Here is a 48,227-nt window from a genome sequence, read left to right on the forward strand (position 1 = left end):
GCGTCGAGCCGCCCTCCCGGTTCTCCAGAACCTTCTCGGCGATGAAGCAGCGCAGATGCACGAGGCCCTGGCGAAAGGGTCGCCGGCCAAAGGTATCGAAACCGCCTTTCTCGTCGGACTGGGTTCCAGCGATGACGTCGAAAGCGGCTGCTTGGGCGTTGGGTCGATCGTCGAGTTCAGCCGCGCAGACCCTGAAATCAATGCTCTCAACGAAGCTGCCAGCATGACCTTGGTCAAGGCATTCGCGGCTCGCGTTCGCGCTGGTATGGAAGACGGCGAACTCGACGAGAGGCTCGACGCCGACGCCGCCGGCAGGATGTTGCTGATGCTGCGCTCGGGTCTCAAGGTGGCGGCGCGAGGAGGCGTCAGCGGTTCTGAACTTCGTGACGCCGCATGTCTGGCGTTGCGCAGCCGAACACGCAGCCGCTAACGCCCGCTGCCTGACTAGCCACAAGGCGGGACTTCCACAGCAGTAGCATTGCCGAAAGCGACAAGACACAGAGCGCCATGACCGGACGTTGAGCCATTGCCTGTGCGACTCCGGGCTGAATGGCAGCGCAGGTAGCCGGGGGACCGCGACGATCAACAGATCTCGGTGATCCCCGTCAAAACTGCCAGCGACGAACAACAGGACGAGGATGCGCAGAGGTCGCGCGTGCCCGACAATTGGGAAAGCGGCTGGCCACGTCATGCCGGCTGCAAGGAGGGTGGAGGCTCTCTGAATGCCGGTCCCGCCCCGCCAGACGGGCGGGAGAAGGCAGACGAACGCCTTTACCTGAATGACGAAATCGTCTGTTGAGCGTAGGATTTCGCTGGAAGCATTCTGCGAGGACGATTTGCGAAAGAGCCTGAGGCACAGCAGACGCCCGCGTTCTAGGCATTAGCTATGGAGTCATCGAGGTTCGCGCCGATGACTGCGCTCCGAATGCTCGGCGCGGTCTGAAGAGAATGGACTGCAAATGTGATGTGGCGAATAGCTCAGCTATTTCGACGACGCGGCGGCTGGCGATCGGTTATGTAAATGCACGGCTATAAAAATTAACATCAGATATTTTGAATAATTGTTTAAATCATTTATCACATAAGCTAATATAATTGAATATGACTTATAAAAATTATCTGAATTATGGTTTAAACAAATATAGATCGCCCGAAGCATAAGGAATAGACCTATGCCTCTGCTGGAACTTCGGGGAATTTCAAAGCACTTCGGCGCGATCGAGGCACTAAAGGCCGTCGATCTAGCAATTGACGCAGGTGAAGTTGTCGGCCTCATGGGTGATAATGGTGCGGGAAAATCGACGTTAGTGAAGGTTGTCGCCGGTAATTATCTTCCGTCCGAGGGAGAGCTTCGCCTCGATGGCATGGTCAAGCACTTTCGCAGGCCAGTTGATGCCCGGACTGAGGGGATTGAGGTTGTCTATCAGGACCTCGCCCTGTGCGACAACCTGAGCGCGGCCGCGAACGTATTCCTTGGAAGGGAACTGAAACGCCGCATCGGTCCGCTTGCGGTCCTCGACTACAAGGGGATGTACGCCCGCGCCGCCGAGCTGTTCAAAGAGCTGAAGTCTGAGACCCGCCCCCGCGATCTCGTGAGACTGATGTCCGGCGGCCAGCGCCAAGCTGTGGCAATTGCACGGACACGCCTTGCCAACGCGAAGATGGTGCTCATGGACGAGCCAACCGCGGCCATCAGCGTTCGTCAGGTCGCCGAGGTGCTGGATATGATCCACCGGCTCAAGGATCGCGGAATCGCAGTCGTCCTCATCAGTCACCGCATGCCGGACGTGTTCGCCGTTTGCGACCGGGTGGTCGTCATGAGACGAGGCCGCAAGGTCGCCGACAAGCCTATTGCGTCGAGTTCGCCTGAGGAGGTCACGGGATTGATCACCGGGGCCATCCAGACCGCCTGATGCTGCGCAAGGAGCCGCCCATGTCGAGCGCCGTTACCCGCCCGCTTCAAGGCAGTGTCGCGATCGAGGACGTCACTGGCCTCAGGGAGCGGAGTTTTGGGCAGAGGCTGCTCTCCAGCCAGCCCTTCTGGGTGACGATCGCCCTCATCGTCATGACCCTAGCCATGACCTGGTATCAACCGGAGGCGTTTGCCTCGGCCGACAACTTCTTCAACATCACGCGAAATTTCGCCTTCATCGGCATCATGGCGATCGGCATGACCGCCGTCATCCTCACGGGCGGCATCGATTTGTCGGTCGGGTCGATCATGGGGCTCGCCGGCGTCGTCTGCGGCCTCGTTCTCCAGGCCGAGGGGCATTGGGCGCTCGCAATCCTCGCCGGTCTTCTCACCGGAGTGGTCGTCGGGGTCGTGAATGGCGTCCTGATCTCCTATGTCGGCCTCCCGGCCTTCGTCGTCACGCTCGGGATGCTGTCCGGAGCCCGCTCGCTCGCCATCGTCCTGTCTCAGAACAAGATGATCTACGAATTCGGTCCCTCGGGAGACGCTTTCAATGCGATCGGCGGCGGCTCCATCTTCAGCATTGCCAACCCGGTCTGGGTGCTGCTCGTGCTGGCCGTCACCTTCAGCATCATTCTCAACTTCACGAGCTGGGGCAATTATCTCTACGCCATCGGCAGCAATGAGAACGCAGCCCGCCTGACGGGCGTGCCGGTCCGGCGGATCAAGCTGCAGGCCTATATCGTCTCGGGCCTGACAGCCGCGCTGAGCGCCGTCCTCATCGTCGGCTGGCAGGGCTCCGCCATCAATGCGCTCGGACAGGGTTACGAATTGCGCGTGATCGCTTCGACCGTGATCGGCGGCGCGGACCTGATGGGCGGGCAAGGCGGGGCCTACGGCGCTGTGATCGGCGCCGCGCTCATCGAGGTGATCCGCAATTCTCTTCTCATGGCCGGCGTCGACGCCAACTGGCAAGGCGCCTTCGTCGGCCTGTTCATCGTGTTGGCGGTTCTGCTGCAGCGGATCCGCGGCAGGCGTTCGGCATGATGAATGCCGGACAACCATAACCACCAGGAGGAGACCCTCATGAAAACGCTGACTTTAGGTGTCGCCGCGCTCGCACTGCTCGCTGTTGGAGGAGAAGTTCAGGCTCAGGGCAGGAAATACGTCTTCGCTCTGGTTCCCAAGAACATGAACAACCCCTTCTTCGACCAGGCCCGGGACGGCTGCAAGAAGGCCGAGAAGGAATCCAATGGCGCGATCGAATGTCTCTATATCGGCCCCGGCGAGCATGGCGGCGGCGATGAACAGGTCCAGGTCGTCAACGATCTCATTACCAAGAAGGTCGATGGCATCGCCGTCTCTCCGTCGAATGCAGCCGCGATGGGCAAGGCGCTCGAGGGCGCAAAGAAAGCGGGAATTCCGGTCCTGACCTGGGATTCAGACCTGCTCGCGAAGGACAAGGCTCTGCGCACCGCCTATGTCGGCACGTATAACTATGACATCGGCGTCAACCTCGCGAAGCTCGTCCAGCAGATCAAGCCGAAGGGCGGGACGATCTGCATCCAGTCCGGTGGCGCGGCTGCTGCAAACCATAACGAGCGCATGCAAGGAATCCGCGATACGCTGTCAGGTGCGAAATCTGGTTCCGCTCCCGGCACGAGGCTCTCGGGCCAGAATGGCTGGACCGAGGTCGCAGGTTGCCCGCTCTACACCAATGACGATTTTCCGCTCTCGGTGCAGCAGATGGAAGATACGCTCGGCAAGAACCCAAAGCTCGATGCTTTCGTGCCGACCGGCGGCTTCCCGCAGTTCATCCCGCAAGCGTATCGCAAGGTCGCAGAGAAGTATAAGGCCCGCATCGACGACGGCTCTCTTGCACTCGTCGTCGCCGATACGCTGCCCGTCCAGATGGATCTTCTGAAGGCCGGCCTGTCCAAGGGGCAAGTTGGTCAGCGCCCATTCGAGATGGGTTACAGGACCATGCTGTTCCTCAAGGACATGAAGGACGGCAAGCCCGCGCCGAAGGATCCCACCTATACTGGCCTCGACGTCTGCACGCCGCAGAATGTCGCAAGTTGCGTGGGCTCCGGTAGCTAGCTGTCGAAGCTATGAAGGTTGTTCATCCGGGGGCGGCGCTGGACTGCTGGGACTGCGAAGCTCCAGCACCTGCGCTGGAGATCCCCGGATGAACCCGCCTACGAATGCGCGTTCGATGCCTTGCCGGGAAGCAGACCTTCCGTATGTCGGGAGAGGGCCAGCTTCACCCATAGTGGCGTCGCGAGGACAGGATTGCCGGAAAGCGGACTTTCCGAACGGCGGCTAAGGGCCACTTTCGCGTCCTCTGGGTGGACGGCCAGTCTTCATGGAGCGGGGCGGTCACCGAGCCCCGAGCCACAGATGGGTATCTGCCAATGTCCAGATATCGGCGTGTGCCAGCTTTGATAGCCATCGGCAGTTGAGGGTGATTTGCAGCGTGGTCCTGCGGCGGTATATCGAAGCTCCGAGGTGTCGCTCTTACATTGTCAACGTTGCCGCCCGAGCGAGAATCATCAGCCCCTTTTTGGGTGACTGGGGACGTTTGCCCCCGGCGGACGTGAACCTCAGAGGATCTGGAATTCGAATGACAAACGAGAGCACACGGCTGGTCGATCTGGCCGCGATGGTCGTTGCGGCCTACATCGCCCATAACAACGTCACTCGGGCCGACCTAGCCGACCTCATCGCCAACACCCATGGCGTGCTGGCAGGCTTGGGCATTGCACCGCCTGCGCCGGCCGCCGAGCCGCGGGTTCCGGCAGTGCCGATCAGAAAGTCCGTGACCCCCGACGCGATCATCTGCCTTGAAGATGGCAGGGCGTTCAAATCGATGAAGCGGCATCTGAGCACAAGTACGACATGACGCCCGCGCAATACCGGGCGAAGTGGGGCCTGCCCGCCGACTATCCGATGGTAGCGCCAAATTACGCCGAAGCGCGCTCGGCCATGGCGAAGGCACTCGGGCTTGGCCGCAAACCTACGGCCGCGGTGGCGGAGCTGGCTGCGGCAAAACCGGTGCAGCGCGCGAAGGCCAAGGCGACAACCTAACCGAAAAGTGGCGCTCGTCATCGGCCGCCACAGCGATCATTTGCAGAGGCATCATGAGCCGCGCCAGGACCCGCAGACCCACCAGCGCCCGCGACGAGGCCGAGGCGTTGTTCAAGCCCGCGGCTCCCAAGGCAGCAGCGCCGATCGACAAGCGGCCGGCGATCCCCGGAGCCAAGGAACTGGTGTCACTAAGGATCGATCGCGACGTGCTCGAACACTTCCAAAACGCCGGGCCAGGCTGGCAGGACCTCATCAATAATGCACTCCGGGCGGCCGCTGGCATGGCGCCACGTCCTGACAGCTTGCCGCCGGACGAGCCGAATTCGTCAAACGTCGGCTGAGGTGGAATTACCGCCTGCGCCGCCGCGCCGGGGCGTGCAGCAAGCACATCGAACCCGCATCTTGGGCTTGCCGAATTTACTCGCCATGCCATGTTCGCCCGCCCAATAAGCGAAAGGTGGATCATGGCGACAGGAACGGTGAAGTGGTTCAATGCGACCAAGGGCTTTGGTTTCATCCAGCCGGATGACGGCGGCCAGGATGCCTTTGTCCATATCAGCGCGGTCGAGCGGGCCGGTCTGCGCGAGCTTCGGGAAGGTCAGAAGATTTCCTACGAACTTGTGCAGGACAAGCGGTCTGGTAAAACCTCGGCGGACAATTTGCGCGCCGAGTGAGGTGTTAACGCCGGGCGCAACCTTGGAACGGCGCTTGCCGTTCACGGCTCCAGTCCGTCCGACACATTCGGCTCGTCGACGACATCCTGGGAAACCTCTTCATCCTCGTTGTCGTCGATTCCGATCGGAACATCGACGGCCAGGAGATTGTCCTTAGTCAGCAGGCCGGCGTCCTCGAGCTTCTCGATGTCGGGCAGATCGCGCAGACTGGCGAGGCCAAACACCGACAGAAACTTAGGCGTCGTGACATAGGTATAAGGCGCGCCTGGTTGCGGGCTGCGGGGGCCGGCTGCGATGAAGCCGAGCTTGCGGAGATGGCCGATGGTATCGCGGCTGATCTCCTTGCCGAAGACCTTGCCGAGCTCGGCGCGGGTGATCGGCTGAAAATAGCCGATACAGAGCAGCACGAGGCTCTCGGACTGGGACAGGGCCTTGCTGTCGGTTCCGCCGAGCCCGGTCGCGGTGCGGATCGCGACGGCGAAGCTCTTCTTCGTGCGATGCTGCCAGCCGCCCGCGACCGAAACCAGCTCGTAAGGACGACCACGCAATTCGTCGCGGATGTCGGCGATCAACAAATCGAGGCTGCAGTCGCGACCGACGACCCGCGCCAGGGTTTCGCGATCGACCGGCTTGGGTGAGGCGAAAATCACGGCCTCGACCCGTCCCATCCACTCACGCCAGCGCATGTCCGGCGGCAGGTCAGTGAGCTCGGTGTCAAACAGTTCCTCCGCTTGGGTGCGCCTGGCCATCGCGTCAAAGCCCGTAGAGCCGGAAACTCGCGCGACCGCTGAGCTCGCGCACGGCCTGCAGGACGATCAGCCGCTCGAACAATCGGCGCGCGCCCCAGCGCGTCAGATTTTTCGTCTGCAGCGTGCCGGACACGGCATCCTCGTCGAGCAAGCGCCGGATCACTTCCCCTGCCCCCTTAGCGCGCAGCTTCGGCGTGACGGCGGTGAGACGCGCGGCTTGCGGTGCGATGTCGCCAGCGATCCGGCAGGCCTCGGCCGCGGCCAGCGCGAGCGCCACGCAGATCGCACGCTCGAACCCCTCCCCTCCCGGACGAATCCGGCTGCGATCTCCCGGGTTGCGAAAGGCGGCGCCGCCCGCTTGCATCACCAGCAAAGGCACGGCCATCGACCAGCGCATTCTCTGGGCCAAGGCTAGATCGGCGAGCCACCAGCCGAGCAGCCCAGCGTCGGGACGCAGGCACTGAACCTCGATCAAAATCTGGGCCGCGATCAATGGCGCAGGTCGGCCGGAGCGCGTCACCTCATCGAGATCCTCCGGCAACCGGCCGAGATCATTGCTCCAGCGCAAGCCGAGCAGTTCGATCGTCGAACGCAACATCGTCTCATCGAGCGCGGGGGAACGCGAAGCCAGCCAACGCCACGCCGCGAAGATGTTGCCGGCGGGTCCGAGTTCGGCTCCCGGTTGGCGAAGATGCCAGGCGTCGCGCAACTGCGCTTCGGTCTCGGTCCGTCCGACGAGCGCGACGGCCACGGCAGCGCTTTTCAGGGCAAGGCGCTGACGCCAGGCTCCAACCCAAGGCGGGTCGGCAAGCACCAGATTGTTGAGCGAATTCAACGCGGCGCCAGCCAGAAACGCCGCTTCGGCGTCGGTTGTCACGAGCCCACGCGGCACGGCCCAGCCGGGGACAACCGGGGGCGTGAAAGCGACACTGGCGGTCGAATCGAGAGCGGCCATCGTCCGAGGATCATGTCACGCATGTGCGCTTTAGGCTATGCCTCTCAAACAAAACCGCACGTCCTGTCGACGCGAAAGAATGACCGATAAGGTTGCATTATCGGACGTTTTTCTCTTTATATAAGGAATGGCCGAAAACGACGTCAGGAACACCGAAAATCACGCTTCGAACGACTCCGCCCCACCGGAGCACCCGTCAGCAGGTGTCGATCATTCCGCGCCGCGGACGCCAGGCGAGGAGCGCGACGCCCTCCCCTCCCCGCTCGCAGGCGCGGACGCCGGCGTACCGGCGCATCTCGAGCAGCTGGCCGAACGGGCCCGCGGCTACGTCAAGGCGGCGAGCTCGGACAACACACGACGCGCCTACTCCTCCGACTGGACGCATTTCACCGGCTGGTGCCGGCGCCAGGCCCTGGCGCCCCTACCACCAAACCCGCAGACCGTCGGGCTCTACATCACGGCCTGCGCCTCGGGCGCGGCCACGGCCAATCGCAAGCCGAATACGGTGACGACGATCGAGCGGCGGCTGTCGGCCCTGACCTGGTCCTATGCGCAGCGCGGCACAGCGCTCGATCGCAAGGACCGTCATATTGCGACCGTGCTCGCTGGCATCCGCAACACCCACGCTGCCCCGCCTCGCCAGAAGGAGGCGGTGCTGCCCGAGCATTTGATCGCCATGCTTGAAACGCTCGATCGTGGCTCGCTGCGAGGGCTGCGCGATCGGGCTATGCTCCTGCTCGGCTTCGCCGGCGGTCTCCGACGCTCCGAAATTGTTGGATTGGATGTCAGTCGCGACCAGACAGAGGACGGCCGCGGCTGGGTCGAGATCCTCGACAAGGGCATGATCGTTAATTTGCGCGGTAAGACCGGTTGGCGCGAGGTCGAGATCGGCCGGGGCTCTGCCGACGCCACCTGCCCGATCGTGGCGCTGCAGACCTGGCTGAAGCTTGCCAGGATCGCCCACGGTCCCGTATTTCGGCGCGTGACCGGCCAGGGCCAATCCGTCGGTCTCGAGCGCCTCAACGATCGAGAGGTCGCCCGCTTGGTCAAGCGCACCGCGCTCGCCGCCGGGGTGCGTGGCGATCTCCCCGAGGGAGAACGGCAGCAGAAATTCGCAGGCCATTCATTGCGGGCCGGACTCGCCTCCTCGGCCGAGGTCGACGAACGCCATGTCCAGAAGCAGCTCGGTCACGCCTCAGCCGAGATGACCCGACGCTATCAGCGACGGCGCGATCGCTTCCGGGTCAATCTCACCAAGGCTGCGGGTTTGTGACGAGGTCCGGAATAGGTCGGCAGCGGGCATCAACGTGCCTCAACCGCCACCCAGGCGAAGCGCGTTCCAACTTGTTGGGGCGGCCAACTGCATATATATTCCCCTGCAAGGGAGTAATTATCATGCCCAACGAGTTTTCTGCCCTCGAAGTGGCCGAGTTAGCCAATGTTCCGGTTCGCGCCGTGGACAAGGCGATTGAGGAAAAGGTGCTGGCGGGCATCCGTGCGGTGGCACCTGGCCGACGTCGGATGCTGCCCCTTCACGCTGTACCGTATGCGGCCATTGTCGCCCGATTGCCCGTCACGCTCTCGCTCGAAACAAAGCGCGATCTGGCACGGGCGCTCGGCAAGCGTCCGACTGCGCGCATGACGGCCGAGCCGTTGGAGATCGCACCTGCAGTCACTGTGGATGTGTCCGCACTCGTCGGATCTGACCTCGCTGAGCGCGCTGAACGCTATGGAAAAGCGCGGGAGGATTTCGTTCACGTCGATCCCGACATCATGGGTGGCACGCCGGTGCTGCGAGGCACTCGGATGACGGTGTATTCCGTGCTGGGGCGCATTGATGGTGGCGACAGTGTCGACGATGTCCTCGAGGACAACCCTCATCTAACACGAGAGGCGGTTGAAACTGCGGTGCTCTATGCCCGGACACACCCCATCATTGGAAGACCTGGCGGCCGCCCTTGGGCGAAAGCCGCGTGAAGCTGTTCATCAATGAATGCTTGTCACCGCAGCTGGCTCGACGTCTCAACGAGGAGGGACAGCACGATACGACCCACCCGCGCGACATGGGACGGCTCGGCGAACCGGACCATGTCGTGCTGGCGCGATGCCTGGATGAAGACCGAGCGATCGTGACCGAGAATGCTGTCGACTTCCGCAAGCTGGTCGCGCGCCAGGAATTGCATCCTGGGCTGATCATCCTTCCAAGCGTCAGTCGCGAACAGTCGTTCAGCCTGTTGGTTGACGGGATTGCTCACTTGGCATCGCAGGGCGAGCCGTCGGACGTTATCATCAATCACGTTCTCGAAATTGGGAAAGACGGGAGCTTCACGTTGTCTCCGCTGCCCTAGCGGTGTCCTCAAACGAAGCGATATTGATATCTCACTCTGTCTGCTTTGGTGACCTCGGGATCACTTGCTGTAAGTAAGCACGCCGATAAGCCCCATAAATGGCTGCTGGCAGCTTTTGAGCGTTTTTCCTCATAACCCTAGCCGACCCACACGTGAAGGGCACTCAGCGGGCTTCCTACGAGGTCGATTTTTTCGCCTCCAGCCGAATTCGCGCGCTTACAACCTGCGAAACCTAGCGGAACAGCGGAAGCACCATAACCGCGGCAATCGCCACGACGATGGCACTCCGAATGAGGATGCCATTGATCCGAGCCATAGAGGCTTCAGAGCTGTCCGGCATATACATAACCTCTCCTCCTCTCCACCCAGCTTCGGTCTCATCCCGACCTCGTGCAACCGCGATCGTCCGTTAGCCAGCAGACTCTCCTCTCTTGTGGTCTGGGCGCCACGCGGCCAGTCCCTTCCCCTCCCCGCCCCGCACGATCAACTCGTGAGGCGAACGCCCAGCCATTCGTGTTTGCCGATCGCGCAGAATGCTACACGCCGCCCGGGCCGGTAGCTCAATGGTTAGAGCTCGCTGCTCATAACAGCGCCGGTTCCGTTGCGAGTCCGGCCCGGCCCACCATGCCATTCTAAAAAGCTGGCTGTCCCGGCAATGGGGGGCTTCCGGCTATGCTCTTATTCGTCACCGAAGCCGCTACAACGCCGTAGCCACGTCGGGTCTTCCTGAGGAGTCAGTCCTGCAGCGCCTCGGCTGCGGTCTCTTGATCCCCGTAGAGATCCAATCGCCGCCGACCGGAACAGCCCCGGCGCCCCCATTCGCGCACGAGCGCGACATCGCCAAACAGCGTTGGCTCAATCGCCAGCACGTAGAACCGAGCCATATTCTGCGCTGGATCGGATCGGTCCAACACCAACTCTGCATCCGAGGCGATATCAGACGGGGTGATGTCGGCTGGATCGACATCCACAATGACTTCTCCAGCGTCCAGACGCTGACGCAGTTCGGCGTTCTCTCTCGACATCAGAGAACGTGTTCTGCAATGAGCGCACCGAACCGGCGGAAACCCGATGCGGCGTTTCGGTAGGTTTGTTGTCAGCTGACAACGCTGGCGGCGCCATGAATAGCGAACTGATGACTTGAGAGCGCTTGCTCATCGGCCCCAGGCTCCCTTGAGTTCAGCAATCTCGTCGTTCACACCATCGACGGAATCAATGGCACGATCATACGCCGCTCTCCCCACGGAGCCGCGATCTCGTAGCGATTGCTTCGTCAGGCCTGCATTAGCGATCGCAGTCGATTTCCACGCAATTGGACGCAAAACGTGCTCGCCGAAAATGATATCTCAGCCAAGCAACAATTTGCGCCTCAGGCACGTCATGGGGGTCGTGCCGTGTGACCACGTATCGCAAAAAATCGAGCTCGATCTTTCCCCCGGCGTCCTCGATCACCTTCATGAAATCGGTGGTCATGAGAAAGAATTATGAGCATCGCCGTAGCGGCGTTCAGCGCGCTCATCGTCAGGTAACCAAGTTGCGGCGGGACTATCGCCCTGGAATTCCCGCCGAAGGCCCATAGGCGAGCCTCTGAGGAGGTCGGGTTTTCCTGGCTCGCGCGCGGAAGTAAGCCCGGTGTTGCGCAACCTTGCAGATCGTCCCGGGAAGCGCTATTTTGCCGTAGTGGACGGCGGATGTTGGCGCACCCGCCGCCCTTTAGCGACTTAGGTTAGAAATTGGACCCGGACAGCGGCTGGCCAGCCTGTCCGGGTCTTTCTAATCGTCTCCGTGATGCTTAGCGGCATAAGCCACATTTGAGCACCTTCGGTTGGAGGGCGAGGCACTCGCCTTGCCTAGGGTGGCCCCATTCCTCCGAGGCGCGCCGGCTGGCGGCGGCGCATACTGCTTCCACCCTCGAATCTCTGAATTGTAGCGTGGACCTACTCCCGCTACAGTTCCGGCAGTGCAGCGAATGGGTCGATCGCTCTCACGCCGAGCGGTTCAAAATGCCTGAGATTGCGGGTTAGCACGGTCAGCTCATGAAGGCGGGCTGTGGCGGCGATCGCGATATCCTCAAATCCCGGCTGATGGGCACGCGAAGCATCAAGGATCTCCCCGGCAATATGGGCACACCGCAGATCGAAAGGCAGCAGCTTCTCCGCATAGAGATGCTCTATGCTCTCCCACCATTGCGTCAGCCCTCGCGCCTTCTTCGTAGCGCCTTCCCGTTCGGCCTTGGCGATCCCGGATTTCACCTCAGCCGCCGAAATGACCGACAGAAAAAGCCGCGGGCTCGCCACGTCTAGCCATTCTATGAGCGCCCCGACGCGCCCTCGTTTCGATGGCGCCAACGCTGAGATGACGTTCGTATCGACCAGAAACATCAGATATCGACGGAGCGGCTCAACTTGCCGCTGCGCGCTGGAATATCGCCGTCGTCGCCTGGGAACGCTGCGAGCAGCCGGCCGAAGCTCGGGATCTGCGCGAGCTTCTGATATTCCTCGAACGACAGCACGACCGCTTCCTTCCTGCCGTGTCGGGTGATGACCGCAGGGTAGCCGCGGACAGCTTGATCGACGACAGCCGAGAGCGTGGCCTTAGCGTCCTTAATCTGAATTTCTTTCATTCCCCGCTCCCATGACTACTGTGGTCATATAGCTAGCGATGGCGGCTCTCGCAAGCGGACAGGCTCAAACCGAATCCACTCGTCACAATGCACGGCGCCTCGATGGTTTGTCCAGGAATCCTCGGCGCAAGTCGTATTCGGACGTGACTGACGCCCCCTCTTGAGAGGGCATCTTTTTTTCGCGCCGCCGCCTTTACGCGGCGAACAACCAGCGGTCCCAGAAAACGGGCTGAAGCAAACTCGCTTCGATCGCTCGGGAGTCAGGATGCGCCGGATTGACGAGGATATTTCGGTAGGCGGGCAACGACGATCGGAACGATGAGAATGGCGCTGCGCCTCTCTCCGTACCAGCGCTCTCCAAAGGCCTTGCTCACTGTCGCGGGCATTTCATCCCAGCCAGGCAACGCCGGCGGCGAGAAGACCTCGTAGGATAGCCCCTTCGGGAATGTGAGCTGGATGAAGTGCTGATTGGGCTGCAGGCGCCCACTGCCGTGCACCAGTTTCTCAAGGAGGGCCGTCGAGAAATGCTCGCTGGGGTAAATCAGCGGGCTGCCCGCCGTATTCCAGCGCCTAGGCGCTATCGTGGATCCAGTCGCATCGAAAATCGGGTAGGCTCCTGTCGGATTTCCAATCTGAGAACCCGGCACGGTACGGTCCAGAATCTGCGGAGTCACGCAGCCGTGCCGTATTTCAGGCATGCCGAGCACGTCGAGCATGTTCAGAGCCTATCTCGCTATGAATAACGACCTCGATCGGGCGTCGATCCTCCAACATCGGATGTGGCCTGAAGAGAAACTCCCGCGCCTCGTCTTCATCCTGCCAGACGTCGAGTGCAAGGCTCCAGGTGCGCGCAACCCGCGCCAGCCGTGCCCCCTCGTCCGACGAGAGGCGGTCCGCGGTGTAGGGGGCCTTGGGGATGAGCCTGTATTTGAACTGGGCGTCGCTGGGCGCGATCAGTCGCGCCACGCGCTCGAGCGAACCAAACGGCAGGCCGTCTTCGATCCGGGCGATCAACCCGAAGGGCGAACGGCTGCACCATCAAGCAGCTTGCCGTGTCCATGAACGAGTAAGCCAGATCGCCCCCCGGGCGCCGTGTCGACGTCGTCATGCCCGTTGCTTGTCCCGCTTTCTGGTGCCAATGAGCGCCATGAGCATCGGCCCGATCGAGAATTCGCCGTTTTCGGCCCGCTGTGTGAGGGCTCGCAGATAGCCGCCCGCGCTGGACACGGTTTCGCCCTTCTGCAGGATGCTAGCGATGACGATTGCGGCGTCGAGCTCGCCCATCACGCTCTGAGCATGAAGCCAGGCACTGGGGCTAATTCCGAGCATCGGCCTAACGAGCGCGGCAGCCGCCTGAAAGTCGCGCCAGTTAGCCACCCCGCCCTTACTGTAATCGATGATGTCGGGGCAAGCGTCGAGAACCATTCCTAGCGGGAACGTCCGATCTGGCATCCGCAGCGGTTCAGGAGAACTCTCAGTCCTCGCCCCCGAGCTCTCTGGAGAGCGTGGTTCAAGATCAATAAGGGAGTCTGGATTTGAATTCTGTATGTGACGCTCAGTTTGAGACTCATTGGTGCTAAGTTTTTGTGATTTTACGTGATCTTCCAGCAAGTTGAGGATCTCATCGGCCAAGAGGCTCAGCTCCGTGGCAATCGGCTCAAGAACCTCGCGGGTGGCGGAGCGCGGAATCCGCCCCACGACGCCCCGGTAGAGCTCGTGAAGCTCCGTCCAATCGGCCGGGCCGGCTCCGTTGCGGCGGGTCGAAACGCCCTCCTCCATTCCGGTCGCGATCATCTTGCAGATGTCCCGCCGGCAAATAGTGACGCGCTCCCGAACGAGCTTCAGAGCGCGTTCTTCTGCGCGAACTTCATCAGCCAGTCGCTCAAATTCCTCGGCCCTGGTGACGAGTGGCGCCAGATCAAAACCAAACGCGAGCTCGATGCCGCCGGCGCGGTCCTTCCGCGCGTAACGCTTACCATTCGGGCTGTCGCGCCGGATGATAAAGCCGACATCAACGAGCGCGCCCAAATGCCGTCGCAGCGTCGCCGGCGCCATGCCGTGAGCCCGAAGGCAGAGCTGCTGGTTAGACGGGAACACGATAAGCCCCTCCCCCGTGAGGACCGTCTCCGGGTGGAAAGTTAGCAGAGCATCCAGAACCGCCAAAGCGCGCTCCGAGATGCCGAGCTTCTCCTTTGCGGTGCAGATAGCCCGAAAAGTCTCCCATTTATGAACCGCCTTTTCCGGCGGGCGTGTCTTTGCCCCCGCTTGGCTTGCCACAAGGGCAAGTGTCAGCGGTCGCCGCCCAAAGGGCGTCGTCGAGAGTCGTGGTTCCATGTCCTTTGCCCTATTCAGGCAAAAGAAATCCGCTCGCCGAATGGCGCAAATCTCTCTCGAGACTCTTGACGGTGATTCGAGGAAGTGCGATTCTCGGTTTGCTTAAGACAGAGAGCGCTCTCGGAACAGCCGTTTCGGGGGCGTTTTCTTTTGCGGTCAATCTCCGTTGTTACGATCTTTCGTCGTCCTGAAGTCGCGATAAAGCTTCTCCAGGTTGCTCGAAATGAAATTGCCGAACTCGCCTGCATCCTTGGACTTGAGCGAGAGGCTGAATGTCCGCCCCGTGTTCTTGAAGTTCGCAGCGACACGATTGTCAGTGGGTGTCCATTGACCTTCCGCCGCCCTCGCCTTCTGTGGGCGCCTGTGCGCCTTCTTGAGCCGGTCCACCAGGAAGTTGAACCGGTCCGAAGCCGGCGTCTGATCGAAGTCTGCCGACTGGACGATTGCAATTGCGGTTTCGCGTTTCGCCGGGTGAGCGATCAGCTGCTTTAAGTCTTCCCAACGCGGACGACCTACCCCTCGGGCGGCGCCGAGCGCCTCAAGGACTTCCTGCGGAATCACCTCGACGAGCGTGAACATCCTCGCAACAACCGTGTCGTCGACACTGACGGCAGCCATAATGATCGCCCGGTCCTGCCCAAGCTTGCGCAGACTGTCCGCGAACCGCGCCTTCTCGATGAACGATAGGTTGGCCCGCCGGGCGTTCTCTTGGCCCTGAGCGACGATGTGCGCGGCATCGTCCAACGAACGGATGACAGCTCGGACGCGCTTGCCTAGCTCCCGCGCGACACGGTGGCGACGGTGGCCAAAAACAATCATGTGCCGGCCGGCAATCTCAGGGTGCGGTCGGACGAGGATGGGCTGTAACTGCCCCTCCCTCGCAATTCCATCCTTTAGGAGCGCGAACGCCTCCTCATCGTCATCGACGCGGTCGGCGACAAATGAGCTATCGACGAGGTCGGGGTCCAGCTCAACGACGACTTCTCCGTCGGCGATGAGCTTCACCTGATCCGCCATCTCCTCGATTGACTGCTTCATGGCGCGAGACGCCCCGCGGTTCGCGTATAGCGCCCGCGCTTCTTGGATTGGAGACAGAGGTGCTGCGACGCCTTCGGTCGGTGCCTCAATCGCCCTCATTAGCAAACCTTTACGCGCCATTTTTGCCCGTAGCTCCGCGTAACATGTTGAACTGCCGAAGCGATTTGGGTTTCCGTACAGCTGTCAATTCGGCAGTCATTTCCGCCCCCACGCGTCATGCATCAGGGAACGGATCTCCTCGTTCACGGCGTTTAGCGAATCGATCGCACGGTCGTAGGTTTGACGGGTAAACTGGGACCGATCGAGTTCATACAGCGACTGATTCGTGATCCCGGCGTCGGCGATGGCCGTCGACTTCAGCATTGGGTTCGACAGCATGAACTTCGGGAACATAGCCTGCATGAACCCAACCATCTGAGCCTGAGGCCCATCAGTCGGCTCGTACCTGGTCACGAGATAGCGAAACCATTTGAGCCTGACGTCGGCACCATGCCCCACGATGGAGCCAAGGATCCCACCGAGCATCAAGAGGAACTGGCTCATCGACATCACGTCCAACATCTGGGGGTGGATCGTGATGATGACAGAGGTCGAGGCGGTGAGCGCCGTGAGCGTGAGGTAGCCAAGTTGGGGCGGGCAATCGACAACGACAACGTCATATCGATCATCGACATCCTTCAGCACGGCGCTTAGCCGCAAGAAGAATTGCTTTCCCTCAATCGAGCGCTGCGCCGCCATCGGCGTATCGTACTCGTACTCCTGGAGTTCCAGGTTCGCGGGCACGATGTCGAGTCCAGGGAAATTGGTGGGCCAGATGACATCTGTGATCGGCACCCGATCGGCCGTGTATTTCAGACAGTCATACAGCGAAGGATTCTTGTCGAGCTCCGGCTGAATTCCATGGAGCGCCGACAAGGATGCCTGCGGATCCAGATCGATTGCAAGAACCCGATGGCCGGTGAGGGCGAGGTACTGCGCGAGATGTGCAGCCGTTGTCGTCTTGCCGCTGCCACCTTTGAAGTTGACGACCGAGATCACCTGAAGTGGCTCGCCAGGCCGCCGGTGCGGCACATACTTCTTCACACCCGACCGTCCGTGACGGTCCAGATACTGCCGAAGCTCAAGCATCTGCTCGGCCGTGTAGGTGCGTCGCCCCGAGGAAGTCGTGGTAGGCGTTGGCCCCTTGCCTTCCAGATGAAGCTTTTTGACGTTCGACGGCGTAACTCCGAGGAAATAGGCGACTTCACTGAGTGTGAACGACCGCAAGCCCTTCTTCGCGTTGGGTGGGTAATGTTGGATACGCAGCAGATTGAGCTTCTCCGAGATCAATTCTCCCTGCTGGAGAATGATCTCGTGAAAAAGCTTGCCTGTATCATCGCTGATGTTCGCGAAGTTCATCCAGTGGCCGCCTATCGGAATAACGCTTTTCCGGAGCAGTGACGCTTTTCCGGAGCAACGGGAATTGCAAGCGTGAATTATGCCCGATTCGCGCGAGGCGGCAACCGATTTTGAGTTAACGAGAAGTAAACTCAAAATTTTCCAGGAGGCCCGGTCAAAGCATTAGAACTATCGTGCCAGAACATATTGATAAGGCGGACGAATTTGACGTTCCGTACAGCTGTCAATCGAACCGCAGCATCGGTTCAGAGCCACGCATTTTTGAAAAGGTTCGAGGTCCCAATTTGTCACACATTCCGATCAGGAATCGTTTGCCGTTGATCGATTCTTAAAATGCATTGGACCGTGAACCGAAGAGCCGACGATTCTACGGTGCCTGTCAATCAGCGGCGCGGGTCATGCTCAACCTTATTGTCTTAGATAGAATTGATCGAACCCGGGACATGCATCGGTTCTATGTGCTCTCAATAGAGCCGACCCTCTGGGGCGAGCTGAGCCTCGTTCGCCAGTGGGGCAGGATTGGGAGGCGAGGGCGCAGTCGCGTCGATCTACATTGCGACCACGCATCAGCCAGGGAAGCACTGGATAGCTGGCTCGAACGAAAGCGAGGTCGGGGCTATGTCCCTCGTCAACCTACGACCTAGGTTGAACGCTACCGCTCTGGACCGTAACCCTGCCGCGGACGTCGATGCCGAAAACCTCCAACGGAACTTCGAGGACATCGTTCGCGATTTGAGGGCTCCAGCCCTTTTGGCTGCCGACGAAACGAGACGCCCCAGAAAAGTCGGCACTGACGCGTACGTAGCGAGCAGAGGGCCCGCGCTCACATGGGGCTTACAAGTCGAGACACCACCGATGGTTACGTCTCTGGCTTGGTCCCAGAAGGGGCATGGCTCGATCGACGTGATCAAGTGGCGCGCGGGCCGGATTCAACTGACGGTCAGGAGCGCCATCAGCATCGGCCCATGAGCGTAGGCGTGGCGTGGTGTTTAGTAGCAGGGTGAGGCGGCACTGGTGCAGGCGGTCGGTCGCATCGCCTCGCCCCCTTTTTATCCGTTAACCTCGACCGAGAGCTTGCTTCGCCGAAGCTCAGAGTAATCTCTGAGCTAGCTCCCTTACGCGTGATCCATGATTTTGGAACCTGCACGCAGGACCAAGCAAAATTTGGCGCGAAGCCTCTTTGGGCAGAAGATCTTGCTGGGCTCGAGCACTGGAACTGAGGGAAGGGCGATTGAGTCATCTTTTTGGACCGTCCGCCAAAGGACGTAGAAGACTGCGTCGCGGAACTGCTTTGCAATTTTTGGCGGCATCGATAGCCCGTCACCGTTTGTCCACAGTACGTGGACTGCCGAATGGATGGCCGTCATCAACAAGGTCGCGGACCGCCACTTCTAGCGCCTGAGAGATTTGCCAGAGGCTAGTCGCAGTCGGGTTTCGCTGGCCCATTTCAAGTGCGCTCACATGTGCCCTGTCGACGCCCAGACGCTGCGCAACTTGAGCTTGGGTGAGCCCCTTGGTCAGCCTAGCGGCTCGCGCATTCGCGGCGATCACCTGTCTAATATCCATTTCCGCATTTATCTGCGGAGAGCCGTTTAGCGCGACGCGGTATGCCGCGTTGCGCTATAACGCACATTGGGGTTATGACCGTTGAACTTTCATGAGCGCTTAGGTGGTGCGAGTTCTGATGGAACGCTTTCCTTCGCCAGCGCGCGGCTTTTCCAAACTCAGGCTCGAAATTCAGTGGGTGTTAATCGATAGCGACCGCGTCAAATATCTTCTGGTGGTGGACGTGTTCGGAAGTTTGACAAACCGCGATAACTGGCAGGAGATTTTCGATGGTTGGTGCGCCGCACAAGGTCACGCGCCAAAATTTAAGCGCGGCAACAGCCGAACTAATCGAACCGAAGCGAAGGTAACGCTTCATGGCTATCATCCGATTGTCGACTTTTTGGTGAGGTGGATAGGACTGGAAAATCTGCCGATAGGGCAGCCGGACCAGTCAAAGATAAGTCAGCTAGAGTCTGAGCTAGAACTGCTTCGGAAGCAGAACGCAGAATTGATGCAACTGCTCACCCAAGCTCGTGATGTGCCACGTCAAAAATCTGGAAAATGACAACACGGCATGCCGACCAAAGGACATGTCAGCAGAAAGCTCATGTAGCTGCTGGCTGCTCTCAAATTATAGAAGAAACTGTTTACTCCCAAACACTTCTGAGCAGGATCGCGCTGAGATCTGAAACTTTGAACCCGCGTCGATCGCGTTGGGCTGCTCAAAGCCCCGAATAGGGAAGGGGATCGGGCTCTGATATCGGGACGGGCAGCCTCGAAAACATCAGGCTATCGCCCGGCGATGAGAGATGCTGAAAATGTTGGATCGCTGCTAAGGTAGTCATCGCTAGCGCTCCGGACCTCCGCGTCCGCGTTGACGGGCGATCGCCAGTCTCTTCTGCAGTTGCGCGATACGCTCTGCCTCCTTCTTGCGCCGCTCATCATCGGTGAGCGGCTTCGGCCTCGCCGGATTTGATGCCACGGGCGTTCCGGGCTGAGGCTCTTTTGCAAGCGGGCGCGGTTCGATCGCGGCCGACATTGGCGCTTCCAAAGGCTTAGGCGGCTTGATGGCATCTGGCGAAGTATTGGGCTGGGTTGCCGCACGCTCGGCGGCGAGTGCCTTCGCTGTATTGCGGACCCTGCTTAGACGATCGACGGAGTGATTTCCCATGCCGGCTCGACCGGCCTGCGACGCCGACTGGCCGCCGGCGACCGCAGCCCCCTGCTTCGCCTTAAACGCGGGAACGAGGATGGCGGGTTCTGCCATGAGACGCTCGGTCATCCCGCGCATCGCCTTGTTCAACGCCGCGTAGTTTTCCGCGCGAATTGTGACGTCGTCGAGTTTCTTCGCCTTAACGACCAGTCCCTCGGCCTTCTGAATTTCAGAGAGGAGAAGCCGGATGCGATTGTCGACAGCCTCGACAGTCTTCCTCATCTCGCCGGCGATGGCGATAGCGGCATCATCGGCGTCGTCCCGTGCCTTCTTGGACTTGAGGCGTGAACGCGACTCAAGTTTCGCCGACACATGCGAGATGGCATTGCGCTCATTGACGAGCTCGGCCTTGCGCGCCGAGAGACGGACGATTTCCTTAGCGGATTTACTTGCAATGAGCGCCTCGGCCGTTTGACGACCATGCTGTGGTCCCAAGGCCCTTTCGAGCCAGGCTCGGCGATAGGCTTCATAGGAAGCATCCGCTTTTGCTATCGCTGCAACGGATTGCAGATTGGTCGCCCATTGCTGGTTGGCTAGCTTCATGCCCTGTGCCGTTTCCAAGCCTTTCCGCTCGCGCGCATAGGAGGCCGGATCAACGCGATCTCGTGCCTTCTCGGCCACGCCCATCTCCACATACGTACGTGGGTCTAGGCGTTTCTCGGCACCAGCGGCAGCCAAATGCTCATTCGCGAGTTTGGCGAATCGCGCGCGCTCCGTCCGGATCCATGTCTTTTCCTGGCCAATTGCGAGGAGCTTCGGCTGTAGGAATGGCCGGTTGGAACGGCTTTGCCGCCGCGCGGTCTTAAAATGCTTCAAATAGGCGAAGTCCCAGATCAACTCGCCGGAGCCGGGCTTCTCGGGATGCTCGATCTTCTTGGCGGGCCGGTCGTAGAGATTGATGTGCACATGATAGTTCCGGCTATCGTTGTGCTTGTTCGGAGCGTGGATGGCGGCCCAATAGGGGAGGGCGAGATCCTCGTAGGGCCGGCAGAATGCCTTCGCTAGCGACAGTCGCTGGGAGGCGGTCAATTCGTGCGGAAACTCGATCACGAGGCGCGTCTGGACCCGGCCGCCGCGACCTACCAGGAAAGCGATTGGCGCGTCTGGTAGATCATCGACGCTCTGCTCGGCCGAGATCCTGGTGAAGCCTGCTTTCTGGAATATCTCGATGAGCTTGAGACCTTCAGCTTCCGTGACGCTCTCCGAGACCGCCTGGTTTGTGGCCAGTGCCACCGAGAGAGTTGAAGACAATGGGGACGAAGTCCGGGCCATCTCCCGGATATTGGCCCAGACGGCAGGGCCCCTCTCGGGATCCAGGATCACCTTGGTCTTGCGGGGCGCGTCTTCGGCATTATCGACCGCTTCCCAGAAGGCATCACGCTCCTCCCTGGTCGTGCCAATGTTGCCGAAGGAAGAGATTTCCACGCCATCGCGGGCGACCTGTTCTAGCTTGGAGGGTTCGTCGATGCATCCCAGCACTTCTTTCGACGGAATAACCTCTACGACGTCCTCGCGGTCGATGTAGCGCTGGTGTTTCCTCCCACCACTGAGAGCTGACGCGACGCTTTTTCGCCCCTTCAACACATCAACCAACTCACCTCCCTTCGAGAAAGTCGTGACCGAAAAATGGAAGGAGACAGCCCCGTTTTGGCCTTGCGGTCTGCTGGTCTGCCTATGTGCCTTTTGGCCGTGGAGACCGCTCGCGGTCCGAATACCGGGTCTGGCCAGAACTCGGGCGATGTCGCCAAGTCCAACACCACCTCGGGACACGTCCTTCATGCGACGCAGGGCCTGCCGTTCAATAGAGTTGACCCGATGGAGGGCACCAGCAGCCGCACGCTCTCCTTCCTCGGTCTCCCGTTTGTGATCGGCCTCGATTTCTCGCTGTGCCCGTCGATTGTCCTTTCGCGCCCGCAACTTCGCGGCGCGCTCATMGGCTGCAGTACGCTTCCTGGCGGCAATGTCGTCGAGATCAATCATACAAAGGCGTGAAAGCGAATCCGGGATTGCGGCACCACAATTAAAGCTCGAAGCCCACCGGCTTCCAAAGCCGCCGTGGTTCTGCGCGCTTCCGCATGCGCTCATGATTAAGAACTAACTAAGGGCGACCGCCCGCGGATCTTCATCGCCGCCTCGGTCAGCTATCGCAATCTCGACGGCGCACCGTACCCCACGATGAGAGGCACTGCGACCAGATCGATGAGATCGTCGAGGGTCGAAAGCCCAGCGGAATCTCGATCAGGAAACCGCTAAGTTGATCGATGATCAAATGGCAGCCGCCTTCCGCGAGCTGATGCAGATCAAGGCGGACCAGCGCAAGGCGCAGGCGGGTGGGGACACCTTGCACTGACGCAATATCAAACGTGGTGACACGATAGAGGCCTGGAATTTCCGGGCCGTTTTTTTGGGCCGCGACAGGCATTATGCGCGGCCAATTAGGCAACTCGCCACGACAAGGATTTGCCGCGCTGTGGCACCGCCTGGAAGGGCGGCGTGCGGGTGCTCTGGCGCTGGACCAGGGAGATTCTCGAACATCGCAGTGAGCCCGGAAATCTCACCTGACCGGCGGCATATCGGGATGCTTTCTGATCTCCGCACACAGGCCGCCATTGGCGGCCTGTGCGTCCCAACTTTGGGGCGCGCGGAGACAGCACGATTTTTCCTAGGAGCCTTTCGGCGCCGCGGAAAGGGCGTCCGGCTAGTGGCCGGAACGCGACTCAACTGAGCCTTAGATCGCGATTTGCCCGTGGCCGGAAACTTTTTCCGGACCGGTAAAATCGCGGGTCAGCAGGCAAGCTCGATTGGGTCGGGAAAACGGGCTTGTATCAAGTTTTTCCATCCTTCCCACTTCGGGAAGGATTAGCCTCTCAGAGCCCAAAGCCGAAGGCAGTAAAGACTGGAGCCCCGCTCCAGCTTTACGGTATTGGGCCCTATGCTGTTTCTTCCGGAAGTTCAGCCTATCAGCGGACCTCGGAAAAAGGCGACCCCCGAAATTCGGAGTTTGGGGGTCGCCGTGGTCAAATCGAGGGATATAAAGAGGTGCGAATTGAAGCGCGAATCATGGGTTGGAAAAGGGCGACCCCCGAAACGCGGAGTTTGGGGGTCGCCCTCGTGAATCAGCGCTGAATCGGGAGCACCGTTGACCGCTGATAGAGAGCTCGGAAAGGCGACGCCCAAAATGCGGAGTTTGGGGGTCGCCCCGAAAGCCCCTCGTCGTCGGGCATGAATCCGTAGCGCTGAATCAGCGGTGAATCGCAGCGGACAGGCAAACGGATCGATGCATGTGAGGGGCAGCCGTCAGGCTCTTGCGGCAGGGTGGATCGGTAGCCCTGGCGCCGCGTCAGCGACCTCGTTGAATCGGAAAGTCGAGGTGCCGGGAGGCAGATGATGGCGACCGTATCGGTCGACTGCGGGGCGACCATGAATCAGGCGGCCCGGCGGCTTGCCGCTCAAGCCCATGGTTGCGCGTGCGCAAGGTCTGCGGATGGGGATTGGCCAATCGGCCATAAGAAAACCCCGCGCGAAACGGGCGAGGTCGGGCCTGCACATCGGTCTAAGGTCAGGGCTGCGCGATGCTGACGGTGATGGCGAGCGCGCCTCCGAGGCTTAATCGGATCTCGACCCGGCCTCACGCGCTAACCGATTTTCGAGGGGCGTAATCGGCTTTCGACGCGCGACCTCGCTGCGAGGGACTCGGACCTCACCACCTCTCTACCCTTGCAGATTCATCCGCTCCGCCTGGGATTGTACTCCTGACCTTTTTGCCCTCTTCGCCCTAACCGACTTTCTCGACGCCCCTGCAATGCCCGATCGACCACTGGGATTGTGGGATCGGACAAAAGAAATTCCCCGCCAACGGGCGGGGCCGCGATCTTAGTCTGGTTCGATCTTGGCCGGGCTTCCGCGCGCGCACGTCGCGGCGTCGCATATCTGCGCGACGCCAATTTCGCCGAAATAGTCGATGTCTTGGCTGGTGAATAGACTTGGGTACGGAGGTACGGGGCTCGATGGCGGTAGAACCATGGCCACAGGTTCGTCGGCGGTCAGGTACGATCCGATAGGGTAACTTCCGTAGGCCCGAGGGCTGGTGCGTCGGACGTCAAGATTTGCGGAAGGGTACTCGCCGCCGCCCGATCCGCATTTGTGACGGATCAAATGCTGAGAACATGCCATTACGGCGTTCCAGCTCAGCGCGCGCCATGGGGTCCGAGGCGAGGCGCGCGTCATCCTCGGCCCGGGCAAGCTGCTTGGCTCGCTGGAGCTCGTAGTAGTCGAAGGATGCGATTTGCGAAGCCATTGGAGTGTCTCTGTGCCTCGTCTTTTTACGCCGTTACTCCGATTACATCAACAGGAGCCGATTTGGTTCCTGGTAAGATTGAGCGGCATGGTCCTGACGAATGGGTGAGATTTGCGATCAGATGAGTGCAAGCTGCGATCCATGATCGAGGCGAAGCCGGCGTTGAGCTGATAGTCCATGGCTTCCTGGAAACCGTCGTCGCCACAGACGTGGGGCATCGTCCTGTTCCTTCCGAGGATTCGGAGTTGATCGTCCTCGATCGACCCTTCCGCTCCGAAGGGGAAGTCTTTCCTAACCCCGATCCCAGTTCAGCCTGGCAATGCGGGGGTCCGCGGCGAAGGCGTCCCGCCCAAATTCGAGCGCCTGCTGCGGGAATTCGCAGAGAGCGCGAACGCCGGACGCGCTGAGACGCATGCGCCAGGTTTGTCGTTCAACAGGGGCTGGCTTTGCGAACGCGCGACAGAGCAGTATCGCGAGATTACTACCTTTTGCAGGATCGCGAACCGACTGGTAGCGGATCACATCGGAATCGGCATTCCGGGCCGCATCCGCGAACGCCTGACAGCCCTCATAGACGATCAGATCAGTCCAAATGGCTGCGTCCTTGGAAAGCGGCTCCTGAGTAAGATCGAGGACGGACGGGGTTGCGACAGCAGCCGAAAAGGCCGTGTACTCGGCGGCGTTGGACGGCCAGGCCGTCTCGGGAGATTCGGAGAAGAATAGCAGCCGGTAAAACGCCATTTCAGCGATCGCCGTCGTCGCTTGCTCGCCTGCGTAGTAGACGCCGGCGGTCCGCCCGGCGCGCCGGAAGCGCGATCCGTGGGGATAGAGCGCGCCGTACCGGAAGGGCGTCGCGAGAAGGAAGTCGAGGTGACGGCATTCCGCCGGAACGGGTGGCTTCGACTCCTCCATCAGGTCTTCGAGCAGAGCTTGCTCGGCGAGGGTGTCGGTGAGCTTTAGAGTAGAGACGCGGTGCTGGGCCTCAACGAGGCGCCAGCACGAACCCTCGAAGGGCTGAAGCTCAGACGAGAGCGCGACGCGCGTCCAGGTAGGCGATGACATCGACAAGTCCACTCACGGTCTGAAGCTTCTCGATTGGTCGCGCATCGAGAGCGGTATTGGGATTGGAAAGCCAGCTGGTCGCGATCTGATCGTCGCCTCCGACAATCGCATCGAGGGACCGAAAAAGCCGAACGAACAGGATGGCGAGCTCAAACGGCTTGGTGCCAGGCTCCAGGCCAAAGGCACCGCGCTTCATGCGTGAGACAGTGGCCTCGCTGATGCCTATGATCGCCGCGAGGGTTCGGGCCGTGATCTGAAGCTGCTCGGCCGCGCGGATCGTAGCCTTCGTGATGACCGCGCCGGCCTCGGGGCGGGAAGCGTGACCGGGAAGAGTAGGCATATCATATCCTTTCCTGTGAAAGAATAACATAGAACAATTCCCTTTGAAAGATGTCCGCATCCTGTTTATTCCTGGCGGCTCACGGGCGCCGCGGATCAACACCGCTGCGAGCTTTGAGCACGGCGAGTATTTCGCCGGCCAGCACGCGCCTTGAGGCGATGACGGGGTCTGCTTCGATGCCTTCCGCGATGTAATCGACCACGTCGAGATGGCAGGGCTTCGGCGCGCAGCCCCCTAGCGAGGAGCCGGTGTCACTGCCGCAGCGAAAGCGACAGTCGGCAGGCAGACATTGACCAGAACCTGCTCGTCGGGGCTCGCTGCCGACTGGATCTCGCGCTGCAATTCCTTGAGCTCGCCCTTCACGAAGGCGTTGACGAGGCCAACCGTCAGCGCAGCGGCAACCGGGCCGCCGTCGGCGACCTTCAGCTTGCTGAGCAAGGGCACCGTCGCATCGGCTCCGAGCTTCGCAACCAACGTGGTGCAGCACTGGTAGTTGTCCGTGATGACCTGCCAGCGCGGATCAAAAATCTCGAAGCTGTTCTGGCGATAGTCCGCTTCGGCGAACGAAGCCTTGGTGATCGAGCACGCCTGGAGGAGCCGAGCCTTGTCTCTCATCGTTGCGATGAGCTCCTTCGTCTGCCGGGAAAGGCCGCTGATCTGCGGCAGCGACTGGGCGCCAAGTCTGCGGCCGATGGCCCGCATAGCTTCTGACCAGTCCTCGATCCCGGACAGATCTACCGAAACACGCTCGAACTGAGCGGTACTCGTGCGGTGCTGTGCTATGGCGATCGCACCATCGTCGCCAATCGTAACCAGAGTGACGGATTTGGCGCCGCTCTCATTGATGTCCCGGCCCTGCGGGATGCCGGGCATGACGATCGCGGGCTTATCGAGGTGGACCTGGCGCTTGTGGACATGCCCGAGCGCCCAATAGTCGAAGCCTGCACTGGCTAGGTCCGCTGCGCTGCACGGGGCATAACGGTCATGACCTTCGGCGCCAGCAAGGCTCGTGTGCAGCAGCGCGATATTAATCGCGCCTTAGACCGGCGGCTTGAACTTCGGTAGCAGGCTTTCCGGCGCGTGCGGCTTCGGGAAGCTGATCCCGTGGACAACGACGTCTCGGCAACCGTTGTGGCCGGGCAGGGGAATGGCGGCAGCGGAACCTTTGAAAAACGTGACGCTCTCGGGAAAGACAAGCTCCTTGGTGATCCGCGACACGGCGTCATGGTTGCCGCGGATGCCGAAAGTCCGAATGCCGGCTTCGTCGAGCCGCCGAAGCTGCGCGGCAATGAAGCCTGCGGTCTTCATGGAGGTCTGGTCGCCGTCATAGAGGTCGCCCGCGATCAGCAGGGCATCGACCTTCTCGTCGAGGCACAGCTCAATCGTCGCGACGAAAGCCCTTCGTGTCGCGCTTGCGACCAAGTCCACGAGCTCAGGATTGCGCAACGCCAGCGACTTCAGCGGGGCGTCGATGTGCAGATCCGCGCAATGAACGAACCGAAAACTGGAAATGGCGCTCAGGCCCCCGACCTTATGTAAATTCCCGACCGACAGCATAATCGGGGGGTGGCGTGATCCGATAGAAACGCCCTCTGGCTTGTCCGCAACAAAATCATCGCGTTCGGCCATTCGCGAGGGCGCTACCACCTATAGCGCGCGGACAGCCGCAACTTGGCAAGATGAAATTGGGGTTCTGCCTAGGGCGATTGAGCTGTTGAGAGGCGGAGCTCCCCAAATTGCAGTCGTCACCCGTCGTCCTGGAAACTGACAATTTGAATAAACAGCAATTTCCTCACGCACGTCCATTTGACTAGATCGGCTTGGCAAAATAACCACGCCAGCTCGAGGCAAATTTATTGCTGCGCATAGGCGCGGCCGGAGATTGCAATGTCAGAAGCCAATGCCGAAATCATCGATCTCGTCGCCCACATCGTTTCGGCTTATGTCTCGAACAATAGCGTACCGGCAGCGGACCTTCCCGCGCTGATCGCCACCACGCATTCGGCGATTGTAGGCTTGGGCCAGGAGCCAGTGGCGGCCGCGCCAGTAGAGAAGCCGGCCCCGGCAGTTTCGATCAAGAAGTCGATCACATCCGACTTCCTGATCTGTCTAGAGGACGGAAAGAAGTTCAAGTCACTCAAGCGACACCTTCGGACGGCCTACAACATGACGCCGGAAGAGTACCGCTCGAAGTGGGGTCTGCCCAACGACTATCCGATGGTGGCGCCAGCCTATGCCGAGGCCCGTTCGAAGCTCGCGAAGACGATGGGCCTCGGTCAGCAGCGCCGGAAGCGCTGAGACGTTTTTCGATCAATAGCGCAATATGCCCGGTCACACTTCCAGCGGCTGGGCGCTGCCCACGTGTCGACGAATCGCATCAGTCCTCGCCCCACACCTCATCGATTTCGGGCTTATGATCGCCGGGCGCAAACGGCCCGCCGACTGCGCCATCGCGAGGGATTTAGCAAGCCAATCGCGCATCGGCAGACCGCTTTTTCGACGGGCAATTTCGTGCTCGAGGGCGGCTTTATCGGCCTCTATCTCGGAAGTCCTGGTAAGGCCGACCAGTTTCGCGATCAGCTTATCGACCTCAGGATCGTTGATATAAGATGGCATGGAGCAGGTCCTTTCGAGGACAATGATATCCTCGTTTCCACCCGGTCGCCCGCGCGAAGCGTTGCGCCTCGGCCGCACTTGAAGCCACCGGAGGCTCGCGAGCACCCGCGATGACGAAGGCCGCCAAATGAAGATTGCCTCTACCCAGTTTGACCTGTTCGATGATGCGCCGGGTTACCGGCAGACGCCTAGATCCGCACCGCGCAAGCGAAAGTCGGAAGCTCCACCAGCCCCGCCCGACTGGAAGGATGAGGAGGCCGCGCAACGGCTGGAGCAGGGCGGGCGCTATAGAATCCTGCGCAAGCTCGTGCCGCCTCCGATCATCCCTCGAGCGGAGAGCGCATTTCCGAACCTTGCGGTTCTGGTGGATACAGAGACGACCGGGCTCAATCACGCCAAGGACGAGATCATCGAAATTGGTGCCGTCGCTTTCACCTATGACGACGAGGGAGCGATCGGCGATGTCGTCGGCATCTACAGTGGGCTGCGTCAGCCATCGGGCCCGATCCCGGCAGAAATCACACGGCTGACCGGCATCACGGACGATATGGTCGCGGGTCGCGAGATCGATGTTGCAGCGCTAGACGCGCTGATCGAGCCCGCGGATCTCGTCATCGCCCATAACGCCGCATTCGATCGCCCGTTCTGCGAAAAGCTCTCTCCGACCTTCGCGTCGAAAGCCTGGGCCTGTTCGGTCAGAGAGATCCCTTGGGCGGATCTTGGCTTCGAGGGAAACAAGCTTGGATATCTCGTCGGCCAGTCCGGCTTGTTCCATGAGGGCCACCGCGCGACGGATGACTGCAACGCATTGTTGGAAGTCCTGGCGAGGCCGGTGGGAGAGGGTGGGTCCCGACCCTTTCTCGAGCTCTTGCGATCGAGCGAGCGCAGCCGCGTGTGCATTTACGCTGAGAACGCACCTTTCGACATGAAGGATCATCTGAAGGGCAGGGGATATCGCTGGTCCGACGGCAGCGACGGCAAGCCGCGAGCCTGGTGGATCGAGATCGATGACGAGCTCCAGGGGGGGAGTTTCGCTATCTCCGTACCGAAATCTATTGCTGGGAGGATGCGGAGCCACTGACGATCCGGCTTACTGCCTTTGATCGTTATCGCGCGTAGCCAGCGCTCGTGGTTGGCGGTGCGGGGGAGAATCTCCCTCGGGAGCTTGACTCCCCGGCTGCGATCGTTCTCATAATGTTCTCATTCTCGAGGACGCATCCATGCCGCCAGTCGTGCCAAAACAGGCGCCTGCTCCAATTCCTATGGAGCTTCAGATCGATACCGTTTTGGCGGAGTTTCACGGTGACGCTCCGGCGGCAATCGGGGCCTTGCTTCATAACCGCGATGAGCTCCTGAGGGACGCGGATCGGGCGGCTTCGCTTGGCTTCCTACGCGGCCGGTTTTCGGAAGGGACACGGCCGGTGTCGGAGCCGAAGGCATGAACGCCATCGCCCCGATCAGCTATCTTGATGCGCTCAATCCGGCTCAGCGCCGCGCTGTGATCCATGGCGTTGGCACATTGGCCGCAGCGCCCTTGCTTGTCATCGCAGGCGCAGGATCGGGCAAGACTAACACGCTCGCGCACCGGGTCGCCCATCTTATGGTCAGCGGCGCCGATCCCCGACGGATCCTGCTGATGACGTTTTCGCGCCGCGCGGCTTCCGAGATGGCGAAGCGCGTTGAGCGGATCGCGCGCAAGGTGCTGGGTGAGGGAGCAGGCGTCCTCGCCGACGCCCTGACTTGGGCCGGCACCTTCCACGGTATCGGAGCGCGGCTGCTGCGCGAATACGCCGAGCAGCTTGGTCTCAATCCGGCTTTCACGATCCATGATCGGGAAGACTCGGCCGACCAGATGAACCTGGTCCGGCACGAGCTCGGCTTCTCCAAGACGCAGTCGCGGTTTCCGACGAAAGGCACCTGTCTGGCGATCTATTCGCGCTGCGTGAACACCGAGCTGCCGATCGAGCAGGTCCTGCGCCTGTCCTATCCATGGTGCGCCACCTGGGCAGCCGAGTTGAAGGAGCTCTTCGCTGCCTATGTCGAAGCCAAGCAGAGCCAGAACGTCCTCGATTACGACGACCTGCTGCTCTACTGGGCGCAGGCGGTGACCGATCCCGATATCGCAGCCGACATAGGCGACCGCTTCGACCACGTCATGGTCGACGAGTACCAGGACACGAACCGCCTGCAGTCTTCGATCCTGCTCGCGCTCAAGCCGGACGGCCGCGGCCTGACGGTCGTCGGCGACGATGCCCAGTCGATCTATTCGTTCCGGGCAGCCACGGTCCGCAACATCCTCGACTTCCCGGCCGCCTTCGTGCCGCCGGCCGAAATCATCACACTCGATCAGAACTATCGCTCGACCAGCGCCATCCTCTCCGCGGCAAATGCCGTCATCGACCTTGCAGCCGAGCGCTTCACCAAGAACCTCTGGACTGATCGCGCAACCGGATCGCCGCCACAGCTCGTTCATGTTCGGGATGAAGCGGATCAAGCTCGCTTCATCGCGGAGAAGGTGCTGGAGAACCGCGAAGGTGGCTCGACGCTGAAGCAGCAAGCGGTGCTGTTTCGCGCCTCCCACCACAGCGGGCCGCTCGAAATCGAGCTCACGCGTCGGAATATCCCGTTCGTCAAATTCGGCGGGCTGAAGTTCCTCGACAGCGCACACATCAAGGATCTGCTGGCGCTGCTGCGCTTCGTCGAGAACCCGCGCGACAAAGTCTCCGGCTTTCGCGTCCTGCAGCTTCTGCCGGGTGTGGGGCCGACGTCAGCCCAGCGTGTCCTTGACCATGTGGCACAGGCTTCAGCGCCTCTCGAGGCACTTGAGAACGCTCCGGCTCCTCCGCGGGCAGGCGACGATTGGGCTTCTTTCGTCTCCGCGATCAGCGAGCTGCGCTCCGGTAAGGCCGGCTGGCCGGCCGAGATTGAATGCGCCCGTCGCTGGTATGAGCCTCACCTGGAGCGCATCCACGAGGATGCCGGCACGCGGCAAGCCGATCTCGTTCAGCTCGAACAGATCGCCGGGGGCTATCCCTCACGCGAGCGCTTCCTGACCGAATTGACGCTCGATCCGCCGGACGCGACCAGCGATCAGGCGGGCGTGCCGCATCTCGACGAGGACTACCTGATCCTGTCGACGATCCATTCGGCCAAGGGCCAGGAATGGAAGTCGGTCTTCGTCATGAACACGGTGGACGGCTGCATCCCGATCGATCTAGGTGCCGGCGCACGGGACGAGATCGAGGAGGAACGGCGGCTACTCTATGTCGCGATGACGCGTGCCAAGGACGACCTGCACCTTGTCGTGCCACAGCGCTTCTTCACGCATGGCCAATCTCCGACCGGCGACCGCCACGTCTATGCCAACCGGACCCGCTTCATTCCGAACGCGCTGCTGGGCCAGTTCGAGCGGACGGCCTGGCCCATCGCGACCGCTGACAGCCAGCGGATACCGTCAGACGGGCCGAAGGTTGATGTCAGGGCGAAGATGCGAGGCATGTGGCGGTGACCGGGCATTGGCCGCATCAGGTCGAGATCAAGCTGGACAAAACGTCTGCGGCTGAGCGGCTGCGCCGTATAGAAGCGTGGTGCGGCGATTGGCAGATTGGCTTCCGCGTTCTCGGCGCAGTGACTGGAGACCTGATCCGCGTGGCTTTTGAAGAAGCACGGTTTGCGCGCGCCTTTCATGCTCATTTCGGCGGCGTCCCTAGCTCCGGTCAATGAACTCGAAATGGCTCTGGCGGTCGATGCCGCTGAAGTTGACTTGTATGACCGGCTTGCAGGCGAATACCCTGATTACGGAGGCCCGGCATCATGGCGGATGTGGTCAGGATCGGATCAGGCGTGCCGCGCGTTCCACTGCGCCGGGCCGGCAGGCCGCGAAAGCCTGAGCGCCAGGGCGCCGGGACCGACCCTCCATATCAGCGACAGCAGACATCATTCACCTGCGGATTGGCGGCCCAGGCGCAGGATGAATGCCATGGGCCTTGCCAGTTGCTAATTAGCTGCATCGAACAAGATTGCTCGTTATGAGATGGACGGCGACGCCCGCAATCGACCCGTCTCGGGCATTGCCGACGTCCGCTCTCGGGCAGAGGCGCCACGCGCACAACGCGCCTTGTCCCTTACTGTCACATCGTCGCTCGAAGGGGATCTGAGCCGGTTGCCAGCTTCAAGGCATGACGTCTCACATCGGGGGGCCAAGCGTTCATGCGGTCGGAAAAGTCCTGTTCCTCGCCCGCGAACAAGGATCGGATCGCACCCTCGTAGCCGGGAAGGTCACCCGCCAACGCGGTCAGAAAGTGGTAGGCGGCTTCTCGCGCGGCCTTGGTTTGGGTCTGGCCGCCATCGGAACGGCGAGCGGCGTCCACGAGGCGCCGCAAAGCCTGTGACGCTCCTCCGGGCTGGGCGGAGAGCCACTCCCAGTGTCGGGGCAGCAGCGTGACCTCCCTGGCGACCACACCGAGTTTCGGTCGCCCGCGCCCGCGAGGCTCTGCGTCGGGGTTCGACGCCATTTGCGCCTTGGCTGCCGTTGCCTCCCGCTTGCCCCGCTCGGTGAGGCGAACCACGATTTCGGCGGTCGTGCCGCGCAGGTCCAGATCCAAAACGGACCCCGTAGCATCGTCGAAGACGAGAATCGACGCATCCAACCGGCGGCCCTCAGCGGCTTTCACCTCCAGAGCGATGTCGATCAGCGCTCCGGCTGCAAGTCGCTCCATGCCAACGAAGGCGGTGCATGGCTTGGACAGGAAATCGGACATATGGCACTCCACAGTTCAATTTAATTACCCGGATTGAAATTGCTTGTCAATATAAAACCCGGGTGTTATTGACCTTGGGGCTGGGTCTGCTAGCTGTCTCCGCCGCAGGAGGCGACTACGTCATGAACCGCGAAGACCGGAAGGCCGCCGTTGCGGCCTATAAGAAGAGAGAAATTCCGACCGGCATCTACGCCGTTCGCTGCAAACCAACCGGCGCGGTCTGGGTGGGGCAAGCTCCCGACTTGTCCACGATCCAGACCCGCCTGTGGTTCACCCTGCGGCTCGGCAACAACACGCATCGTTCGCTCCAAGACGCCTGGCTTGCCCAAGGTGCGGAGGCGTTCACATTCGAGATCCTTGAGCGCCTCGAAGAAGAAGACATCGACTATGTCCGCGAGCGCCTGCTGCAGGATCGCCTGTTGCACTGGGTGAAAACGCTTCAGGCCACCCGGATCTGACAGAGAGACGAGAACGACGATGAAGCTCATGAACTGCAATGGCATCACGCTCGCCTATGACAGCTTCGGCGAGGAGGCGGCGGAAGCAATCCTACTCATCTCCGGCCTCGGGACGCAGATGATCCGCTGGGCAGATCCCTTTTGCGGTGAACTTGCCGCGCTGGGTTATCGCGTCATCCGGTTCGACAATCGAGATGCCGGCTATTCGACCTCCTTCTCCCAGCACGGAGCCGTGGATCTTAATGCTTTAGCGTCCTCCCTCATGGCGGGGCAGCGGCCGCCCGTGCCCTACTTGCTCGCCGACATGGCCGGGGATGCAGTTGGGCTGCTCGATGCACTGTCCATCCCGCAGGCCCATGTTGTTGGACGATCAATGGGCGGGATGATCGCCCAGGTGATGGCGAGCGAGCACCCGTCTCGCGTTCTGTCGCTCACCTCGATCATGTCTGCCACTGGAAACCGGATATGCCCTCGGCGGAGCCCGACGCCATGGCGATGATGACGCGCCCAGCCCCTGACCCCGTTTCGGATGAGGCGGGCTTCCTTGATCACAGCATTTCCTTCGCACGACGCATCGCCGGCGCCGCATATCCGTTCGACGAGGAGGCGTGCCGCGCTCTTCTCCTAGAGGAAGTGCGGCGTGGCCCTTCACCGGGTGGGTTCGGGCGGCAACTCGCCGCCATGGCACTGGCCGGTGACCGCCGTTCGCGGCTGGCAGCGATCAAAGCGCCAACACTCGTCATACATGGGACAGTCGACCCCCTTTTCCCCCCTGCCTGCGGGCAGGACACCGCAGCCTCGATCCCTAATGCCGAACTGATGTTGATCGAGGGGATGGGACATGATCTGCCCGCATTGCTCTTCCGAACCGTGGCCAAGGCCATCGTCCAAACTGCGCGCCGGTCGCGGTCATCGATATCGGCAGCCTAAGAAACCCCAGTACGTCGCGAGAGGGTCGGCGCCCGCTTGCGGGACACCCTTCAGCCCGAACGGTGCCAAACGGCCGGAGGTGGAACGTCTGCTTCCGACCGATACCGTTGAAAAAGTCGGCCTGCGAGGGAGGCTATCAACAGCTGCGATTTTGCGGGCGGGCGCGTTCGTCCTCACGCGGCCCTCATCTGAGGTCCGTTTGGTAGAAGCTTCGCGAGCTTCCTGAGGTTCTGGGCTGCTGCGGCGAGGTGGAACTCGTCTCTGGCGCCGTTCGGTCCGCGGAGTCGTAGCCGGTCGAGCCGAATAGACGCCCTCGAGGATAACGACGGATCGCGGTGAAAGCTCAGACACGCTTGACTGCAACCTGCCGTCAAAAGCTTCCCAGTCGAACGCGCGCCAACTGGCAGCGCGACCCTGCCGCAAGGCGTCCAGCACCGCGCGCTGGCGGGGCCAGTCGATACAGTCGGCAGCGCGTATGGCAGGGGAATCTGATCGCAACCCAGTGCCGCCGGCAAAGAAGTCGTCACCCTCAATGAGTGCCGCTCCCACGTTCTCTGCTAGCAGGGCTGCCAGAGTGGACTTGCCCACGCCGCTGCGTCCGTCGAGCGCCATCACATAGGGCCCATCCGCCTTGGCCGCATGCAAGTGGATCTGACGAGCGAATGTGTTGGTATCAGGGAAATGCATCAGCGTCTGGCTTCCTGGTAAGTCCGGCGCGATACGCCTAGGATGGAGAAGCTGCTGTCCCGCCATGCCGGTCAGCGTTCCCGTGCAACTCTGCGCGCAGGGCCCTTTCCTCCTTTAGTTAAAATCAACCCAGCTATTCTGCGGCGGGATCAATCTCCGCGAGGAACCATTCGCGTCTGGCACGGGCTTCCGGTCGCGATCTGAGGCGTGAAAGCCATTAGGCATCGGTGGTACCTCCAATTATAGCGGTTGTCGCAGCGTGATCCATGCGCGGGCATCATCGTGGATCACGTTCGACTCGCACCCATCATGCKCTATCATCCACCGACAGCCGTCACGCCGACCACAGTGGTTGCAGTTTGCCACGGAAAATATCGGCGAATGCTGACGACCGGCTCCCCTAGCGAGATGGAAGCCCGAATGCCTTCATGGCTTGACGCGTCGCATCCGCTACGACGGCATCAATGGCGCCCGGTGTTGCGTTTTGTGCGCCCGTGAAGAACACGCAGATCAGGATCGATGGTCCGCTTGGCGGCCAAATGATGCCGATATTGTTGTGCGTCCCCCGCGCGCCCGTGCCGGTCTTGTGGCCGACGGTGTAGCCGGCGGGGACGCCGGCCTTGATCCGGCCTGCCCCGGTGGGGGTCTCGGTGATCCAACGCGTAAGCAACTGCAGGTGCGCCGCTGAAAGCAAGTTGCCGCGCAAGACGCGGTCGAGGTTGGCCACATATTGCTCGGCCGTCGTGGTATCGCGCATGTCGCCGGGCAAAGCGCTGTTTAGGTCTATTTCCAGTCGATCAACGCGCGTGAGCTGGTCGTCAATGCTACGATACCACTGCTGGAAAGCAGCGAGTCCGCCCATTTCGCGGATCAGAATATTTGCCGCCGGGTTGTCACTAACCTCGACTGTCGCCTTGCACAGCTCTTCCAGCGTGAGCGTTCTGCCGATCGCCGGCTGCGTAACTGGCCCATGCGGCACCATGTCGGCGGCTGTGATCGGGACGGCTCGGTCGAGCCGATCGCGCCCCTGCTGCACAGTCTGCATCACATAGGCTGCGAGAAACAGTTTGAATGTCGAACAGAAAGCGAAGCGCTCGGTTGAGCGCCAGCTGACCCGCTGGCTCTCCCGCGTGGCGAAAAGCCCGAGGCGGCCTCCATGGCGCGCTTCCAGAGACCGAAGATCGAGACTAGCCCCAGGTGCGGCTGCGGCATGCCCGACGCCGACTAGAGCGGCGCCAGCTCCGATCAAGAACGAACGCCGATCCGCCGCAAGGGAATCAATGGTGCGAGTTGTCATGTGCGTTTCTCCAGAGGGAGGCGCAGAGGTAGCGAGGCCGCATGGCCCTAGCCAAATGATCGTTGCTCAGATTTGATATGAATAAAATTGGGGCTTCTGGATGGATGTTTCGAGATTGCCGCTGAACGCCTTGCGCGCCTTTGAGGCATCGGCGCGGCTCGGTAGCCTGACCAAGGCCGGGATGGAGCTGCGCGTCGGCCAGACCGCAATAAGCCATCAGATCAAGCTGCTTGAGAAAGATCTCGGCTTCACACTGTTCGAGCGCTTGCCGCGTGGCATCGCTCTGACCGAGGAGGCCCACGCGCTGCTCCCGGTACTGACGGATGCGCTACGGCGGGTCAGCGACAAGGTGCACCAGCTGTGTACCGGCGGCACGGCCGAGATTCTCACGATCGGCGTGGTCAGCAGCTTCGCCCTCGGGTGGCTTCTGCCGCGCCTGCAGGACTTCAACGCCCGGCACCCGCAGATCGAGGTGCGGATCAAGACAAACAACAACCGTGCCGACACGCTCCTCGACGGCCTCGATCTGTTCATTCGGTTCGGTGACGGTGCCTGGCACGGCACAGAGGCGGTCGAGCTAATGCAAGCCCCGCTCGCTCCGGTCTGCAGCCCTGGCCTCGCGATGTCAGTCCGCACTCCGGCTGACCTGCTGGCGCAGCATCTCCTGCGCTCATACCGCCAGGACGAATGGCCGCTCTGGTTTCTTACCGCGGGACTGACCCCGCCGGTCGCGCGAGGCTGGATTTTCGATAACTCGCTGGCCCTGGTCGAAGCGGCAGCGCAAGGTCTCGGTGTTGCGCTGGTCCCCGCCGCGATGTTCTCGCGTGATATCTCTTCCGGTCGTATTGTACAGCCACTCGACGTCGGTATCGTTACCGGGGCCTACTGGATGACGCGGCTGAGGTCACGGACCGAAACCGGCGCCATGGTCGCCTTTAAAAGGTGGATTGTCGCCGAGCTTTAAGCTGAGCATGGAGACGATCGTTTTCAAAGGCGTGCGCCAACAGTGGACACTGGTGGTCAAACGCGACCGAAGAGCCGGCACTGACCTGAGAGAGCAGGCACGGGCCCGGCCGCAAGCCGAACAGTGCCGAAGGAGTCGCCGCCACTGCTCATTGGGAAGGCTTCGACGCGGGAGATCTGCTGCGGTAAGTTTGCGGCTGACAGCGGCCCAGTGGGACAGCGCAATGTTTCTTTTCGCCGGCCCACCAGGCCGACGTGACGATCCTCCTGGCGCATGGGGCCGGAGCTCCGATGGGCTCGCGATCAATGACGGCGTCCGCAAATGCCTTAGCCGGAGAGGGCTTTCGCGTTGCCCGCTTTGAGTTCGACTATATGGCGGCGCGGCGGACCGCAGTTGGGTGCATGCCGTCGGCCCGCGCTGAAAGCTAAACCCGCGATATATCGCTGCCGTCGACGCGCTCGGCAGGCAGGGAGAGCTTGTTATCGTGGCAACTCGATGGGCGGGCGCGTCGCGAGCATGGTCGCGGACACGTTGTTAGAGAGTGGACGGATTCGTGGCCTTCTTTGCCTCGGTTATCCTTCCATCCGCCCGGCAAGCCGGAGCAATCGCGCACCGGCCACCTTGTCGATCTGAAGACTCCCACCCTCATCGTGCAAGGAGCGCGGGACGAGTTTGGCAGCCGCGAGGAGGTCTTGAGCTATAATCTTTCGCCGCTGATCGACATCCTCTGGCTGGAGGATGGCGATCACGATCTGAAACCCCGCAAGCGAATTTCTGGTTCTTCAGCGGCCGATCATCTCGTGACCATGGCCGACGCAACTCTTACCTGGGCCGGGCGGCTCAAACACCCGGCAGGGTCGCGATATGAAGATGGACACCGGGAAACGCCACGAGCAGCGCCGAGAAAGCGCAAGTGATGACGCAGCACCGCATCTACAGAATGAGCTTTGCCAAGATTTATCCTCTTCTGGTCGCCAAGGCGGAGAGGAAGGGGCGCACGAAGGTGGAGGTCGACCAGATCATCCACTGGCTGACCGGCTACGGCCAAGAGGCACTTGCCTCCCAGCTGACGAAAAACTCGGACTATGAGACCTTTCTCGCCCAGGCGCCGGCACTCAATCCCGCGCGCCTCAGCATAAGGGGAATTGTCTGCGGTGTCCGCGTCGAGGAAATCGCCGAGCCAGTGATGCGGGAAATCCGCTACTTGGACAAGCTCATCGATGAACTCGCCCGAGGGAAGGCGATCGACAAGATCTTATGCCGTCGACCATAGTCGGCGCGCTTGCCGGGGTGGCGCCATTAGGAGATTTTGGAACGTCACCAGGAACCGAACCTGTTCGCGTACAGCGACGCCCTTCAAGGGCGCGCGCTCCGGGTCACCAAATACGCTGCGTTAGGCTGCGAAGGAGTGTTCGGAGGTGCGGCCAAGGCGACCGAATTCCACCGCAGCTCAATCGGGTGGGATGGATTGGCTCATCTGCTCACCCTGCCAGCGGAGGCTCGACGTGCCGCCAGAAACATGACGGCAGCGGCACCGGCGTTTGCGACAGCGCTGACGGCAATGGGTATGACGTAGCTATGGCTGCGATCGTAGATGAAGCCTGCCGCGCCTGGGCCAACGAGCGTGCCTAGGGCAACGCTCGAATAGAGCACCCCGATGATGCGGCCGGCATGACGCGCACCGAACAGATCGGCGACCACTGCTGGCAAAATCGCGACCCACCCTCCGTAGAAGAGACCGAAGATCAACGCGAACAGTATGAGCTGGCTCAAGGAGCCACCAAGGATCCAGGTCGGAAGTGAGGCGGCCATGCCGATATACATGGCGATCAGGAAGCTCTCGCGGCCCATCCTGTCCGCGATGCCGCCGAGGAAGAAGCGGCCGATCGTGCTGCCGATGCCGATGGCACCAAGCAGCCAGACTGCCGCCGAAGCGGGAACACCATGGTCGACCGCGTAGGGCGCGAGATGCACGAACGGTACGAAGACACCAAGCGCGCTCAGGAACGACGCAAGATAGAGCCCCGCAAATCGTCGCGTCCGGATTGCTTGGCCCACGGGCGTATCATTGCCCGCCTGCAGGGAGCCAACGACGATGGTACGTGTGATGCCGTCGGGCTGCAGGCCGCGGCGGCCAGGCTCGTCCTCCATGACGAACGCCGCCGCCAGGCCGACCACGATCGCGAGGACGCCGAGCGTGGTGTAGGCGTTGCGCCAGCCGATGTCCGCGATCAGCCAAAGCGCGAACGGCGGCATCACGAGCGTCCCGACGCCAATGCCGCTGACCGCCAACCCGGATGCGAGACCACGGCGCTCGACGAACCAGCGTTGCACAGCGCCAAGTGTGGGAACATAGGCACAGCCGACGCCGACGCCGATACCGATGCTATAGGCCGCATAGACCTGGAGAATGGTTTGGGCCTGTCCGGCCAGAATGAGGCCGAGGCCGACTAGCGTCATTCCGATTGCGGAAAGCGCCTTCACGCCGAGTCGATCCGCGAGCGGCGCGGAAACGATGCCGAGCGCGAAGTACATAAATCCGGCCAGCGAAAAAACCGCCGACACCGAGCCGCGCGATGCCGCGAACTCGTGCTGGAGCGAGTCTAGGAACGAGCTGAATGTGTACGCGCTCCCGAAGCCGACGAAGGTTATGACGAAGGCTGCGGCGACCACAAGCCAGCCGTAGAAAATCGTCGATGGCCTTTCAAGGTTCATGATTATCCTCTGTTGGCGGGCCGAGCCGTCTCGGCGTGCGATATGCGGGCCGCTCCCAAGACCTTAGGATCGCGGCGGGCCACTGAGGCCCGGTTGACGACGATGCCAGGACGTTGCGCCCTGAAACGCTGCGCCGAGAGCAAGAAGCGCGCTTTCATCGAACTCGGCGGCGATCAATTGCAGGCCGATGGGCATGCCTTCCACCGAGGCGCTCCCGGGGAAGGCCAGCGTTGGATGGCCGCTCATGTTGAAGGGGCTGGTGTAGCGTTGCAGCTTGGCGATCAGCTCCGGCTGCTCGCCAAGGGTTGCGATCGTCTTCAGCGTGAGCGGCGCGAAAGGATGGACGGGCGTCAGGATGGCGTCGACCGATGATAGCAGGGCCTCGACCTGGCCACGGAATGCCGCGCGGCGAAGAAGGATTTCCTGATAGGCCATCCCCGAAACGGCCATTCCGTTCTCGATGACGGACGATAGGATGGCGCCATACTGTTCCTTATGGAGGGCATAGGGCGCTTGATGGGCAACTGCCGCTTCAACCGCGCAGTTCGGCGTCCAGTCCGCCACGATCTGGCGGACATCGGGAAATGACACTTCGACGATCTCGGCGCCCAGGTTCGAGAATATCGCGCAAGCTTCGGTCAGTGCAGCCTGCGTCCCATCGTCAACGTCTTCGGAATTCCAGCGTCGGTCGATGCCGATACGCATGCCGACTATATTCGCGCTTGCGTCGGCCAAGTAGTCGGGAACAGGACGAACGCTCGTCGTGGGGTCATCGAGGTCATGTCCGGCAATGACATTGAGGATCGCCGCGACGTCGATCACGTTCCGGGCAATCGGGCCGATATGGTCGAGCGAGGGGGCGAGGTCGAATGACCCATAACGGCTGACGCGCGCCCAGGTCGGCTTCAGGCCGCTGACGCCGTTGGCGGCCGAGGGCCAGCGGATCGACCCGCCCGTGTCGGACGCGATCGCGCCGAAGCACAGGCCGGCGGCGGTCGCGACCGCTGATCCGCTGGAGGAGATGCCCGCCCAATAGTCGCCGTTCCATGGGTTTTGCACCGGCGGAATCGATGGGTGGTAGTCGGAATACGCCCCCTCGGTAAGCTGGGTCTTGCCGATCAGGACTGCCCCTGCGTCGATGAGCTTTCGCACGACGGTCGCATCGCGTGCCGGCACATAGTCCTTATGGACCACGGTACCGGCCGCCGTTGCGACGCCCCTGATCCAGCAAAGGTCCTTTACGGCTATGGGAACGCCATGGAGTGGGCCCCGGTGGATTCCCGCCTCGATCTCGCGGTCGGCAATCTCCGCCTGGCGGAGGGCGCCCTCGTCCAGGACGCGTGCATAAGCCCGCAATTCACCATCCAGACGCCGAATGCGCGAAAGGAGCGCCTCGGTGACAGCCTTAGAGGCGATGGCGCGGCGAGCGATAAGCGCTCCGACCTCTGTGAGACCACAGAACTCCACGTTGAAAGACATCCGATCCAACCTCTCCAGCGGTCACGCACTTTCGGGCGCGACAAGCTATGATTTAGAATTTATGCGATTCTTGGTGGCTTGCTTGCAGCATTGACGCTTGATATCAGCACGAATTATCCTCTCTTCTCTCCTTGGACAAACCAGAAGACTTAACCCTGATGACTCAGATTTTCTAACTCATGCCAAGCCGATTACCTCCCCTTAACGCGCTGAAGGCGTTCGAGGCCGCTGCCCGCCACCTCTCGATCAAACTGGCCGCGGAGGAATTGTGCGTGACGCCGGGGGCCGTCAGCCAGATGATCAGGGTTCTGGAGGAAAATCTCGGCGTGAAGCTCTTTGAGCGGGTGACGCGAGGGATTTTTCTGACTGACGCGGGCCGCGATTATCTGCCATCGATACGAAATGCGTTCCGCCAGATCGCCGGTGCATCCGAGCGGATCGCGGCCCAGCTGGATTCTGGGCTGCTCACCCTCAGCGCCACGCCTTTTTTTGCGTCGGCATGGCTGGTGCCGCGATTGTCATCCTTTCGAACGGCGCAGCCCGGCATCGATCTGCAGATCGTCACCAGCAATGCACTGGTGGATTTTTCTCGCTCGGACGTGGATGTCGCGATCCGCCATGGGATGGGCGGATATCCCGGACTTCGCAGCGACCGCGTCGTCACGGTCGAGATGATCGCCGTGGCGACCCCCGACCTCATCGACCGAGCCGGCCGTCCGAACCGGCCATCAGATCTCGTGCGTTGGCCGCAGGTTCACGATGCCGAACGAAAGGGCTGGAGTCTGTGGTTTGACACGCACGGCGTTGCGGAGAGGACGACTACGCGTGGCCCCTCCTTCGATGACAGCGGCCTCTTGCTAAAAGCGGTGCTCGCCGGCCAAGGCGCGGGACTGCTTCCGGCTGCCCTGGTCGAAGATGAACTGCGCGACCGGCGTTTGATCCAGTTGTTTCCGCCCGCTCGAATGGAGGAGTTTGCCTACTATCTCGTCTGTCCGGACAACCGCCAGCAGCAGTCCAAGATCACAGCGTTCCGGGATTGGATCTTGAACGCATGACGGCAAGATGGGACGGAGTTACATCCTCAGGTACTGACTTCAGCAGGGAGTAGATATCCACGCTTCAACTGACCAAGGCGCGGTTAGGGTGGTGGGAAATTTCCATTGGCGACAGCGGGCTAGCGCCAGTTCCGGACATTGGCTTCCTACCCGAAACCAAACGTTTGTAAGTCCTGCGTGCTACCGAGAGGAGGCATCTGGCAGGGGGCAGAAGCGGAATAGAACAAGTGGCTACTCAGGCAGCCCTGCCAGGCGCAGGGCGTCGCCCAGCACGTCGGCAAGCGCGGGAGCGCAGTTCACCCCGGCGAATTGGCGGCCGAAGCGAAATGCCGGATGGAGTTCGAGTACGCGGGCCGCGGCGCGCTGTGCCTCTTCAAGGCGCCCGAGCTTCGCCAGTGCGGCTGCCAACTGCACATAGGTGATGCTATGCGCAGGATTGGCCTGCACGGACCTGTGAGCTGCATGGCAGGCCTCGTCATAGCGGCCACGCAGCAGATGGCTCATCGCCTGCGCATCGAAAGCCGCGAAGGCCCAGGGATCGAACGGACTGAGACGCATGCCCTGCTCGCTCCAGGCGATTGCGCGCTCCGCTTCTCCACCCCAACCGAACATGACGCTGCCGAGAATATAGGTCAGCGCCGATGACGGGCTGATCGCGAGCGCGGCTTCGAAAGCGGTCAAAGCGGCGCCTCGGTCATGACCATCCATGCCGATAGAAAACCCGGCAAGGGTCAGCGCTGCGGCATCGTCCTGGCCATGGATCAGTGCGAGGCGGGCATGGCGGATCGAGGCTTCGCGGCTGGCTTCCTGCCAGCCGGCGCGCAGGAAGAGGCAGTGGTGGCACATCGCGGCGTTGCCGTATGCCAGCGCATAATTGGGATCGAGCACGATGGCTCGTTCGAGCAGCCCGAGAGCCCGCGTCACTTGGCCCGGCATACCGGAATCGACGTCAGGCTGAGCCCGTAGCACGAGATCATAAGCATCAAGGCTATCTGGCCGCTTGCGTTTCACCCGATCGATCTCGGCGCGGCGGACACTTGGTGCGATCGCCCCGACAGCCGACAAGGCGATCTCGTCCTGAAGCGTAAAGATGTCCTCGGAATTGCAGTCGTAGCGATCGCCCCAGACATGAGCGCCGGTCGAGGCATCGATCATCTGGACGCTGACGCGGACATGGCTACCGGACTTGCGCAGGCTGCCTTCGAGCACATAGCGCACGCCGAGTTCGCGGCCGACCTGCTTCGGGTCGAGCGTGCGCCCCTTGTAGATAGTCGTCGAAGGGCGTGCGATGACGAACAGCCCCTTGATGCGGGCGAGGCCGGTGACGATGTCGTCGACCATCCCGTCGGCGACGTGGTCCTGCTCCGGATCGTCGTTCAGATTGATGAAGGGCAACACCGCGATCGAGGGCCCGTCCGGCAAAGTCAGCCGCGCCGATGCGGGGGGCGCCGGATCGGGGTCGTCGATGGCGACGGCCGGCCCGACATAGCGATAGCCGCGCCTGGGCAGCGTTTCGATCCAGCCAGCGCCGCCGACCTGCTGATCAAGGACGCGCCGTATCGCGGCGATCTGAACCGTGAGATTGCTGTCTTGAATTGCTTGCGCCGGCCAGGCTGCCTCGAACAGGGCTTCCTTCGCGACCGGCCGGCCGTTGCGTTCCACCAAAAGCGTGAGCAGCTCCACCGCTCGCCGGCCGAGCCCAACCGGCTCGGCGCCGCGGAACAGGACTCCGGTTCCGGCTTCGAGGCGGTAAGGGCCGAATGCGAAGGTCTTCGCCATGGTCCAAGATGGAGCTAGCTGCGAATTTTTCGCAACAATTTCGGAAGGGTTTCGCGACTTGCCGGCAGGGCGAGGACAGGATGCGGCGGAGGCAACTCTAGCCGGTGGAGGATCAGATGAGTGCCACTCCCGTCATCCGCATGCCCGGGCAGACCCATGGCGTCTCGCTGCGCGGCCACCCTATGGCGTTCCTCGTCACAGACCAGAATACCAAGCACACGAGCATGTTCGAGTGGACGATCCCGGCAGGGTTCGCCACCGGGCTGCATGTCCACCGCGTCCAGGAGGAGACCTTCTATGTCCTGGAAGGCGAGTGTGAGTGGCATGTCGGCGACGAGATCGTCCGCGCTCGCCCCGGGACCTTCCTGTTCCTGCCACCGGGTGTGCCGCACAACATCACGAACGTGAGCGAGGAGCCGGCACGCGTGCTGATGACGGTTTCACCGCCCGGACATGAGCATTATTTCGAGGAGCTCGCGAAACTCGCCGCGCGAGGCGCACCCGATCCCGCGGCGTTGGCTGATCTCCGGGATCGCTACGACACCGATCAGCTGTCGACGCTGACCACGCGAGCATGAGATCGCACCACACGCTTCATGCTCGCTGAACCTGACCTCCGCGGCGAGGCCATGACCGAACGCGCGGTCCGATCACTCTTCGAAGCTGGAAGGCGACTCCTAAGGCTTCGGCCGCTCGTTCGTTGCGCCAATTTGGTAAGTCCGGTCCTGCCCAATACGGACCTTCCCGCTCTGCGGAGGCCTGCTCACGTGCGGCGTCACGCCTCACCTAATTGGGGAGGGGCTGGAGGAATTGGACCGCCAAGGGTCCAGCACCGGCAAAACGGGCTGCCGACGGGAAGCAGCAACCTTGGCAGCAAGCTATGATCGGGATGCCTTAGAATCAAATGGGACGCCCGGCTCGGGCCGGGCGTCCAGAGGCAGATTGCGGAACTCGACCGACAATCGCGGCAGCACTATGCCCCGATTTTCATCACTTTGAGGAGGCAGGCATAATGTTTCCGCAGGCAATGACATAAGATCTTGAAATCATTCAACTGCGACGAGAGACTTCTGCAGGTTAAGTTCCGCAAATTGAGGGATAGTACTTCCGCATAATTGTGCGTACGGACCGCGTCAAAGCAAAAAAAAGCCCGGCCAAAGGGCCAGGCTCTTCTCAGCCGAAAGGGGCGGGAAGAGATCTGGAGGAATTTCAGACCGCCGATAGAACGAAGCCATGACCTGTTTATGCGTCAAAGCCGGTTCGATGCCCCTCGACGCCAATTCTCGTTTCAGGATCGGCATGTGCTTGGAGCGGCCGCGCGCGAGTTCATGGAGTGATGTGAACTGTGCCTTGAACGCTTCGGCGGCTTTTCGAGGGACGGCGATGTAGGGGCAACGATTTTTGGGACTTATGCGCCTCTCGCTCGATAGCACCTTACTCTCGACGAGTGCGCTCAGAACCCGATCTGTTGTGCCGAGCATGTCTGCCGCTTGGCCCATCGTAAGATGATCGCTGTCTTCACTGCGTATGAGTCTTTTCACCTCGGTGACATCGACCAACAGAGACGGGAAACCGGTCGTGGCGGGCCATGAACCGACCCAACGGAGCCGGCGGTCCAGGATTAGTCTTACAATCTCCATTGCTGAGCAGCAGGTACGTTTCGCGGCAGCGGCGATCGTCATCTGGGGCCACTCTGGTTCTTTGACCCAAACGACGTTGGTGAATAGGCGGTAAAGCGCGGCATGGATGAGGCGAGGGGCGATCTTCGTCGGCTGTCCGTTGCTAATTTCGACGTTCGCAACTTCGGCCAAGCCAAGGATGAGGCCTTCAATCATCTCCAAATCGCGGGGCAATTGCAGCAGAGGGACCGAGACGAATTGGCCACGTCTGCGGATCTCGTCGACGCGTCGCATCTCAGGGACGAGACCGGGCAAACCGGAGATGATTAGCCCAACCGGCCAGTCAGGTGAGACCATGAGGCCCTTGAGGGCCTTGCGGATGTTGTCCAACTGGAGCGAGTTTGCGCCGTCGGTCAGATTATGCATTTCGTCGAGATGGATGAGTAGAACGCCGGCAGCAGGCAGGAGCTCATGGATACGAGCCCAAATGATGTGGTCCGCCAGCTCTCGGGACAGCGGGTAGCCAGGTGCTCTCAACAGCTCTCGCCCGAGCGTCTTTAACGTGCAGGGAGCCGGCACGGTCACGCGAATGAGGGGAGAGCGTTGCTCTCCCCGGGATTGAAGAACCGGATGCGTCCGGAAAAGCCGGTCAAGAGATTCCGTCTTGCCAGTTCCCGCCTCGCCGGTCACCACGAGGCATCTAGCTTCAAGCCGCGCTTCAGGATGAGGCACTCCCGCCACGATTCTGCGCGAGAGGACAGATCTGAGAAGCGTGTCGAACTTGGCACGGAGATCATCGTCCCAATCCGTCTGGATGTACCGGCCTTTCAGGCGCTCCCGCACGTCAAGCAGGCGGCGCTGTGGCTCGGAAAGAGACGATCGGAGCAGGTCGATAACTTGGAAATCGGATTCGATAGACATGGCATCAGTCCGTGATGGTAAAGCGGCGCGGAGGGGGCGTCGGCTGATCCGGGGCAGGGCTGTTCGCGACCGCCTGGTTCGCAGCCGGAATTGCACCGCTCGTGAGATCCTGATTGATCGGTTTCGCGTCGGGCGGCAGTTGCGCGGCGCGCTTGAACCCGAAGCCAATCTCCTTCTCGGCGTATGCCAACTGCTCTGGAGTCGGGCGTGTCGAAAGTGATCCACCCCCGTTGAATTGGTCCACCCTGAAGTATGTCTTTTGGCAGACAGGAGGACCGAGATGCCGAAGAAGCGCCACAAGCCCGAAGAGATCGTCGCGAAGCTACGCCAGGTCGATGTGTTGGTCTCGCAGGGGCAATCCGTTGCCGCGCCGTCGCGGACCTGACGCTCGACAAGCTGATCCTGAAGGAAGCCGCGTCGGGAAACTACTGAGCCCCGCGCGTCGCCGTGCGTGCATTGAGCATGTCCGGGTCGTCCTGAAGGTGTCGGAGCGGCGAGTCTGCCGCGTGCTCGGGCAGCATCGCTCGACCCAGCGCCGGATCCCACGTGGGCGAGACGACCAGGAAAAGCTCATCGCCGACATCGTCGAACTGGCCCGCCGTTACGGCCGCTACGGCTATCGCAAGATCGCCGCGTTGCTGCGGTCGACGGCAGGCTGGGTCGTCAACGACAAGCGGGTCGAGCGCATCTGGCGACGTGAGGGGCTGAAGGTTCCGGCCCGACAACCCAAGCGCGGCCGCCTCTGGCTCGCGGACGGATCTTGCATCCGCCTGCGTGCAGAGCGGCCCAATCACGTGTGGTCCTACGACTTCGTCGAAGACCGCACCCATGATGGGAGGAAGTACCGCATGCTGAACGTAATTGACGAGTTTACCCATGAATGCCTGGCGATCCGCATCGATCGCAGGCTGAAGGCGATCGACGTCATAGACGTGCTCTCGGACCTGTTCATCCTGCGCGGTGTGCCGGAGCATGTTCGTTCAGATAACGGGCCGGAATTTGTCGCCAAGGCCGTGCAGGAATGGATCGGCGCGGTCGGTGCCAAGACTGCCTACATCGCCCCTGGCAGTCCCTGGGAGAACGGCTTCATCGAGTCGTTCAATGCCCGGTTGCGCGACGAACTCCTCGACGGCGAGATCTTCTACTCACTCGCGGAGGCGAAGACCGTCGTCGAAAGCTGGCGGCGCCACTTCAACACGCTGCGCCCACACGGCTCGCTCGGCTACAGGCCTCCCGCGCCAGAGGTCTTCATCCCAGCCATGACCGCGCGGCCGGCTGCGCAAACCAGACCGGCTACGCCGCCCGCGCTAGCGCCGAGGCCAACCGTACACTAACAATCACATCGGACCTCTCCGCGGGGGCGGATCAG

Annotated in this window: 41 protein-coding genes, 1 tRNA gene and 9 pseudogenes; 26 read left to right on the top strand and 25 right to left on the bottom strand. The window is 61.3% G+C overall.

All coding sequences use genetic code 11. The annotated features are described in order from the left end of the window. The 7 genes and pseudogenes from AC1DDA_RS25605 to AC1DDA_RS25635 all read left to right on the top strand — a co-directional run. Positions 1-430, top strand: a pseudogene (locus AC1DDA_RS25605) (hypothetical protein); the annotation flags it as partial. Between the two features lie 742 nt (positions 431-1,172). Continuing rightward, positions 1,173-1,913 carry an ATP-binding cassette domain-containing protein gene (locus tag AC1DDA_RS25610; RefSeq protein ID WP_441514421.1) on the top strand — a complete coding sequence of 247 codons (741 nt, stop codon included), beginning with the start codon at positions 1,173-1,175 and terminating at the stop codon, positions 1,911-1,913. Positions 1,914-1,933: 20 nt separating this feature from the next. Then, entirely contained in the window at positions 1,934-2,959 is a 1,026-nt protein-coding gene (locus tag AC1DDA_RS25615) for an ABC transporter permease (RefSeq protein ID WP_441514422.1), read from the top strand. A 39-nt stretch (positions 2,960-2,998) separates the two neighbouring features. Continuing rightward, positions 2,999-4,012 (top strand): sugar-binding protein, encoded by a 1,014-nt coding sequence (locus AC1DDA_RS25620; RefSeq protein ID WP_441514423.1) that lies wholly within the window; start codon positions 2,999-3,001, stop codon positions 4,010-4,012. A gap of 523 nt (positions 4,013-4,535) precedes the next feature. Further along, positions 4,536-4,999 (top strand): annotated as a pseudogene (locus tag AC1DDA_RS25625) (Ros/MucR family transcriptional regulator). A gap of 53 nt (positions 5,000-5,052) precedes the next feature. Next, positions 5,053-5,340 carry a BrnA antitoxin family protein gene (locus AC1DDA_RS25630; protein WP_441514425.1) on the top strand — a complete coding sequence of 96 codons (288 nt, stop codon included), beginning with the start codon at positions 5,053-5,055 and terminating at the stop codon, positions 5,338-5,340. Positions 5,341-5,463: 123 nt separating this feature from the next. Beyond that, entirely contained in the window at positions 5,464-5,673 is a 210-nt protein-coding gene (locus AC1DDA_RS25635) for a cold-shock protein (RefSeq protein WP_441514426.1), read from the top strand. 41 nt (positions 5,674-5,714) lie between these two features. On the opposite strand, the gene scpB is transcribed toward AC1DDA_RS25635, so the two are convergent. Together scpB and AC1DDA_RS25645 are read right to left on the bottom strand one after the other, a co-directional pair. Then, the gene (gene scpB / locus AC1DDA_RS25640; protein ID WP_441514427.1) at positions 5,715-6,422 is read right to left on the bottom strand and encodes an SMC-Scp complex subunit ScpB; all 708 of its coding nucleotides are present in this window, start codon (positions 6,420-6,422) and stop codon (positions 5,715-5,717) included. Between the two features lie 4 nt (positions 6,423-6,426). After that, positions 6,427-7,314 carry a DUF1403 family protein gene (locus tag AC1DDA_RS25645; RefSeq protein WP_476797908.1) on the bottom strand — a complete coding sequence of 296 codons (888 nt, stop codon included), beginning with the start codon at positions 7,312-7,314 and terminating at the stop codon, positions 6,427-6,429. A gap of 190 nt (positions 7,315-7,504) precedes the next feature. Between AC1DDA_RS25645 and AC1DDA_RS25650 the strand changes: the two genes are divergently transcribed. From AC1DDA_RS25650 to AC1DDA_RS25665, 4 genes are all read left to right on the top strand, one after another. Continuing rightward, on the top strand, positions 7,505-8,650 hold the full coding sequence (locus tag AC1DDA_RS25650) for a site-specific integrase (RefSeq protein ID WP_476797880.1): 1,146 nt from the start codon (positions 7,505-7,507) through the stop codon (positions 8,648-8,650). 122 nt (positions 8,651-8,772) lie between these two features. Continuing rightward, positions 8,773-9,354: a DUF433 domain-containing protein gene (locus AC1DDA_RS25655; protein ID WP_476797881.1), complete on the top strand. Its 582-nt coding sequence runs from the start codon at positions 8,773-8,775 to the stop codon at positions 9,352-9,354. After that, positions 9,351-9,725 (top strand): DUF5615 family PIN-like protein, encoded by a 375-nt coding sequence (locus tag AC1DDA_RS25660; RefSeq protein ID WP_476797882.1) that lies wholly within the window; start codon positions 9,351-9,353, stop codon positions 9,723-9,725. Before AC1DDA_RS25655 ends, AC1DDA_RS25660 begins: the two co-directional genes overlap by 4 nt. Before the next feature lie 549 nt (positions 9,726-10,274). After that, a tRNA-Ile gene (locus AC1DDA_RS25665) sits at positions 10,275-10,350 on the top strand. 109 nt (positions 10,351-10,459) lie between these two features. Here AC1DDA_RS25665 and AC1DDA_RS25670 read toward each other — a convergent pair. From AC1DDA_RS25670 to repA, 9 genes and pseudogenes are all read right to left on the bottom strand, one after another. Next, positions 10,460-10,750: a WGR domain-containing protein gene (locus tag AC1DDA_RS25670; protein WP_476797883.1), complete on the bottom strand. Its 291-nt coding sequence runs from the start codon at positions 10,748-10,750 to the stop codon at positions 10,460-10,462. A 129-nt stretch (positions 10,751-10,879) separates the two neighbouring features. After that, positions 10,880-11,268 (bottom strand): annotated as a pseudogene (locus tag AC1DDA_RS25675) (plasmid partitioning protein RepA); the annotation flags it as partial. 403 nt (positions 11,269-11,671) lie between these two features. After that, positions 11,672-12,106 carry a PIN domain-containing protein gene (locus AC1DDA_RS25680; RefSeq protein ID WP_476797884.1) on the bottom strand — a complete coding sequence of 145 codons (435 nt, stop codon included), beginning with the start codon at positions 12,104-12,106 and terminating at the stop codon, positions 11,672-11,674. Continuing rightward, the gene (locus AC1DDA_RS25685) at positions 12,106-12,348 is read right to left on the bottom strand and encodes a type II toxin-antitoxin system Phd/YefM family antitoxin (RefSeq protein WP_441514434.1); all 243 of its coding nucleotides are present in this window, start codon (positions 12,346-12,348) and stop codon (positions 12,106-12,108) included. The genes AC1DDA_RS25680 and AC1DDA_RS25685 overlap by 1 nt, the downstream gene beginning before the upstream one ends. A gap of 193 nt (positions 12,349-12,541) precedes the next feature. Further along, positions 12,542-13,022: pseudogene (locus AC1DDA_RS25690) on the bottom strand (RES family NAD+ phosphorylase). After that, positions 13,019-13,380, bottom strand: a pseudogene (locus AC1DDA_RS25695) (antitoxin Xre/MbcA/ParS toxin-binding domain-containing protein); the annotation flags it as partial. The pseudogenes AC1DDA_RS25690 and AC1DDA_RS25695, both read right to left, overlap by 4 nt. Before the next feature lie 72 nt (positions 13,381-13,452). After that, a complete protein-coding gene (repC, locus tag AC1DDA_RS25700; RefSeq protein ID WP_476797885.1) occupies positions 13,453-14,682 on the bottom strand; it encodes a plasmid replication protein RepC in 1,230 nt (409 codons plus the stop codon). Positions 14,683-14,838: 156 nt separating this feature from the next. Further along, complete coding sequence (gene repB, locus AC1DDA_RS25705; protein WP_441514437.1) at positions 14,839-15,840, bottom strand: plasmid partitioning protein RepB; 1,002 nt, start codon at positions 15,838-15,840, stop codon at positions 14,839-14,841. A gap of 75 nt (positions 15,841-15,915) precedes the next feature. Then, positions 15,916-17,118, bottom strand: coding sequence for a plasmid partitioning protein RepA (gene repA / locus AC1DDA_RS25710; protein WP_441514438.1), 1,203 nt, complete (start codon positions 17,116-17,118; stop codon positions 15,916-15,918). 398 nt (positions 17,119-17,516) lie between these two features. Between repA and AC1DDA_RS25715 the strand changes: the two genes are divergently transcribed. Then, the gene (locus AC1DDA_RS25715; protein WP_441514439.1) at positions 17,517-17,762 is read left to right on the top strand and encodes a WGR domain-containing protein; all 246 of its coding nucleotides are present in this window, start codon (positions 17,517-17,519) and stop codon (positions 17,760-17,762) included. 676 nt (positions 17,763-18,438) lie between these two features. On the opposite strand, the gene AC1DDA_RS25720 is transcribed toward AC1DDA_RS25715, so the two are convergent. Continuing rightward, on the bottom strand, positions 18,439-18,684 hold the full coding sequence (locus tag AC1DDA_RS25720; RefSeq protein ID WP_441514440.1) for a helix-turn-helix domain-containing protein: 246 nt from the start codon (positions 18,682-18,684) through the stop codon (positions 18,439-18,441). Positions 18,685-18,802: 118 nt separating this feature from the next. Here AC1DDA_RS25720 and AC1DDA_RS25725 point away from each other — a divergent pair, with 118 nt between their 5' ends. Beyond that, positions 18,803-19,231: a hypothetical protein gene (locus AC1DDA_RS25725; RefSeq protein ID WP_476797886.1), complete on the top strand. Its 429-nt coding sequence runs from the start codon at positions 18,803-18,805 to the stop codon at positions 19,229-19,231. 282 nt (positions 19,232-19,513) lie between these two features. Here AC1DDA_RS25725 and AC1DDA_RS25730 read toward each other — a convergent pair whose 3' ends face one another. The 6 genes and pseudogenes from AC1DDA_RS25730 to AC1DDA_RS25755 all read right to left on the bottom strand — a co-directional run. Then, positions 19,514-21,859: a MobA/MobL family protein gene (locus AC1DDA_RS25730; RefSeq protein ID WP_476797887.1), complete on the bottom strand. Its 2,346-nt coding sequence runs from the start codon at positions 21,857-21,859 to the stop codon at positions 19,514-19,516. A gap of 2,119 nt (positions 21,860-23,978) precedes the next feature. After that, positions 23,979-24,176 (bottom strand): hypothetical protein, encoded by a 198-nt coding sequence (locus tag AC1DDA_RS25735; RefSeq protein ID WP_476797888.1) that lies wholly within the window; start codon positions 24,174-24,176, stop codon positions 23,979-23,981. Positions 24,177-24,467: 291 nt separating this feature from the next. Next, on the bottom strand, positions 24,468-25,238 hold the full coding sequence (locus AC1DDA_RS25740) for an RES family NAD+ phosphorylase (RefSeq protein ID WP_476797889.1): 771 nt from the start codon (positions 25,236-25,238) through the stop codon (positions 24,468-24,470). After that, a complete protein-coding gene (locus AC1DDA_RS25745; protein WP_441514458.1) occupies positions 25,198-25,578 on the bottom strand; it encodes an MbcA/ParS/Xre antitoxin family protein in 381 nt (126 codons plus the stop codon). Before AC1DDA_RS25745 ends, AC1DDA_RS25740 begins: the two co-directional genes overlap by 41 nt. A gap of 79 nt (positions 25,579-25,657) precedes the next feature. Beyond that, positions 25,658-25,780, bottom strand: coding sequence for a hypothetical protein (locus tag AC1DDA_RS25750; RefSeq protein ID WP_476797890.1), 123 nt, complete (start codon positions 25,778-25,780; stop codon positions 25,658-25,660). Positions 25,781-26,247: 467 nt separating this feature from the next. Beyond that, a pseudogene (locus tag AC1DDA_RS25755) lies at positions 26,248-27,135 on the bottom strand (metallophosphoesterase family protein); the annotation flags it as partial. Between the two features lie 330 nt (positions 27,136-27,465). Between AC1DDA_RS25755 and AC1DDA_RS25760 the strand changes: the two are divergent. Then, entirely contained in the window at positions 27,466-27,876 is a 411-nt protein-coding gene (locus AC1DDA_RS25760) for a Ros/MucR family transcriptional regulator (RefSeq protein ID WP_476797891.1), read from the top strand. Positions 27,877-27,909: 33 nt separating this feature from the next. Here AC1DDA_RS25760 and AC1DDA_RS25765 read toward each other — a convergent pair whose 3' ends face one another. Then, positions 27,910-28,194, bottom strand: coding sequence for a type II toxin-antitoxin system VapB family antitoxin (locus tag AC1DDA_RS25765; protein ID WP_476797892.1), 285 nt, complete (start codon positions 28,192-28,194; stop codon positions 27,910-27,912). A gap of 127 nt (positions 28,195-28,321) precedes the next feature. Between AC1DDA_RS25765 and AC1DDA_RS25770 the strand changes: the two are divergent. From AC1DDA_RS25770 to AC1DDA_RS25780, 3 genes and pseudogenes are all read left to right on the top strand, one after another. Further along, a pseudogene (locus tag AC1DDA_RS25770) lies at positions 28,322-29,313 on the top strand (3'-5' exonuclease). A 319-nt stretch (positions 29,314-29,632) separates the two neighbouring features. Continuing rightward, positions 29,633-31,702, top strand: coding sequence for an ATP-dependent helicase (locus AC1DDA_RS25775; RefSeq protein WP_476797893.1), 2,070 nt, complete (start codon positions 29,633-29,635; stop codon positions 31,700-31,702). Then, positions 31,693-31,917 carry a hypothetical protein gene (locus AC1DDA_RS25780; RefSeq protein WP_476797894.1) on the top strand — a complete coding sequence of 75 codons (225 nt, stop codon included), beginning with the start codon at positions 31,693-31,695 and terminating at the stop codon, positions 31,915-31,917. The genes AC1DDA_RS25775 and AC1DDA_RS25780 overlap by 10 nt, the downstream gene beginning before the upstream one ends. Before the next feature lie 407 nt (positions 31,918-32,324). On the opposite strand, the gene AC1DDA_RS25785 is transcribed toward AC1DDA_RS25780, so the two are convergent. After that, a complete protein-coding gene (locus AC1DDA_RS25785; RefSeq protein WP_476797895.1) occupies positions 32,325-32,954 on the bottom strand; it encodes a DUF2239 family protein in 630 nt (209 codons plus the stop codon). A gap of 122 nt (positions 32,955-33,076) precedes the next feature. Between AC1DDA_RS25785 and AC1DDA_RS25790 the strand changes: the two genes are divergently transcribed. From AC1DDA_RS25790 to AC1DDA_RS25800, 3 genes are read left to right on the top strand one after another with little or no spacing between them, the layout of a single operon-like run. Next, positions 33,077-33,412 (top strand): GIY-YIG nuclease family protein, encoded by a 336-nt coding sequence (locus AC1DDA_RS25790; RefSeq protein ID WP_476797896.1) that lies wholly within the window; start codon positions 33,077-33,079, stop codon positions 33,410-33,412. A 19-nt stretch (positions 33,413-33,431) separates the two neighbouring features. Continuing rightward, positions 33,432-33,911, top strand: a complete 480-nt coding sequence (locus AC1DDA_RS25795) for an alpha/beta fold hydrolase (RefSeq protein WP_476797897.1) — start codon at positions 33,432-33,434, stop codon at positions 33,909-33,911. Further along, positions 33,902-34,342, top strand: a complete 441-nt coding sequence (locus AC1DDA_RS25800; RefSeq protein WP_476797898.1) for an alpha/beta fold hydrolase — start codon at positions 33,902-33,904, stop codon at positions 34,340-34,342. Before AC1DDA_RS25795 ends, AC1DDA_RS25800 begins: the two co-directional genes overlap by 10 nt. A 1,087-nt stretch (positions 34,343-35,429) precedes the next feature. Here AC1DDA_RS25800 and bla read toward each other — a convergent pair. Continuing rightward, positions 35,430-36,326: a class A beta-lactamase gene (gene bla, locus AC1DDA_RS25805; protein WP_476797899.1), complete on the bottom strand. Its 897-nt coding sequence runs from the start codon at positions 36,324-36,326 to the stop codon at positions 35,430-35,432. A gap of 100 nt (positions 36,327-36,426) precedes the next feature. Here bla and AC1DDA_RS25810 point away from each other — a divergent pair, with 100 nt between their 5' ends. The 3 genes and pseudogenes from AC1DDA_RS25810 to AC1DDA_RS25820 all read left to right on the top strand — a co-directional run bounded on the left by AC1DDA_RS25810 (position 36,427) and on the right by AC1DDA_RS25820 (position 38,563). After that, the gene (locus AC1DDA_RS25810) at positions 36,427-37,290 is read left to right on the top strand and encodes a LysR family transcriptional regulator (RefSeq protein WP_476797900.1); all 864 of its coding nucleotides are present in this window, start codon (positions 36,427-36,429) and stop codon (positions 37,288-37,290) included. A gap of 223 nt (positions 37,291-37,513) precedes the next feature. Further along, positions 37,514-38,132, top strand: a pseudogene (locus tag AC1DDA_RS25815) (alpha/beta hydrolase family protein); the annotation flags it as partial. A 74-nt stretch (positions 38,133-38,206) separates the two neighbouring features. Beyond that, positions 38,207-38,563: a DUF2200 domain-containing protein gene (locus tag AC1DDA_RS25820; protein WP_476797901.1), complete on the top strand. Its 357-nt coding sequence runs from the start codon at positions 38,207-38,209 to the stop codon at positions 38,561-38,563. Between the two features lie 200 nt (positions 38,564-38,763). Here the strand turns inward: AC1DDA_RS25820 and AC1DDA_RS25825 are convergent, their stop codons facing one another. Together AC1DDA_RS25825 and AC1DDA_RS25830 are read right to left on the bottom strand one after the other, a co-directional pair. Continuing rightward, complete coding sequence (locus tag AC1DDA_RS25825; RefSeq protein WP_476797902.1) at positions 38,764-40,005, bottom strand: MFS transporter; 1,242 nt, start codon at positions 40,003-40,005, stop codon at positions 38,764-38,766. A gap of 63 nt (positions 40,006-40,068) precedes the next feature. Further along, positions 40,069-41,484, bottom strand: coding sequence for an amidase (locus AC1DDA_RS25830; RefSeq protein WP_476797903.1), 1,416 nt, complete (start codon positions 41,482-41,484; stop codon positions 40,069-40,071). A gap of 179 nt (positions 41,485-41,663) precedes the next feature. Between AC1DDA_RS25830 and gcvA the strand changes: the two genes are divergently transcribed. Further along, positions 41,664-42,539 carry a transcriptional regulator GcvA gene (gene gcvA / locus AC1DDA_RS25835; protein ID WP_476797904.1) on the top strand — a complete coding sequence of 292 codons (876 nt, stop codon included), beginning with the start codon at positions 41,664-41,666 and terminating at the stop codon, positions 42,537-42,539. 231 nt (positions 42,540-42,770) lie between these two features. Here the strand turns inward: gcvA and AC1DDA_RS25840 are convergent, their stop codons facing one another. Next, complete coding sequence (locus AC1DDA_RS25840; RefSeq protein WP_476797905.1) at positions 42,771-44,318, bottom strand: winged helix-turn-helix domain-containing tetratricopeptide repeat protein; 1,548 nt, start codon at positions 44,316-44,318, stop codon at positions 42,771-42,773. A gap of 116 nt (positions 44,319-44,434) precedes the next feature. Here AC1DDA_RS25840 and AC1DDA_RS25845 point away from each other — a divergent pair, with 116 nt between their 5' ends. Then, a complete protein-coding gene (locus tag AC1DDA_RS25845; RefSeq protein ID WP_476797906.1) occupies positions 44,435-44,896 on the top strand; it encodes a cupin domain-containing protein in 462 nt (153 codons plus the stop codon). A 555-nt stretch (positions 44,897-45,451) separates the two neighbouring features. Here the strand turns inward: AC1DDA_RS25845 and AC1DDA_RS25850 are convergent. Next, positions 45,452-46,858: an ATP-binding protein gene (locus tag AC1DDA_RS25850; RefSeq protein ID WP_476797907.1), complete on the bottom strand. Its 1,407-nt coding sequence runs from the start codon at positions 46,856-46,858 to the stop codon at positions 45,452-45,454. A gap of 280 nt (positions 46,859-47,138) precedes the next feature. Here AC1DDA_RS25850 and AC1DDA_RS25855 point away from each other — a divergent pair. After that, positions 47,139-48,192 (top strand): annotated as a pseudogene (locus AC1DDA_RS25855) (IS3 family transposase). The last annotated feature ends 35 nt before the right edge of the window (positions 48,193-48,227 follow it).

Source organism: Allobosea sp. 10N428 (assembly GCF_056394545.1).

Excerpts from the sequence above, each read along its gene's own strand:
- AC1DDA_RS25610 (WP_441514421.1), top strand. The coding sequence starts at position 1,173 with ATGCCTCTGCTGGAACTTCGGGGAATTTCAAAGCACTTCGGCGCGATC.
- AC1DDA_RS25810 (WP_476797900.1), top strand. The coding sequence starts at position 36,427 with ATGGATGTTTCGAGATTGCCGCTGAACGCCTTGCGCGCCTTTGAGGCA.
- repC (WP_476797885.1), bottom strand. The coding sequence starts at position 14,682 with ATGGAACCACGACTCTCGACGACGCCCTTTGGGCGGCGACCGCTGACA.
- AC1DDA_RS25735 (WP_476797888.1), bottom strand. The coding sequence starts at position 24,176 with ATGGCTTCGCAAATCGCATCCTTCGACTACTACGAGCTCCAGCGAGCC.
- AC1DDA_RS25745 (WP_441514458.1), bottom strand. The coding sequence starts at position 25,578 with ATGCCTACTCTTCCCGGTCACGCTTCCCGCCCCGAGGCCGGCGCGGTC.
- gcvA (WP_476797904.1), top strand. The coding sequence starts at position 41,664 with ATGCCAAGCCGATTACCTCCCCTTAACGCGCTGAAGGCGTTCGAGGCC.
- AC1DDA_RS25825 (WP_476797902.1), bottom strand. The coding sequence starts at position 40,005 with ATGAACCTTGAAAGGCCATCGACGATTTTCTACGGCTGGCTTGTGGTC.
- AC1DDA_RS25685 (WP_441514434.1), bottom strand. The coding sequence starts at position 12,348 with ATGAAAGAAATTCAGATTAAGGACGCTAAGGCCACGCTCTCGGCTGTC.
- AC1DDA_RS25650 (WP_476797880.1), top strand. The coding sequence starts at position 7,505 with ATGGCCGAAAACGACGTCAGGAACACCGAAAATCACGCTTCGAACGAC.
- AC1DDA_RS25790 (WP_476797896.1), top strand. The coding sequence starts at position 33,077 with ATGAACCGCGAAGACCGGAAGGCCGCCGTTGCGGCCTATAAGAAGAGA.
- AC1DDA_RS25820 (WP_476797901.1), top strand. The coding sequence starts at position 38,207 with ATGACGCAGCACCGCATCTACAGAATGAGCTTTGCCAAGATTTATCCT.
- AC1DDA_RS25620 (WP_441514423.1), top strand. The coding sequence starts at position 2,999 with ATGAAAACGCTGACTTTAGGTGTCGCCGCGCTCGCACTGCTCGCTGTT.
- scpB (WP_441514427.1), bottom strand. The coding sequence starts at position 6,422 with ATGGCCAGGCGCACCCAAGCGGAGGAACTGTTTGACACCGAGCTCACT.
- AC1DDA_RS25850 (WP_476797907.1), bottom strand. The coding sequence starts at position 46,858 with ATGTCTATCGAATCCGATTTCCAAGTTATCGACCTGCTCCGATCGTCT.
- AC1DDA_RS25655 (WP_476797881.1), top strand. The coding sequence starts at position 8,773 with ATGCCCAACGAGTTTTCTGCCCTCGAAGTGGCCGAGTTAGCCAATGTT.
- repB (WP_441514437.1), bottom strand. The coding sequence starts at position 15,840 with ATGGCGCGTAAAGGTTTGCTAATGAGGGCGATTGAGGCACCGACCGAA.
- AC1DDA_RS25635 (WP_441514426.1), top strand. The coding sequence starts at position 5,464 with ATGGCGACAGGAACGGTGAAGTGGTTCAATGCGACCAAGGGCTTTGGT.
- AC1DDA_RS25765 (WP_476797892.1), bottom strand. The coding sequence starts at position 28,194 with ATGCCATCTTATATCAACGATCCTGAGGTCGATAAGCTGATCGCGAAA.
- AC1DDA_RS25775 (WP_476797893.1), top strand. The coding sequence starts at position 29,633 with ATGAACGCCATCGCCCCGATCAGCTATCTTGATGCGCTCAATCCGGCT.
- AC1DDA_RS25840 (WP_476797905.1), bottom strand. The coding sequence starts at position 44,318 with ATGGCGAAGACCTTCGCATTCGGCCCTTACCGCCTCGAAGCCGGAACC.
- AC1DDA_RS25785 (WP_476797895.1), bottom strand. The coding sequence starts at position 32,954 with ATGTCCGATTTCCTGTCCAAGCCATGCACCGCCTTCGTTGGCATGGAG.
- AC1DDA_RS25630 (WP_441514425.1), top strand. The coding sequence starts at position 5,053 with ATGAGCCGCGCCAGGACCCGCAGACCCACCAGCGCCCGCGACGAGGCC.
- AC1DDA_RS25830 (WP_476797903.1), bottom strand. The coding sequence starts at position 41,484 with ATGTCTTTCAACGTGGAGTTCTGTGGTCTCACAGAGGTCGGAGCGCTT.
- AC1DDA_RS25670 (WP_476797883.1), bottom strand. The coding sequence starts at position 10,750 with ATGTCGAGAGAGAACGCCGAACTGCGTCAGCGTCTGGACGCTGGAGAA.
- AC1DDA_RS25725 (WP_476797886.1), top strand. The coding sequence starts at position 18,803 with ATGGAACGCTTTCCTTCGCCAGCGCGCGGCTTTTCCAAACTCAGGCTC.
- AC1DDA_RS25740 (WP_476797889.1), bottom strand. The coding sequence starts at position 25,238 with ATGTCATCGCCTACCTGGACGCGCGTCGCGCTCTCGTCTGAGCTTCAG.
- AC1DDA_RS25845 (WP_476797906.1), top strand. The coding sequence starts at position 44,435 with ATGAGTGCCACTCCCGTCATCCGCATGCCCGGGCAGACCCATGGCGTC.
- AC1DDA_RS25795 (WP_476797897.1), top strand. The coding sequence starts at position 33,432 with ATGAAGCTCATGAACTGCAATGGCATCACGCTCGCCTATGACAGCTTC.
- repA (WP_441514438.1), bottom strand. The coding sequence starts at position 17,118 with ATGAACTTCGCGAACATCAGCGATGATACAGGCAAGCTTTTTCACGAG.
- AC1DDA_RS25800 (WP_476797898.1), top strand. The coding sequence starts at position 33,902 with ATGGCGATGATGACGCGCCCAGCCCCTGACCCCGTTTCGGATGAGGCG.
- AC1DDA_RS25615 (WP_441514422.1), top strand. The coding sequence starts at position 1,934 with ATGTCGAGCGCCGTTACCCGCCCGCTTCAAGGCAGTGTCGCGATCGAG.
- AC1DDA_RS25715 (WP_441514439.1), top strand. The coding sequence starts at position 17,517 with ATGCTCAACCTTATTGTCTTAGATAGAATTGATCGAACCCGGGACATG.
- AC1DDA_RS25680 (WP_476797884.1), bottom strand. The coding sequence starts at position 12,106 with ATGTTTCTGGTCGATACGAACGTCATCTCAGCGTTGGCGCCATCGAAA.
- AC1DDA_RS25720 (WP_441514440.1), bottom strand. The coding sequence starts at position 18,684 with ATGGATATTAGACAGGTGATCGCCGCGAATGCGCGAGCCGCTAGGCTG.
- bla (WP_476797899.1), bottom strand. The coding sequence starts at position 36,326 with ATGACAACTCGCACCATTGATTCCCTTGCGGCGGATCGGCGTTCGTTC.
- AC1DDA_RS25760 (WP_476797891.1), top strand. The coding sequence starts at position 27,466 with ATGTCAGAAGCCAATGCCGAAATCATCGATCTCGTCGCCCACATCGTT.